Source organism: Oscillatoria sp. FACHB-1406 (assembly GCF_014698145.1).
Lineage (GTDB): Bacteria > Cyanobacteriota > Cyanobacteriia > Cyanobacteriales > Spirulinaceae > FACHB-1406.
The window spans coordinates 1-57671 of record NZ_JACJSM010000015.1 but is presented as its reverse complement, the minus strand read 5'-3'; the positions used below and the strand labels follow the sequence as shown (position 1 = coordinate 57671).

Genomic DNA, 57671 nt, shown 5'->3' with positions numbered 1-57671 from the left:
CTCTGCCCGCGAGTTAGCGCCCCCTCAGCCTTAGAAACGGCTCGCCGACGCTTTCAGCGAGAAGCAAAAGTCTTAGCACTCCTGGGCAGTCACTCCCGAATCCCCTCTTTATTAGATTATTTTGTCTTAGAAGAAGAATTTTATTTGATTCAAGAATACGTTCGAGGAATGACGCTAGCGAGATTAATTCGACGCTACGGTTGCCAGTCGGAGACGGTTGTTAAAAACTGGCTCAGAGAAATGCTTTTGCTGCTGGAATACGTTCATAGTAATGGAGCGATTCATCGGGATATTAAACCGCAAAATGTGATCCGCTGTGAAGACGACGGTCGCTTAGTTTTAATTGACTTTGGTGCGGTTAAGGAACAATTGGTTAAAGTTTTAGAATTAAGTACAAAATGTACGACAACTCATTTCGTCGGCACAGCGGGTTTTGCGCCGCCAGAGCAGATGGCACTGCGCCCGGTTTATGGCAGCGACTTGTATGCTTTGGGGATGACGTGCTTGTACCTGCTAAGCGGGAAAGCGCCTTTAGAGTTCGATCGCGATCGAATGTCGTCGAACGTGCAATGGCGAACGTCTGAAGGCTTTCGCGGAACGGAGCGCATCGCTTTGAGCAAATCTTTTAGTACCATCCTCGACAAAATGTTGGAACCGTCTTTGCAAAGGCGCTATCAGTCGGCGGCGGAAATTCTGGCCGATCTCGATAGCCTCTTGCCTCGAGACGATCTATTTCGCTGCTTGAATCAAGCCCCCGCGCCCCCTAAAGAGGAACCCCCTAGCGTCGTCGAGCATTTGTCCTCAATCGAGCGAATGGCCCGCTCGATTCGGGAATCGAAAGCGCGTCGCGATCGCAAAACTCCCAAACAAAACTTGCCGAGAACCTGTTAAACGCAATTACGCTATTCGGTCGTGAGAAACGAGCTTCGGGCGAACCGTTCGCCCTCTCGGTGTCTTCACGTTATTTATTGGCCATCTTGACAAAGACGCGATCGCTCTGCGGATGTCTTCACGTTGTCAATTATCCATTATCCATTGTCAATTATCCCTACATCTACTTGACGGATTTAGGAAGTTACGCGACACTTAACAAAAAGCTGATGTAAACGGCTCGATAAATATTAAACTTAGTTAAGATTTGAAAATCAATGCTGAGAAACGCGCGCAAATATTAAATTAGAGCGCGCTTATCCGGCTTAAAGACTTTTCCAATTTCAACCCCATCTCGATCGCTCCTGATTCGCTATGAGCATGGAAACCTTGGAATTCATTATTTATCCCGACGGTCGCGTCCAAGAGAAAGTCACCGGCATTATTGGGAGTTCTTGCGCTGAAGTTACCGCTGCCATTGAAGCCCAACTCGGGCGCGTGGTTTCCAACGAGAATACTTCAGAATACTACGCAAAAGAAGCTCAAACGGCGGCAAAGACGACTCAGCAGACAGTTTGGGGAGAGTGGTAACGTGGGGAACGGAACCCTGCGGCAGCCCCAGTCCAGCACGGGCGCAAATCTTACGCCCTAACAGAACTTCTCGAGTGCCTCGCGAAGCAGCCCTGCCTTAAAGGGCGGGCATCAATACCCTATCTATTAAATTGTCCTTCAAAATCAGTTTCGGCATTATGTCTCATTTCAGCAATATCAAAACCCAAATTCGCAACTTAAGCTCCTTACAAGAGGCGCTCGACGATCTCGAAATCGACTGGAAAGCAGGCCCGCAGTCGATTCGCGGTTATCAAGGGCAAACCCGCAGCGCTGAAGTTGCGATCGCGCAAGACAACCAATACGACATCGGTTTTAGCTGGAACGGTAGCGAATACGAACTCGTTGCCGACTTGCAATACTGGCAGCAGCCTTGGTCGGTCGAAGGTTTCCTCAAGCGCGTCACGCAGCGCTATGCTTACCGTGCGGTAGTCAGCGAATCCGCCAAACAAGGCTTTCAAGTCGCAGAAGAGCAAAATCGCGAAGATGGTTCGATCCGCTTAGTGGTTCAACGCTGGAGTGCATAATGTCCGACTCTGAGGCAACAGAAGCGCGAACGGGTGCGGAACCCGAACTCGGGGGTATCTGGCGAGAGGTAGCGGAACGCTCCGGCTTCGAGCCGGAGTTAGGCGGCGAACTGCGGCAAAAAGGCGTGTATGTCGATGAAGCTACTTGCATCGGCTGCAAGCACTGCGCCCACGTCGCGCCCAATACCTTTTACATCGAACCCACCTACGGGCGATCGCGCGCCTTGCGTCAAGATGGGGATACAGAAGACTGCGTTCAAGAAGCGATCGATACTTGTCCGGTGGATTGCATCCATTGGGTCGATTACACCGAACTCAAGCAGTTAGAACAAGATCGCCAGCACCAAGTCCTCAAACATCTCGGTTTTCCGACCTCTTTCGTCCCCCCGAAGCGCAAACCGCGATCGGCATCGCCGGGGAAAGGCAAGCAGGTCGAACATTAGGATAACCAATATCCCGTCGTATTTCTGGGGGCGTAGCAATGCTATGCCCCTTTGCACGTGAAAAAATCCGCAAAAAAACTTATGATTTCTTAATATCTTAGAGAGAACATCATTATCCCCAAGGAAAGACATGAGCAGTATTAATTTTGTCAATGAAAACAAAGAAGTCATCGTCGCTGCGGGAGCCAATTTGCGGGAAAAAGCGTTACAGAACGACATCGACATTTACACCTTTATGGGAAAAATGACCAATTGCGGCGGTTACGGTCAGTGCGGGACTTGTATCGTCGAGATCGTTGAAGGGGCAGAAAATCTCTCAGAGCGGACGGAATTCGAGCAGCGAAAACTCAAAAAGAAACCCGAAACCTACCGCTTAGCCTGTCAAACGCTGGTGAATGGCCCGATCGCGGTTAAGACTAAGCCTAAATCGTAGCGATTTCGATGCCGGTCAAAAACGCCGCCCGACTTAGTGATATCCTAAAAGTTGTTTAAAAATCTAGAGATTAGACAGAGGCTTCAATGCGAGTTAACGATCTTGGGTTTGTCGCAACAATTTTGTTTGTGTTTGTCCCGGCTGTATTCCTGCTGATTTTGTACATTCAGACGGCAAGTCGGAATAGCAAGAGCGAATAAATCGCGCCAGGTACGGGTATTAAAAAAGGGATGAAGAAATTTTCTTCCATCCCTTTTTAACGGAAAATAGGAGCCTCTAGGACTTTAAGCCGATTCTTGGCGAGCCAGGAGGATCGGGCAGGTTGCATTAACGCGCACGTAGTCGGACAGCGAGGTTCCCAACAAGCGATCTAAATCGGGCAGGGACTTAGCAATGGAAGGACGGCGATCGGGAGAACCGAGAATTAAGAGATCGATGTTGTATTCTTCAGCAACTTTGCACAGTTCCTCTCCGGGACGACCGGCGGTGACGACGCAACGGTAATTCACCCCAGAGCGTTTGACCTTGGGTAAGGCTTCGGCAATGGTCGGATTGTTTTCGGTTTCTTCTTTTGAGAGGGGGAGAAGTTTGGGGTCTAAATCGGGGTTGACGCGCACGAGAATGAGTTCGGCATCGGAGTAGTCGCGCAGCAGGTAGAGGGCTAAATCTAAACAGTATTTAGCGGCATCGGTTTTATCGAGCGCGATCGCGACGCGACGAAGTTTTTTAACGTAAATATCGTCCTTCACCAACAACATCGGACGGTTGGTTAGCTGGAAAACATATTGGCTGACCGAATTTTGTAGGATCGCTCTCAATCGATTCAGACCGCGAGAACCCATGACGATTAGATCGGCATTAATTTCATCGGCAACCTTGCAGACTTCAGTTTTTGGGTCGCCTTGGAGGAGTTTTGTAGAAATCTTGTCTTCACGTAAGTTCAAAGTTTGCACGGTTTCGGTCATAATTTTTTCGCCTTCTTCCGATTTCGCTCCCATTTCGCGATCGGAGGTCTTTTGAGGGATAACGTGCAAAACAGTTACGGAACTTCCTTGAAGGGCGGGCAAAGCTAATAAGTTTTTTAGCATTTCAACTGAATTGCCCGTTCCCGAGCCAGCTAGCAAAATTTTTTGAATCATGGTGATGTCCTTTACAAATTGTTAATTTATGAAAGCAAAAATTCGCGATCGCGGACTCTTATTTTGACGAGCCAACTTGCCCTAACAGAGATTGCTCTTACCTGCGTCCGAGCCATCCAGGTTAGGACAGGTTTTGCGATCCAGGTTCGTTGATAACTAGATAACTATTAGAGCGCTACGGGGGGCAAACGTCAAAGTCGCGATTCGTCCGGCAGATTTCGAGAGCGCGATCGCGAAGCCATTAAGGAACGAGATCGCGCCATCTGCGATGAGAGCGTATATGATGTAAAAAGCAATAATTCTTAAAGAATATTCATGTCTTGCCTTAACGCGCGCGCGCGCAAGCTGAAAGAGACCTTAACGGAAAAACTTCTATTCGGCAACGAACCAACCCCAGAGTTACTGGCCATCCTTACCGTTTATTTCGTGCAAGGGATTCTCGGGCTGGCTCGCTTAGCTATCAGCTTTTTCCTCAAAGACGAACTCGGCCTGAGTCCCGCGCAAACGGCGGCTTTGCTAGGCGTTGCTGCCATTCCTTGGACGATCAAACCCTTATTCGGCTTTCTCTCCGACGGATTGCCGATCGCGGGCTACCGCCGCCGTCCGTACCTAATTCTAGCGGGAGGTCTGGGGACTGCCGCCTGGATTGCGCTAGCCACTTGGGTTCATAACGGTTGGACGGCGACCCTCGCCATCCTTGTCACCTCCCTGTCTGTCGCCATGAGCGACGTAATCGTGGATTCGCTCGTCGTCGAGCGCGTCCGCCACGAAGACCTCGAAAATGCGGGTTCGCTGCAAGCGCTAACTTGGGGAACGTCCGCTTTAGGAGGCATCATTACCGCCTACCTGAGCGGTTGGTTGCTGCAACAGTTCAGCCCCCAAACCCTATTTTGGATTGTCGCTACCTTTCCCCTGCTTGTATCCGCCGTTGCGGGATTGATTGCCGAAGAACCGCTACACGCCATCGAAATATCCGAAGCGCAACCCTTGGGAATTCGCGAACAACTGCGCCATCTCTGGGAGGGAATGCGCCAAAAATCGATCTGGCTGCCGACGCTCTTTATCTTTATTTGGCAAGCCACGCCGACAGCCGATTCTGCCCTGTTCTACTTCACCACCAACGAACTCGGCTTTGAACCCGAATTTTTAGGGCGCGTGCGTCTGGTTACGAGTATTGCTGCCTTGATTGGGGTGGGGATTTATCAGCGCTTCTTGCGGGCTGTTCCCTTCCGCGTCATTTTGGGCTGGAGTACCGTTTTTGCCTCCACATTGGGGATGACGACTTTGCTGCTTGTCACCCACGCTAACCGCGCGATCGGGATCGACGATCGCTGGTTTAGTCTGGGCGACAGTTTAATCCTCACCGTTATGGGACAAATTGCGTTTATGCCCGTATTGGTGCTTTCTGCGCGTCTGTGTCCCCCTGGAGTCGAAGCGACCTTTTTTGCCCTCATGATGTCGATTTGGAACCTTGCTGGGCTTTTATCGCACGAATCCGGCGCTTTGTTAACGCAACTCCTAGGCATTACCGATACGCAGTTCGATCGCCTTTGGTTGCTAGTTATCATTGCCAACCTGACGACGCTGCTGCCCTTGCCCTTCCTGCGCTGGTTGCCCGCCGCCGAACCCACCCTACCCGAAACGCCCGCCGCGATCGAATTTTCCGAACCCGCCCTTCAACCCGTCGCCTCTTCTCAATAAATGCAAAATTTAGCGCCCTCTCCCACTAAATCCTATACCCTTGCCGATTGGCGGCAAGGATACGAATCCATCACTCGAGAATCTGCCTATTGGGTAGACGAGATTGAAGGCGAAATTCCGCCCGAACTGTGCGGTACGCTATTTCGTAACGGCCCCGGCTTGTTTGAGATTGGTGGAGTTCCCATCAAACATCCTTTTGACGGCGATGGTATGGTGTGCGCGATCGCGTTTCAGGACGGACGCGCCCACTTTCGCAACCGTTTCGTGCGTACCGAAGCCTTTCTCGCCGAACAGAAAGCCGGAAAAATGCTCTATCGCGGCGTATTTGGCACCCAAAAACCGGGCGGCTGGCTGAAAAATGCCTTCGACTTGCGGCTAAAAAACATCGCCAACACCAACGTCATTCACTGGGGCGGCAAACTGCTTGCCCTCTGGGAAGCGGCGCAACCCTATCGCCTCAATCCCGACACCCTCGAAACGGAAGGATTAGACGACTTAGACGGACTCCTGAAACCGGGCGATTCCTTTTCCGCCCATCCGCGCGTCGATCCGGCTTGCGAAATGGATCGTGGCGCGCCCTGTTTGGTGAATTTTGCCATTAAAACCGGGCTATCCAGCACGATTTCGCTTTATGAAATCGATCCCAGCGGACAACTCCTGCGACAGCAGCAGCGCGTCATTCCCGGATTTGCGTTCGTCCACGACTTTGCGATTACTCCCCACTACTGCATTTTCTTCCAAAATCCCGTTGCCTTTAATCCGATTCCTTTCCTGTTAGGGCTACGGGGTGCGGGCGAATGTTTGAATTTTCAGTCCGACAAACCGACTCGTATCATCATCGTTCCTCGTACCTCGCCCAGCGAACCGATAAAAGTCCTAGAAGCAAAAGCGGGTTTTATTTTCCACCACGCCAACGCCTTTGAACTCGAAGGGAATCGCATTTGTATCGATTCGATTGCCTATGCGAGTTTGTCGCAAGTCGATCCGGAACTGAGTTACAAAGAGGTGAATTTTGATGCACTCGCTCCCGGGCAGTTGTGGCGTTTCACGCTGGATTTAGAGGCAGAAACCGTCGATCGCGAGTTGATTGATGCTCGTTGCTGCGAATTTCCCACCCTTAACCCGGCTTGCGTCGGACGCAACGCCCGCTACCTTTATATCGGGACGGGCCATCATCCCACAGACAATGCACCCTTGCAAGGCGTTCTCAAGTTGGATTTAGCAACAAGAGAACGGCAGTTATGGAGTGCTGCGCCTCGGGGGTTTGTTAGCGAACCGATTTTCGTACCGAAACCCGAAGCTGGCGCTGAAGATGACGGTTGGCTTTTAGTCCCTGTTATCGATGCGAGCGCGCAACGTTCGGATCTGGTAATTCTGGAGGCGGGCAACCTCTCGGAAATCGCCCGCTTGCATTTGAGAGATCGCATTCCTTATGGGTTGCATGGGAGTTGGAGTTCGGAATGTTTTCTAGCGTAGGCAAGTTTTGCTAAAGTAGGGGCAAAGAAGACCTTCAGGGAAGCAGTTTGGGAAACATTTTGATTCAACTCACCTGGATTCTACCCATTATCATTGTAGAGTCAAATCTCTGCCTGCGTGGGAGATTCGAGAAGAGAAGGTATTGAAACCAAAATTGTCATGAAATTCTCTATTGTCATTACAACTTACAATCGTTTACCCCTACTTCAGCGAGCGATTAGAACGGCGTTAAGCCAATCTATTCCTTGCGAGACGATTGTTATAGATGACGGTTCTTCTGATGGGACGCAGGAGTATACGAGCGCCTTAAGCCAAGAACTGAAAGATTGCGATGACGGACGTTTAGTTTATCATCGCAATGAAACGAATCTCGGTCATTCCCGCAGTGTGAACCTTGGGGTGGAACTGGCGACGGGAGATTGGATTAAGTTAGTGGATGATGACGATTATCTCGCGCCAAACTGTATTGAAGAAATGCAGCGCGCGATCGCGTTACGCCCGCAAGCAGCCCTTTGTTCCTGTCAAGCGATTCAAGTTGATGACGAGGAAGGCGAACTCAGTCGAACTCAGTCGATTGGTCCGGGGAAAGTTTTTTATATCCCCCAGGAAGATATTCATTATGGAATGTTACTCGAACAAGTTCCTTTTGGTACGCCGGTACAAGTTGCTTTTCGGCGCGATGCTTTCCTGAAAACCGGCGGTTGGGATTCCAGTCTCGATGCCAATTTTGACGATATCGACTCTTGGGTGAAAATCGCACAATTCGGCGATGCGGTGTTTATCAATCAGTGTTTGGCCTATCGCACGATTTGGTCGGGTTCTTTTAATCAAAAGTTCTCGCTGCCCGCCAGATTCCGGACAAATCTTGCGATTAAACAGAAGATTTACGCTTTTGTCAGCGAAAAATATCGAGATGAAATTCCGAGCTTAGAAACGTTGGAAAATTATTTAAAATTGCATTGGGGATTGGTCGCGCTAAAACACGCTCGATGGCGCGATATTGTCTTAATTGCTTGGCCTGCCATTGCTTCGCCTGCCGCTTGGAACCTGCTTCTAGCAAGGGCAAACCGCGCGATCGATACGGCATCTATTCGTCAGCTAGAAGCGGTTCCCACTGCCCCGGAAGTTTTAGAACTTTTTCAACAAATAGAACTTAAGCGGATTAAGCTGTTAAGAAATCAGACTAAACAATGTTGGGGATTAACGGCTTTACAAGAAGGTCGGATTTTACCCGGGGTTCGATCGGCAACTTCGGCGCTTCTTTCTCAAGAAGCTTGGAAGTTATTAATGGCTTCGACTTTACCTCAAACCTACCCCCAATATGGTTTATCTCAAAAACAAATCGAAGCTAATAATTTAGCGGCAATGCAACGAATCTACGAGCTTGTGAGTAGCCGATATCACGACCAACTCCCTCCGACTCAAGAAATGGAAGTTCATTTGAGGTGGCGATTGTTTGGTCAAGCAGTGAAAAGCAGAAAGTTGGTTCAAGCCAGCCGTTTTTTGCTGCCCGCACTTTTATCGCCGGTTGCTTGGAAAACGTTAAAAAATATCGGACAATTTCGGAAAAGTTCGACCTCTATTTCACCCGTTCGCAAGTTTGTATTAGTCGGTAAAGAATGAAGAATCGAACGGAGAGCGTAAATGTCTATTTCGAGTGAGGACAAAGCACGGCTGATTGCCGTTGCAGAAGCTGCAACGAGGAAAGCATACGCGCCTTTTTCTGGCTTTCGGGTAGGGGCTGCGATTTTGACGGAATCAGGGAATATTTTTGAGGGATGTAATGTTGAAAATCAGTCGTATGGGCTGACGATTTGTGCCGAACGGACGGCGATTGTTAGTGCTGTAGCTGCCCAAGGCGGAGAAAAAATGAGAATTCGCGCGATCGCGATTGTCAACGAAGATCAAACGCCTTGTTCTCCCTGCGGTGCTTGCAGACAGTTTATCTGGGAATTTGGCAGGGACGCGATCGTTTTGTTTTACGATAGTAAGGGGCTACAAGAATCTTCAATCCGGCAGTTACTACCCCACGCCTTTAGTTTCGATTAACGCCCTATACTGCTTAGCCAATGCGCTCAGAAAAATTATCAATTAATCCATTGTATTTCATTATCAATTATCCATTAATTATGTACGTTGTTACCCCCGAAGAAATTGAGGACTTTCGCCAAAAGCTAGCTAATTATCCCCCGGCTTTAAAAGCATTAGATGAGATTGAAGATTGCGAGGGCGATTTAGCAGATGCCGCTCTTTCTTTAGCGATTCGGGCAGGCCAGGAACCCCAACAAGATAGCGTAGATTGGTTGGGATCGATGGCAAAACGCTGTCGGGCTGTTATTTGTCAAGAAGTGTTGCGAGATAACTTGGAAACAGGCGCTTTGGATAAAGCCGCGATCGCGCTCGCTAATCTCAAAATCATTCCTTCTATTTTAGCCGTCCCCGTCTTAATTTACGTCTTAAAACAAGGACTCGATGACTTTTGTTTGCCCTTAGAAGGAAAGGTATAATAATTGACAATGGATAATGGATAATGGATAATGAAGTTAATTATTGAGTCGGGTCTGTTAGCGAGAGCGTAACACCATTTCCTAAAAGTTTTGCACTAAATTTGTCGCTGTAGGGGCATAACACCGTTATGCCCTCTTAGGGATTCGTGCAAAATCAATGAGAATTGGTATAACGCACCGTCCATCTATTTGTTAAAGTAAGGAGTTTTAGGCTATGAGAATGTTACATACCATGCTGCGAGTGACTAACCTGGAAGAATCGCTTAGGTTTTATTGCGATATTCTTGGCATGAAAGTGTTACGCCAAAAAGATTATCCCGGCGGTCAATTTACGCTGGCTTTTGTCGGTTACGGAGACGAAAGCGATAATACTGTTATCGAACTGACCTACAATTGGGGAGTCGATACCTACGATATCGGGACTGCTTACGGTCATATTGCCCTCGGAGTCGAAGATATTTATAAAACTTGCCAAGAAATTAAGGAAAAAGGTGGAAAGGTGACTCGCGAGCCAGGGCCGATGAAACATGGTTCAACAGTTATCGCTTTCGTTGAGGATCCCACGGGTTACAAAATCGAGTTAATTCAGTCCAAAACGAAAGAGAGTCAAGATAATTCGTAATTGATAATTCGTAGTTCGTAATTATTACACCGCGCCTAAAGTCTGGGGCTTGAGTATCATTGCTGGGCATTAATCTACTTTTTCCCGATCGAAATTAGAAGCTTGTGACCTGCAATTACAAGTTATTGGGTCACGACGCAGCCTGAACCATTTTTAATCAATGATAATCTCCTCAGCATCGTCGGTTTGTTCCCATTCTAAATCGGGAACTGAATTAAAGGCTTGACGTAGGGATTCTTGCCATTGCATCCGAACTTTGGCGAGGTAAGGGTCGCCTAAGCGCAATTGCAATTTGTGGCGAATTGCGAAGCTATTGGCATGATACATGACAACATTAATCGGCGGCCCGACTGAAATATTAGACTTCATGGTCGAGTCAATGGAGAGAAGCGCGCATTTAGCAACAGCATCGAGCGGTGTATCGAAGGTTAGCGTTCGATCTAAAATGGGTTTGCCATATTTCGTTTCTCCGATTTGAAGAAAGGGCGTTTCTGGCATGGCTTGAATGCCATTTCCTTGGGAATAAATTAAATAGAGTTGCGGTTCTTCGCCGCGAATTTGACCGCCTAATAAAAAGCTACATTTAAAGTCGATTTTATCTTTTTTCAACCAAGGCCCATCGCTTTCTTGTAAAACGCGAATTTTTTCGCCAATATAGCGAGAAACTTCGTACATTGTCGGTAGGTTGTGCAGGTTGGCGGCTTCTGGGTCTTGCAGGTCTCTTTTAAACTGCGCGATCGCGCCTTGAGTGAGCGAGAGATTCCCCGAAGTGCAAGCGATAATGACTCTTTCCCCCGGATTAGAGAAATCAAATAATTTTCGATACGTTGAAATATGGTCAACGCCAGCATTCGTTCTAGAATCAGCAGCTAAAACTAAGCCGGCACGATTGATGATTCCGAGGCAGTAAGTCATTTCAGTTATCAGTCAACAGTTATCGGTTATGGGCTATGAGTGAATAGGGAGCGCATTCGAGATTATGCTAAAAATAGCTTAGCCTCGAAGCAGAAAGCCTCCATGAATTCAACCGATCTTGCGTTTGCCTCCGCTCTCGACCAAGCCCGCTCGATTCGCGATCGCGTCCTTTCCCCCCTAGAACTCACCCAACTCTACCTCGATCGCATTGCCCGCCTCAACCCCCAACTCGGCAGCTTTTTCCATATTGCCGCCGAAAGCGCGATCGCGGACGCTAAAGCCAAAACCGAAACCCTCGCCACCGCTACCGAACTTCCCCCCTTCTTCGGCGTTCCTACCGCCATCAAAGACCTCAACGCCGTCGCCGGAATGCCTGTCAGCTATGGCGTTGCCTGCCACAAAAACGAGATCGCCGCCTACGACGATGGCGTTGTCGCACGACTGAAACAAGCCGGTTTCATCCTGCTGGGTAAAACCGCCACCTCTGAAGTCGGTTCCCTCCCCTACAGCGAATCTCCCGGCTTTGCCCCCGCACGTAACCCCTGGAACCCAGACTACACCCCCGGCGGTTCCTCCGGCGGGGCGGCGGCGGCTGTCGCGGCGGGACTGTGCGCGATCGCGCAAGGATCCGATGGTGGCGGCTCGATCCGAGGTCCCGCCTGCTGTTGCGGCATCGTCGGCATCAAACCGGCGCGGGGCCGAATCTCCTACGCCCCAGCCGGGGATCATCAAAACGGGATCGCCACCAACGGCCCCCTCGCGCGCACCGTCGCCGATGCGGCTGCCCTCCTCGATGTCATGTCCGGCTACATCACCGGCGATCCTTACTGGTTGCCCGCGCCGGAAACGCCCTTTCTCGAAGCGACGCGCCAACCCCCCGCACCGCTGCGTATTGCCTTCTCAACCGATGTTCCCCCGATTGGCGAAGCGGTTGCAGTAACCCAAAAATTCGTCCGGCAAACCGCCCACCGCTTGCAAGATTTGGGACACCACCTCGAGGAAACCTGCCCCGACTTTAGCGGTTTAGTGGAACCATTTGTAAAAATTTGGCAGGCGGGCGTTTCAGCAACCGGCTTTCCTCCCGAAGCGTTGAGTCCGATGAATGCTTGGATTGCTGCCCAAGCGGGAACAGCAGGGGATTATTTGCGGGCGGTGGGGCAGATGCAGTTTATTTCGCGCAGAATTGTGGCGTTTTTCGAGAATTTTGACGCTTTGCTGCTGCCGGTTTATTTGCACCCGACGATTCGCGTCGGCGAGTGGGCGGATTTAAGCCCGCAGGAGACGTTGGAGAAGGTTATCGGTTGGGTTGCGCCCTGTCCGCCGTTTAATGCTTCGGGATTGCCCGCGATCGCGTTTCCCGTCGGTTTTGACGACAATGGCTTGCCCGTCGGCGTGCAACTGGTGGGGAAACCCGCCGCCGAAGCAACGATAATTGCCCTTGCCGCGCAGTTTGAGGCGGCTTATCCCTGGAGTCAACATCGTCCTCCTTCGTCTGATACCAATTAAAAATTAAAAATTAAAAATTAAAAATTAAAAATTAAAAATTAAAAAGCCTAGATAGGTTAGGGGTTTCAGCGTCAAACGGATGGGCAATTACTCCTCCTCTTTTCCGGCTTGGACTGGCTTTTCTTCTAAATATTCGCCCAAATACAAGCGCACGAAGGCGTTCGCAGCATCGGGGTCGATTTGTTGCAAAGCCGACGCGATCGCGGCTGTATTTTCCGCGCTGGGGTCAATCTGTTCGTGGAACCAGCGGTAGACAACATAACTTCTCACCCCAAGCACCGTTGCGAGGTGGCGCTGAGAGATTTTGTACGCTTCCAGTGTCTTTTTTAAGGCGTGTCCCGCTTTTCCCATACTTTCAATCCTGTCAAAGCACGAGAAGCAAGTAAACATCCACAAATTTGTGGTTATCGCGTACAATGAGAGTAACCACAAATTTGTGGTCAAGATAGATCGTCAGCTTGATTTAAGAGGTCGTCGCCATGCAAACTTACTTTTTGACCACTCCGAACGCGCCGGAAAACTCCGAAAAAACCGGTCAACTCGTGCCTTCTCCAGCATTCCATCCAGAAGTCGTAAAAATTACGATTATCGGTTCTCCTCAAGCCGTAAAAGCCACCATACACCAACTCCATCGCCTCGGTTTTGCCGAAGTGACGCTTTGGAGTCCCTTACAGCCCACCGGCAAACTCAACGAAGTCATCAGTTTGTTAGTACGCAAAATTTGGTTGCGCTAAATTGGAGCGAGTTTCAACCGTCGAGAGGTTCAACTGAGAATTTTTATCGATAGTGTTGACAATCTATATCAATAAGGTTATATTAATTTTCAGTGTTCTCCTCTCATTAAGGATTGGCAGGCGGGATAGCTGGGCGAAAGCAGGCTGCCCCCTCTTTTTTTTTGGGGACGAAATTTGTCAAAACCGGGATTTCTTCGCGTCATACCAATTCTCCGAGTTCGGACGACACATCTTGAGGCTGAAACCCCTAATATATCTAGGTTTCTTCATTTTGAATTTTGAATTTTGAATTGGTATAAGGATAGCGGTACACTAGAAAACCGGACGCTTCTCAGTTTTGCCCTCGCTATGACCGCTACCTCTGTTTCTCGCTCCGCCTCGGAACCGCTTACCGCCAACTTTGACGTTATTGTTATCGGTTCTGGAATCGGCGGACTCGTCACCGCCACCCAACTCGCGGCGAAAGGTGCTAAAGTTCTGGTTTTGGAGCGCTATCTTATACCGGGCGGCAGTGCGGGATATTTCGATCGCGAGGGCTACCGTTTTGATGTCGGCGCGTCGATGATCTTCGGTTTTGGCACCGAAGGGACAACCAACCTCCTCACCCGCGCCCTCGATGCGGTTAATGTCAGTATCGAAACGATTCCCGACTCCTGTCAAATTCATTACCACCTGCCCGAGGGATTGGAGCTAAAAGTTTATCGCGCTTATGAGAATTTTTTGCAAGAACTGGGCGATAAATTTCCCCACGAACGGGAGGGGATTCGCCGCTTCTACGATGAATGCTGGAAAGTCTTTAACTGCCTGAATGCGATGGATTTACTGTCGTTGGAAGAACCGCGCTATTTAATGCGCGTTTTTTTCCAGCATCCCTTCGCCTGTCTGGGTTTGGTGAAATATTTACCCCAAAATGCCGGAGATATTGCCCGTCGCTACATCCGCGACCCGCAGTTGTTAAAATTCATCGATATGGAATGTTACTGCTGGTCGGTGGTGGAAGCGGATAAAACGCCAGCGATTAATGCGGGAATGGTTTTTAGCGATCGCCACTATGGGGGCATTAACTATCCTAAAGGCGGCGTGGGACAAATTGCCCAAAAGCTGGTGGAAGGATTGGAAAAAGCAGGCAGCGCGATCGCCTATAAAGCCAGAGTTACCAATATTATTCTCGAGCATGGCAAAGCGGTGGGCGTAAAACTCGCCGACGGGCGGGAATATCGCGCCAAACGCATCGTTTCCAACGCCACGCGCTGGGATACTTTCGAGAAATTGCTATCCCCCGAACAAATGCCGCCGCAAGAAAAACGCTGGCAAAAACGCTACCAAAAATCGCCCAGTTTCCTCAGCTTGCATTTGGGCGTAAAAGCGGAAGTTCTGCCCCCCGATACGGAATGCCATCATATTTTGCTGGAAGATTGGGCGGAGATGGAAACCGAACAGGGAACGATTTTTGTTTCGATTCCCACCCTGTTAGATCCGAGTTTAGCCCCAGAAGGCCATCATATCGTGCATACTTTTACCCCCAGTTGGGTGGAAACCTGGCAAGGGCTTTCGAGTTCGGACTACCGGGATAAAAAGGAGGAAGCCGCCGCGCGCCTCGTTCGTCGGTTAGAGGCGATTTTTCCGGGGATTGAAGCGGGATTGGACTTTCAGGAAGTGGGAACGCCGCGCACCCATCGCCGCTTTTTGGGGCGCGAGGATGGAACGTATGGACCGATTCCTCGGCGTAAGTTGCCGGGGTTGTTGGGAATGCCGTTTAATCGCACGGCGGTTCCGGGGTTATATTGCGTGGGAGATAGCACGTTTCCGGGGCAAGGGTTGAATGCGGTGGCGTTTTCGGGCTTTGCTTGCGCGCATCGCATTGCGGTGGATTTGGGTCTGTAGCGTTGCTTTAAAGCAATTTTTGCAAGCTGAACCACAATTTGTGCCGCACCGGATTGACGTAATGGCGCAACACGATGTTATCGCCTGCGTAGCGATCGCGGTAAATAAATTCATCGTCGCGCGCCATGATATATTTATCCGGGGGAAGCGGTAATGCACGATTATGGTGCATTGTCAAGTGTACGACCGTCTGTTCGCTAAAATAATTCGGCGGTTCTTTTAGGGCTAAAAAGCGTTCCATTCCCGCCGTCCAATCGAGGGGACGTTTGAGGAGGATAAAGCCGCCATTGACTGGGTTTTCGGCTTCTGCGTCCGTTTCTAGCAGTCGGAAATCGAGCGCTCGGGCTGAGTCGGGTAAGTAGTAACATTCGCGATCGCGTGCGACAATTAAATCGGCGATCGCTGTTGCCCCGGCGAAAAAGAGAACGTCGGAGTCCACATAAAGCGCGGCGCGATCGACGGGAATTGAAAGGATTGTTGCTAATTTTTTACCCATCGGATTTTGCGTTGCATAATCAAAAACCGCGCCGGGTAAGTTGGGTTTGACAAACTCGGAAAAGGGAGTAACTTCGACGCAAGAATGAATGGCGCGCAGTGCTTTTAAACTGGATTCGGAATAGCTACCATCGGAAACAATTGTGAATTGTTGGGGAATGCCGACGCAGCGCAAAAACGATCGCAAACTCGCTACTTGTTCGGGGAAATCGCGCTCGCAGGACAGGGCATAAATTCGAGCCGGAACCGATCCAACCGACGCGATCGGCGCTTTGATAATATTGGGGATTAATTTACAGAACAGTTCGCGATTGACTTTTCCTTGAGCGCGGGCGGCGCGATAGCCAATATTCACCATTGAGTTCTAAAACGAGGAAGAATTTGGCTCTATTTTTGCAGTTTTATTTTCCTTAAGAAAGGATAGCATATATTTGAGACTGAGTTCAAGGTTTAAGGCTTGCCAACCGACAATTTTATTGAAGTTCTTAACTTTGTCGCGAAAGGCTTCCATTCTTGAGTTTCTATAGTCTTCGCGACAAATTCCAATCAGACAATCTTTCGCGCGATCGCGCAATCGATCGCTAATCTCCCGATTTTGATAAATCGAACGGTAAAGCGCGAAGGATTCCTCCGACCAAATTGCGGCTTGTTGGGAGGTTTTTGCGGCTTGGTGTCGGCGAAATCCGGCTAATAATTCTGGCTCGAAGGCGAATTTATAGTCCTTAATCAGCAGTCTTAGAAAGAACTCTTGATCCATGCAATGTTTGAGGGATTCATCGAGATATTGATTTTCCTTAAAGACGCGATCGCGAAAAAATGCAGCTTGGTTGCAAACCGCAGGATAGGGAATCATGTTTTCAACGTTTGCCTCTCCAATTGGATAGGAAGAAATAAACTGACTCGCCTCGTCGATAAAGTTAAGATTGCCATAAATAACATCGGCTTGCGGACAAGCTTTAAACTTTTGTACCGCCGCCCAAAATGCGCCCGGTTGATAAATATCGTCGGAGTTTTGCCAGCCGATTAACTGTCCGGTGGCGCGGCGAAAGCCTTTATTGACGGCTTCCGACTGGCCGCGATCGGGTTCGCTACTCCAATAGGCAATAAAAGGCTCGTATTTTTGAATAATTTCGAGGGTATTATCCGTGCTGCCACCATCGATAATAATATATTCTAAATTTGGATAATTTTGTAATAAAATCGAACGAATGGTTTCTTCGATAAACGCCCCTTGATTGTAGCTCGGCGTAACAATGGTGATGCGAGGTAAATCGCCGCCTTTCATGACTATCGAATCGCTTTGTTTCGTCCAAGGCCAACCCGTTTTTTGAGGAGGGGGAGCGGGGAGATTTTCCAGGGTTAGGGCAGAATGGAGAGTGGGCATTTAATTAATTGAATCTTTTTAACTCAGCCTCTTTCGATTGATTTTAAATGATTTCCGACTCTTTTCGCGCTAAAACGACTAAATCCCAAGGCTTGCCGACTTTCAAGACGCGATCGCAATATCCCAACCCTTTAACCAAAAATTGCGGAAAATAGTTGCGCTTCTCTGCCCCTAAAACGCGATACTGCCAGCGCCAAAGAGTGTCGAGAACGCGCATCGGATTGTAGAAACAGTAAGCATGGCATTGAATCTTAAATCCCTGCCGTTCTAAGAGAGAAGAAAGTTGCTCGTAAGTATATCCTTCGCGAACGTGAGCGGGATCGTTTGGGGCGGGAGGAGTTGGCACGCTCAGCAACAAAGTTGCACCTACTTTTAAAACGCGAGCCAATTCTGCCACCGCTAATTCATCCGCTTCAATATGCTCGATCACCTCGCTACAAAGACAGCAATCAAAAGTTTCCTTTGCAAACGGAAGTGCAGTTAAAGACCCTTTTATCTCTTGATGTCTGTCGTCAACTCGACTATAATAAAGTTGGGGAGTTTCTAGGTCGAGATTCACAATTTCGCTCAGATCGGGAAAGGACGATAAAAATGAGCAATATAACCCTTCACCGCAGCCAGCATTCAAACATTTTCCCTGCCAGAGATGAGCGCGCGTCATCTCTTGAAAAACAGCCCCTTGAACGATCGCGCGCGCCGTATCGATCCAGCCCGGTTTGAGTTCTCGGAGTAGGGGAAGTTTAAAAAGAGCCGAGACAATTTGCGGCATAATGTGTTAAGAGGACAAGAGTTGCTGGTAGAGTTGGATATAGCGTTTGGCTTGTAATTCTAAGGAATATTCACTAACCGCGATCGCGCGGCAATTTTGACTGAGGCGATCTCGTAGAGTATCATCTTCCCACAGTTGTAGGATTCCCCGCGAAAAATCCGTCGTGTCTCCCGGTTGTGCTAAATATCCCGTCACACTAGGACGTATTAAATCCCCTACACCTCCTACAGCAAAAGAAACGGAAGGCGTACCGCAAGCCATTGCTTCAAGAGCGACTAAAGAAAAGACATCTGCTTGAGTGGGGATAAGAAACAAATCTGCGGCAGAATAAGCGATACATTTGACGCGATCGCTACTTGTATATCCAAGATGCAAATTTTCTATATCTGCTGCCTTTGCGATCGCTTCACCGCCGTTGCCTAGGATCAATAAAAACAATTCCGCTTTTAGAGATGCAGGAAGTTTTGCGAGAGATTGGAGCAACAAATTTATCCCTTTATAAGGATCGCTTAAATTTTCCGCAGCAAACATTAAAACTTTCTTTCCTTTCGGGATTCCTAGTACGAAACGACATTGTTCTGTTTCTAGGGGGGCATAAATTTCAACATCAATCCCATGAGGAATTCGATGAATGGGAAGATCTCCCAATAAGCTTTGCTGTGCGCGTTGCATGAGCCAATGACTCGGTGTCACAATGGCAAGGGGCGATTGATGGGATGCCCACCGTTTGAGTCTCCATTCAATGCTTGTATTATCGCGTTGAATAGCAGGGTAAGTATCTGGGTAAGGGCATTTTCCACAGCCAATTTTCCAGCGATCGCAATCGTAGGGATGAGAACAATGTCCGGTAAAAGCCCATAAATCGTGTAGCGTCCAAACCGTTGGTTTTGCTGCTGCTAGTTTCGGAATTGCAAGATAGTTAAAATAGCCAGTATGGAGGTTATGTAAGTTCAGAACATCAGCTTCTTGGAAAAAAGGATGTTGCGGGAGATTGAAGCTGCTAATAACATTAAGGTAGTTGAGGCTGGGGATGCGATTGAGGCGAGAGAGTTGGGCTTCTATTTTTAACTGACGAGGAACGACAGCGACGCGATCGCTACTCGTTTTTTTTGCCCCCACTAATAAGCGCGATTCTACCCCCTTTGCCAATAATCCTTGATGGAGACGATAAGCAGCAATTGCCGCACCTCCCCCGATATCCGATTGATTGAGATGTAGAACGTTCATTTTGCTGGCTTAATCGCTTCTATTATTCACAATATTGCACTCTATTAACTTAAGTTCAAATCTTACCTTTCATCTTCTCATATAAACGTTCGATTCGCCAAGCTATTTTCCCGCGAATTGTGTGTAACTCTTTTAACTTTTTGCCTCCAAAAACATAGTCAAAAGTATAATTATCTGCTTCTTTATGCCGCACGACGCAAGGAGGATGTTTAATGTTTTCTAATTCAACCGCAGGAATATTAGCGAGTGGACTATTTCCATTTTTGAGATGAGTAGCATCAGCCCGAAATCCAATATTAGAAACAAGATTAACATTAGGAATAATTGATAATCTGTTTTGACTCCAACCGGTATAAAGCCAGGAATAATCCCATTCAAAGTGTCCATCCGTAAAACAGCGATCGAAAACTTGTATCCAGTACAGCTTTTCCCATCGATCTTCGCAGACTAAATCGAGTAATCCCTCCTGTTTAAATTCAGACCAAGTTTTCATGGATAGATCGAGATGTTTCCATGCACGTCGCCAGGATGCCCACCCCCACCCGTGAAGGTACTTAGAGAAATAGTAACTATAGGAAGTTCTAGGGTGCGATCCTTGAAAATTATTACCACTAATGTGCATAATCCTATCGTCATTTCTATATCGCGAGAGAAGTTCTTCGCAGAATGTGAAGAAAGAATCACTCGGCAGACAGTCATCTTCAAAAATAATAGCTTCTTCAACTTGCGAAAATACCCAGTTTAAGCCGCTATGAATACGGGGAGTTGCGTAAAGATTGACTTCAGAAAAATCTGTAAAAAGTTCGCACTTCCAATCTACTTTATTAATGATTTCTCTCGTTTTTTTACAAAGTTCTACTTCTTCAGGGAAGCGGGGACCATCTGCAATCACAAACAACGTTTTGGGCTTGACTCGAGCAATTGCATTAAAGACAATTTCGGTTAAGTCTGGACGATTGAATACAAACAAAACAACAGGAGTTTCAATCATTTTTTAGTATTTTTTAAGGTAAAAATCGCCCAACTGCCTTTGTACAAAGGGTATCATTTATTACCGCTCGTCTAAGCGCTCTAAGTAATCGTTCAGAAAATTTTTAACTCTGAGGGTCAGTTTTCCATAAATCCTTAATGGACGAAAAGGAAAGGGTAGAAAGTATTGCGTCGCAAACTGTTGCACGCGAGATACTTCAGGAGAAGAAATTTCCTCTTCGCCTACTTTAAACCAAAAAGACTGCTGTTGTTGAAAAGCCAACAGAGCGATCGCAATTTCAGCGACGGTAGAACTGCGAAGATCGGAAAGGTCTTCACTACCATAAATCGAGCGATATTGCAAGAGAATATCGCGCGCATCGTGGAGATTGTGGGGAAATAAAGTATCTTGGAAAATATTACCGAGGCGCGATCGCGGGACTAAAGTTATGGTAGATTTTGCCAAACCAGAAGGGAGGAGCATATTAGAACCATGTACGCCGATCGCGCAATCCGCTACACTCATATAAGCCATCCACAAGCGATCGCGCTCTACCTCAAATTTCTCTGCTCTTAAATCTAACACTTCAGCGCCGGTATTTTGAATCCGATTTTCCCTCCCAAAACCGACTAAAACAAACAGCATTTCCGGAAAAATCCGACTCAAACGCTCGTAAAGATTTTGCAATTTCTGCTGCTGTTGTTGTAGAGTTCTACCCCAAGGGCGATCTTCGCGATAGCTGAATAAAATAATCGGAGCGCGATCGCGAATTTTATCGGAAAGATCGGGCAAATTACGCACAAAACGCCGCAAATCGTAAACCCGATGGCTGGGATGCGAATAAGCAGGACTGAGATAGCATTCTTGGTAATTGGAAATTTTTTCGTTTATCCAACGTTGCAGGGAAGAATACCATTTACCCCCCTCAGAAATCGATCGCGGAAACTCCCAAATTTCTGCAACACCATCGGGAACCAAATGCAACAATTGCGAGGGAACCAGAACGCAACATCCGAGTTCGGGATGTTCGTCGAGATGCCGCTGAACGTTGAGTAATTTTAACAAACAATGACCGTAAAGGTAGTCAAGACAATTTACAATAATAATGCGATCGCATTCTAAAAACCGATGCACCTGCGGCACGATTTCTTCTTCAATCGGCGCGCGAAATCCTTCTTTTAAGGGACGGCGAAACCATTCTACATCTTTAGGGTCGTAAATTTCTCCCGTTTCCCGATTCAAAATCATTGGCAATTCTAAGGCGTGAGAAACGGGTAAATCTGCATAGTAGCGGGCATTGCAAGTCGGACAAATTCCATCCGCTAAACACCGCATCCCCGGAATCGCAACGCCTAACCATTGCAAGGTTACTCCATCTTGGGGACACGAAGCCTTAAATTCGAGATTCGGGTAAATTTTTAACACAACTTGGGGGTCAGTAGATAACGAATTTTCCGCAAGGCGCGATCGAATAATTTCTCTTTTAAGGGTAAGGGAGGAGATGGAAGTTGATTATTCCGATAAGGCTGACAAATGGCTGAGATTTCCTCAGTAGAAACTTCTATTCCTCGCAAGGCGATGATATTGCCGTAGATATAGTGTGGAGAGAAAATGGATTCTGGGGTTAAGTTTAAATCTGACAAAGAGAAAACTTGTTCTTCTGTATCGGCAGCGGAATCGACTAAAATCGCGCTATTGTATCCCAAATCTCGGAGAACTTCTAACGATTTCATCGTCCCCGCTAAAATTTCCTCAGACCAACCGCCCTTGTTCTCAGCCTTCGTACATCCCCCCCCATACTCAAACATCAAAACTTTAGGCAGAAGTCCGCTGGGCAACTCCGTTAACTGTTGAATAATCGCATATTCTAGCCCTTCTACATCGATTTTCAAACAAGTAATTTGCGAAATAGGATGATTTTCAAACAATTTTTTTAAGCGCATTGAGGGAACTTCTTTTGCTGTACTGGTGATTCCCCACCAGTCCGAACGTAAAGAATTCAGATTGAGATTTTCTTCACCTTCATAAGTGCCGATATAAAGCTTAACTTTGCCCTCAGCTTCTGAAATACAGCTTTCAACTAAAGGAATATTTCTGTATTGACAGAGGTGTCGAAGTTGTTGGGTTGGCAACGGTTCGACAGCGAGCGTTTTAAACTTCAATTTATCGAAGAGTTCGCAATAAAACGCAAAAGTCCCGACCCCAATATCGACGGTTAACCCCAATCTCTGGCGATCGAGTTTGGGAAGTAAATAACAAAGCAGTGCTTGGCAACAATCTTCAACGTGCATAATAATGTGGCAGTCGAAACAAACCCAATAAGATAATAGTAAATACTCGCTTTTCTTTCAAATTATTTTGGGTTCGAGTCGCCATCCAGCATTGACTAAACAAACACCATGAGAGAAGGGGGGGATTTCGCCGGAGGAGTAAAAATCGCCTTGGGTGACATCTAAAGGAGCGGCATTTTCGAGATAATCTAAAAACAAATTATCCTGTATTAAAGAATAGGCAAGCTGATAGGTAGCAGCGGGGAGGGGAAGGCGATGAATCCGACAGACAAAGGCTCCGGATTCGGGAATGCGATCGAATTGGTAGCGAATTAAGCGATTGTGATGGAGAAAAATTGGAAGATCGAGTTGTGTTTTCACAGAAACGCTAGCAATGATGTGCGAGGGAGCGAAATCGGGCGATTTTTCAAAGTGGAGATAAACATCAATTGTTTGTCCCGATTGCACCATATCTAATAAGTTGCCGTCTTCATCGCGAATATCGATCGCGACGACTTTAATTTCCCCAGAACCCTGGCGATCGGTGCGATCGCGCAGCGAAAGCTGTCCTTCCGACAAACCCACTAAATAACGCGCGATCGCGTCGGTTTGGCTGCCCGTCGCCAAGACTTTTCCCTGTTGTAATACTACGCCGCGATCGCAAAGTTTCTCCACCGCTGCCATATTATGACTGACGAATAACACCGTGCGTCCTTCTTTCCCCACATCCTCCATTTTGCCCAAACATTTCTTTTGAAACTGAGCATCGCCTACTGCGAGAACTTCATCGACGATCAAAATATCCGGTTCTAAATGGGCTGCCACAGCAAAAGCGAGGCGGACGTGCATCCCGGAAGAATAACGTTTGACGGGCGTATCGAGGAACTTTTCAACTTCAGCAAAGGCGACAATTGCATCGAATTTGCGCGCGATTTCCGCCCGACTCATCCCCAGAATCGCACCGTTGAGAAAAATATTTTCGCGCCCGGTGAGTTCGGGATGAAACCCGGTTCCAATCTCCAATAAACTCGCCACTCTCCCTCTAAGAAAAATGCGTCCGGTGGTGGGTTCGGTAATGCGACTGAGGATTTTTAGGAGGGTGGATTTACCCGCACCGTTGCGCCCGATTAATCCGACGCGATCGCCTTGTTTCACTTCAAAGGATATATCTTTCAGCGCCCAGAATTCCTCTCGGGCGGGGTTTTTAGTCTTTTGTCCCGGACGCAAGATCGCTCGCCCTATGGCTCGAGCATTTTGGGCGAGAACGTCGCGCAAGGCTCGGTAAGGTTCCTGCTGGTGGCCGATAATAAACTTTTTCCCCAGATTCTCAACCCGAATTACCGTATCTGACATACTAACCTAAATGACATCGGCGAACGTCCGTTCCATTTTGCGAAAGTACCATATCCCGCTCGCCAATAGCAATAAAAGCAAGCCGCCCGAGAGGGCAAATCCCGGCCAATAAACGCTTCCCGAACCGCCGATAATGCAAGCGCGAAATCCGTCGATAACGCCGACGAGGGGATTGAGATAGTACAACCAGCGCCATTGTTCCGGAACGATGGTGCTGCTGAAGCCGACGGGGGAAATATAGAGACCGAATTGAATCATAAAAGGAACGATGTAGCGGAAATCTCGGTATTCAACGTTGAGGGCAGCAAGCCACAACCCCGCACCCAGGCTTGCTAGGGCTGCGATCGCAATGAAAGCTGGCAGAAAGATAATTTGCCAGGTTGGTAAAAAGTTATACCGCGCCATCAAACCCAGCAGGATAATTCCCGAAACCAAGAAATCGACGAAACTCACCACGACAGCGCTCGCGGGAACGATCAATCGGGGGAAATAAACTTTAGAAATTAAGTTGGCATTAGAAAGCAAGCTGTTGCTGCAAGCGGAAAGCGAGTTGGAGAAAAATTGCCAAGGCAACAGGGCAGAGAAGACGAGGATGGGATAAGGCGCACCGCCTTCGGAGGGCAGTTTGGCAATTTTTCCGAAGACAACGGTGAGGACGATCATTGTTAGGAAGGGTTGCAATAATGCCCAAGCCATGCCGACGGCGGTTTGTTTGTAGCGCACGAGGATATCGCGCCAAGCGAGGAAATAAAATAACTCTCGGTATCTCCATAAGTCTTGCCAGTAATGCTTTTCGGCTCGACCGGCTTCGACAATTAATTCGCTTTGAGCGCCATCTCTCATTCGTTGTAATTAACTTGATACTGAAGTTCGACAAAAGGCGTTATGGGGGTTATCTCCCGCAACACGAGGGGCGGTCGAGCAATTCGGTACGGTAGGAGCGGCACGCCGTCTCCCAGCAGCACGGGGGCTATCGAGACAATAATCTCATCGAGTAAGGCGCGATCGTAAAATTGCCCTGCTAACTTGCCGCCACCAACAATCCAGAGGTTACGCTCGCCCGCCACTTCTGCCATTTTGTCATAAGCCGGTCGCACGTCGCCGCTGGCGAAGTAAAGATTTGCTCCCTCCACTCTCGGCAAGACGCGAGAGCTAAACACCCACGTCGGTTGCTCGTAGGGCCATGCTTGGGGAGAGTCTGAATCCAGTTGAAGATGATGCTCGAGCAGCCATTCGTAAGTGGTCGAGCCCATTGCGAGCGCGCCAACATTGGCCAGAAATCTCTCGTACCGCTCTCCTGCTACTTCTCCGAATTGCAAGAGCCAATCCAAGGAATTGTTGGAGTCGGCGATAAATCCGTCGAGACTCGAAGCGACGTAGTATTGAGTACGCATTTTTTATGGGGGGCTGAACGGTTACAATAGCGGCGATTGGAGCTTTTGGCGAGCGGTTTGCGCCGCGACATTCTCCGAGTCAAGCGCTAAGATGCGATCGTAACAATCGATCGCTTCTGCGTAGCGTTGCAGGGTTTCGCAAGCTTCGGCTCGCAGCAGCCAGGTTTCGATTTCGTCGGCTTTGAAAGCGATCGCGCGTTGATAGGCTTTTTCGGCTTCGGAAGAACCTTCCAGGCGATCGAAATAAGCCCCTAATTGCTTCCAACTGTCGTGAAATTCTTGCCGCACTGACGAACTGAGAGCGTCGCTGGGAGAAGCTTTGGCTTTTAGGGAGACGCAAACGTAACCGCACAGCGCGATCGCTTCTTTGAAGTGCTGGCTGCGGATTAGCTTGCGAACGCGCATCAACCATCCTCCCTTGGCTCGCGGCTCGTTTTCGACGGCTCGTTTAAACGCCGCAACTGCCTCATCATCTCGTTGCAGTTCCAGCAGCGCATCGCCGCGATAATACCAAGCTAAATGATTGTTCGGTTGCACTTCGAGTAACTGGTCGTAGGAGGTAAGCGCTTGCTCCCACTGTTCGAGGGAAGAAAGCATTCCTGTTTGCAGGCGAGACCAAGTTTTAACGCGCGCGGGAGCCGTATCTAAAGTACGGTTATAAGTGCGGATCGAAGCAGCGTGCTGCAACAAATTCAGATACCTTTCTTTCGCACCGTCGAGCCATTTTTGCACGTAATTGGCATCGATCGCAGCCGCTTGATTGAATAGGGCAATCGCCTTGTCGCGCTCTCCTTGTTTCCAAAGCGTATGAGCTTTATGGATCGTAGCATCTAAATCCTCGCCTTCTAGCAAAGCAATCTCGACTGCTGTTGCCACTTTACTCAATTGTCGGTTGTCGGTATCGGTAAAAGATAAGCAATCCCAAATTTTTTTATCAGCAATCATAGCAACTTAGCACCCTCAAGATAATTAGGAAAAGAGAACGCAGCGAAGGATACTCCATAGAACTTTAGAATTCGCTAAGTTTGAGTTAACTTTATAATTCCCCTTGCCGCCGTCCTAATTCATACAATCCACAACTCACGCAGGCTAAAATGCCAACGCTCACCGACCAACTGCGACCTAAACTCGCTTCCAAACCCCAATTGCAGAGCGCCCCCGCCCCCAAAAAAGGAATGATACTTAGCAGCGAAGCGTAGAAAGCATTTTGAGCTTCCCGAGCCGCTCGCGTCCGTTCAAATTCTTGCACGGAAGTATACAGCGAGCGTTCGGCAAAGTTAAACCAGCGATCGAGCCAGCCCGTTATAAGCTCCCGGACTGATGCCAAACCGAGGTACAGCGCCAGCGACCACAGACAAGCGCCTGCGATGATAACGGTATCGATCTGGCATTGAAACGGTAAAAATTCAATCGACATAGTTCGGGAGGATTTGAATACTTTAATTTAACGGCTGCTGTTGAATTTTGGCACACTTCCTCAGAAATAAGTTTTCTAAAGTTTTCTAAGCTGCTATCATCCTACGACCTAATTTTATTTTGTAAAATAAAAATAAGATGTCACTGTTCCCCGACCGAACACTAAAATCGCAACAGTAGAGTCGGGAATTTTAAGAATAGTAATGGGAGAGCGTCAGGATATTGACGCGCTCTGTTTTGCAGATACCCTCGGGCGTTCTGCCCGTTTGTCTAGCCTTCAAACATTGGGGAAGATCTATGTCCAAAAAATTAGTCTTAATGGATCAAGATGGAGCGATTGATGATTTTCTGGCGACCATCCTGCTGATGACAATGGAACAGTTCCAACCGCTGGGCGTAATCGTTACGCCAGCGGACTGCTACATCGAATCCGCTCTTCAGGTCACTCGAAAAATTCTCGATTTGATGCAGCGCACGGATATTCCTGTCGTCGAAAGTCGGGTACGGGGTATCAATCCCTTTCCGTCCGTTTATCGACGCGATTGCATCACCATCGATCATTTTCCCATTCTCAATCAACAGGAGACGATTGAAACGCCTTTAGCTCGCCTGTCGGGTGCGAAATTCATGGTTAAAGTTTTGGAGGAAAGTAGCGAACCCGTCAGTTTAATCGTAACGGGGCCGCTGACGACTCTTGCTGAGGCGATCGCGGTAGCACCGCACATCGAACCCAAGATCGAGCGATTGGTTTGGATGGGGGGCGCGCTTGAGGTTCCAGGCAATGTCGAAAAAAATTTTGCCCCGGAACACGATGGTTCGGCAGAATGGAATGCGTTCTGGGATCCGCTGGCTGTCGATCGCGTCTGGAAAACGCAAATTCCCATCTTTATTTGCCCGCTTGACATCACCAACACCGTTCCCGTCACCTCGGAGTTTATCCACAAACTTGCCAAACAGCGCCACCATCCGATTTCAGAACTCGCTGGATTGTGCTACGCCCTCGCTCTGCCCCAAAACTATTACTGCTGGGACGTTTTAGCCACTGCCTACCTCGCTCGTCCCGAACTCTACCGCCTCGAAGAATACGAAACCGAAATCGTCACCGCAGGGCGCAGTCAGGGACAAGTGAAAGTGCGTCCCGGCGGCCGTCCGGTGCGAGTGGTGCGATCGGTCGATCGCGAAGCTTTTTACGATTATCTGCTCGAGCAATGGGCAAGGTAGGGTTAATTCGTAATTCGTAATTTACGCCTAATGTGAATTAGAAGCCAGAAAGATCGCTCTTACTGTTCTTTCTCCCCTCTCCCACCGATTGGGAGAGGGGCTGGGGGTGAGGGAAATCAAGACTTTTGGATAATGCACATCAGACGTAATTTGGAATTCGTAATTCGGAATCGTGGAGTTTAGGGGAGAAGCGACCCCAAAATCATGCCCGCGAGGAGAATAAAACCAATGACGACATTCTGGCGGAAAACGGCGGCGTAGAGGGGATGCGGGACGGTTTCGCGGTTGAGTTGCACGGTGTGCCACAGCCAGACCCCCAAAGCAACCCCCCACGTTAGCCAAAAAAGCGCTGAGAGGTGTAAATTCATCCCCAGAACGGCTAAAAGGACAGCCGTTCCCGCAAAAAAGCCTCCAACGGCGAGGGGGGCGTATTGCCCGAAAAACAACGCACTGGAGTTAATGCCGATGCGCCGGTCGTCCTCGCGATCGGACATGGCGTAGACGGTATCGAAACCAAGCGTCCAGAGAACGACAGCCCCCCACAGCAGCCAAGTTGCGGGTTCGAGGTGACGGGTGACGGCCGTCCAACTAATCAGAACGGCGAACCCCCAAGCGAGGGAGAGAACCAGTTGGGGGACGGGAAAAAAGCGCTTGGCGAGGGGATAGGCGATGATAATGGGGACGGCAGCGACGCATAGCCAAAAGCTGAGCGGATTGAGATAGAGTGCGAGAACGGCGGCGCAGGCGAGGGACGCGATCGCGACGACAATCCCCGTCGTGACCGACAGCGCGCGGGAAGCCAGAGGACGATTTTTGGTTCTTTCCACTTCCGGATCGAGATCGCGATCCCAGAGATCGTTAACAACGCAGCCCGCCGCACTGGTGGCTAAACTCCCCAAAACGATCGTACCGACGAGGGGGAGTGGGGGCTGACCTTGCGCGGCTAAAAAGACAGCCCACAGCGCTGGAATCATGAGGATCAAGCGTCCGGCGGGCTTATCCCAGCGCAGCAATCGCAGGACGGTTAACCAAGTCGGTTCGGAGGAATTGAGGGATTGCACGAGCGTAAGTTCGGTAAACAGCAAACAGCAGGCGGGAATCGGAAAACTGAAGTCTTTTCGCGCCTGTCAACTCAAATTATCGCTTCAATTAGGGCTGGAGAGCCAGTCTAGAACGCGCCTTGACAAAAAACTGTATTATGTGTAGGGCTTTTCCCCTTGCAGCTTTACGCCGAAATCTTGTCTCGCTCGAGGGAGTAGCGCCGCGAGGGTGGGAAAATCAAGTTGGGAGAGATTAGAGCCGATGGTTAATTCCATGATTCAGCAAAACACGAAACCCTTACGTGCCAACATCTCCGAGCTTTCGGAAGACTTCAACTTGGCGGCTATCGATATCGGAACAAACTCGATTCATATGGCGATCGCGCGTATTGAACCGAGCTTGCCTGCTTTTAGTATTATCGCTCGGGAAAAGGATACGGTACGATTGGGCGATCGCGACCCCAAAACCAAATGCTTAACCCCAGAAGCGATGCAACGCGCGATCGCAACTCTGCGACGCTGCCAGGATTTAGCCGCCAGTTTCAAGGTCAAACAAACAATCGCCGTCGCCACCAGCGCGATGCGGGAAGCGCCCAACGGTCAAGATTTTCTGCTCGAAATTGCCGAACAACTGGGTTTAGAAGTCAATCTCATCTCCGGACAAGAGGAAGCGCGGCGCATCTATCTCGGCGTTTTATCTTGTATGGATTTCCAGAACCAGCCCCACGTCATTATCGACATTGGCGGCGGTTCGACGGAGTTGGTTCTCGCCGACAGTCACCAACCCCGCTTTTTAAGCAGTTCTAAGATCGGTGCAGTACGGCTGACCCAAGATTTCGTCCATAGCGATCCGATTAATCCCCAAGAGTTTGGCTACTTGCAAGCTTACGTGCGGGGAATGCTCGAGCGCCCGATTGAGGAGTTGCGCGCCCAGTTGCAACCTAGCGAGTACCTGCGAGGAATTGGTACTTCCGGAACGATTAAAACCCTCGCCACTCTCGATGCGATCGCGAAATCGGGCTGCGAACCCAATTCCCTTCAAGGTTACAGCCTCGCCCTCAGCGATCTCGACGCGATCGTGCAGCAATTAGCTGCTTTATCCTACGAAGAACGGGTTAAAATTCCAGGGATGGATGCTAGACGAGCGGAAATCATCGTTGCTGGGGCGGTTGTTCTCTGGGAAGCGATGACAATGCTCGGTGTCGAATCCGTACAAGTGTGCGAGCGCGCCCTGCGTGAAGGCGTTTTAGTCGATTGGATGCTAGCCCACGGCTTAATTGAAGACAGACTACGCTACCAAAGCGAAGTCCGGGAACGCAATGCCATTAAAATCGCGCGCAAATATCACGTTGATTTGGAACACAGCGATCGCATCGCCAATTTTGCCCTGAGTCTGTTCGACCAAACTCAAGGGTTGCTTCATCATTGGGGCGCAACGGAACGCGAATTACTCTGGACTGCTGCACTCCTGCATAACTGCGGGGTTTATATCTCCCACACCGCCCATCACAAACACTCCTATTATCTGATTCGCAATGCCGAATTGCTCGGCTTTAGCGAACTCGAACTCGAACTCATCGCCAATATCGCCCGCTACCATCGCAAGAGCAAACCCAAGAAACGACATCCGAACTTCTGCAACCTGCCCAGTAAGGATCGCCGCCTCCTCGTCTCTCAAGTTAGTGCGATTTTACGGCTTGCTGTCGCCCTCGACCGGCGACAAATCGGTGCAATCTCCCGGGTTAAATGCGAGTACGCTCCTCAAGAGCGCGAACTCATTCTACACCTCACTCCCACTTACCCGGACGATACCTGCGAATTGGAGTTGTGGAACTTGAACTACAAAAAAGACGTATTTGAGGAGGAGTTCGATCTGAAAGTGACTGCGAAATTAGAAGGATTTTAAAAACTTTCCCGAATCAGAGGGAATAACTGCGAACTGTAATAAAGAGTAGATGCACCCTAAACAATCCCTAGCGCCAGCTGGGGATTTTTTTTAACAAACTCTTCATTAGGATAAGCTCTAAGCGACAAAGCAGGATGGGGGGGCTAACCCCTATTTCCTGGCGTGCGCTGGCGTGCTGAATTGTTTTCGCCCGATATCTTTAGGGACAAATTCGCGATCGCGCGGGCTGAAAGTTCTGCTGTCGCGATCGTCGCATTCCTTTCTCCTACTTTAAATAAATTTTGACAAACCACTAGCCGAAAAACCTTTCATAATCGTCGTGACTGCCAATCCAAAACTAGGTTTTCGATACTCAACCCAGAAAGAGGGAAGAACTTCCGATTTCATAACCGATCGTAATCCATTGCAGTTGCTTTTCCCGCAGCCCGTTCTTGTTTCGCCCGTTTTGCTGCCGCAATCAAAGCAGTTTCCGTTCGACTAAACGACGCATCCCACCGCGCTTCATCTTGCAGATTGGCAATATATTCCCGCAAATGTTCTACCGTTCGTTCCTGAAGTTCTGGCGGCAAAGTTTCGAGCAGTTCTACTAAATTCGCAATAGTGCTGGTTGCCATTGAGTTTAATCTCTTCAGATTTAATGATTGCCGAATTCCAACTTAAACTCGCTCGATTTCCCACCGCCAAACCTTCCCGATATCAGGCTCAAAAGCTTCTGCAACTTGCGTCATTCCGCACTTCTCTAAAACTCGCGTTGAAGCATTGGGTTCGGCTAGCGTATGCGCAAAAACGCGATCGACAAGCTGCGATTCAAAGGCTATCTCAATCAGTTTTTTTGCTGCCGATGTGGCGAAACCTCTACCTTGATAAGAAGGAGCGATTGAATAGCCAATTTCAACGCTTCGTTGAGGATCGGGAACTGACTTAAAGCCGCCCAGCCCAACTAAAGCGCGATCGGGAGAAAAGACAAACAAGTAGGGCAACCAAGGATGCCAAATTTGCGAATCTTTCATCTGCTTTAGAATATACTCAAGTGCGCCTTCAAATGGCATATACCCTTCAATCGCGTCCAGATGATAAGCCGCTTGAAAAGCTTTTTTACCCTCAATCAGCGTTTCAAGATGATGAATAGAACAAGGAAAAATTTCTATATTCATACTCTCTCTATTGTCGTTTTTATTGGATCGATAAACAACCGAGAAATCTAGCCCGAACTCTTCACACCGCGATCGGATAATCGTTGAAAATGCTTACTCCCCACTTTTTAGAGAATTATACAGCTTGGATTTAACCTGCTTCAAGCTGACAAGATTAATTATATCCAGCAAAGATCGTGAGCCGGAAAATCCGTATTCTAAAAACCGATCTTCAGAGTTAAATGAGGAACGATAAAGCCTTTTTTCTAGTCTTTACGATCTCTGGAAGAAGCCCCGCGATCGCTAACCTAGCAAACCAATCCGGAAACTTAGATTATGGGTGCGAAGCCAGTAAATGTGATGACAGGTAGTCTACAATAGAACGAATGCCCGATACGATATACAACGAACGAATTATGACTTACTCTCTCCAATACTTAAGCGGCAGCGAAATTCGCGATAAATTCTTAAATTTCTACGCCGAACGGCAGCACAAAATTCTCCCCAGTGCTTCCCTCGTCCCGGAAGATCCCACCGTTTTATTAACGATCGCGGGGATGTTACCCTTTAAACCGATCTTCCTCGGGCAAAAACCTGCCCCTACCCCCCGCGCCACCACCTCGCAGAAGTGCATCCGTACCAACGATATTGAAAATGTCGGACGCACGGCGCGCCACCACACCTTTTTCGAGATGTTGGGCAACTTTAGCTTTGGGGACTATTTTAAAGAACAAGCGATCGCGTGGGCGTGGGAACTGTCCACCGAAGTCTTTGGTTTGCCCCCAGAACGTCTCGTCCCCAGCGTTTACGAAGAAGATGACGAAGCCTTTGCCATTTGGCGCGACAAAATTGGCATCGCCGAACATCGCATTCAACGCATGGGTGCGGACGATAACTTTTGGGTATCCGGCCCAACCGGCCCTTGTGGCCCTTGTTCCGAGATTTACTACGATTTTCATCCCGAAAAAGGCGATAAAGAAATCGATCTCGAAGACGATACGCGGTTTATCGAGTTTTATAACTTGGTATTCATGCAATATAACCGCGATATCGATGGCAACTTAACGCCGTTGCAAAACCAAAATATCGATACCGGGATGGGATTGGAACGCATGGCGCAAATCCTCCAAAACGTCCCCAATAACTACGAAACCGATTTCATTTTTCCGATTATTAAAACTGCCGCAGAAATTGCTGGAATTGATTACAGCAAAGCCGACGATAAGACCCAAGTTTCCTTAAAAGTGATCGGGGATCACGTTCGGGCGGTCGTGCATTTAATTGCTGATGGCGTGAGGGCTTCTAATTTAGGGCGCGGTTATATTTTACGGCGTTTGATTCGGCGCGTGGTTCGTCATGGCCGTTTAATTGGGATTGAAGGCGAGTTCATCGCGAAGGTAGCAGAAACCGCGATTCAACTCTCAGAAGCCGTTTACCCGATCGTGCGCGAAAAATCCGAGCAAATTAAGGAAGAATTGCAGCGGGAAGAAGTGCAGTTTACCAAGACGTTAGAACGAGGCGAGAAACTGTTAGCTGAGATCGTCGGACAAGCCGCCAATTTGCATCAAACCGAAATTTCTGGGTCGGATGCGTTTAAATTATTTGATACCTATGGTTTTCCGTTTGAACTGACTGAAGAAATCGCCGAAGAACAGGGCTTAACGGTCGATCGCGCCGGTTTTGAAGCAGAAATGGAAAAACAACGCGATCGCGGCCGTAAAGCCTATAGAATCATCGATCTGACCGACGGCGAAGACTTCGACGGCGTTTCGACAGACTTGCAAGGGACGGAATTCCTCGGTTACAGCGATCCGCACGCGATCGCGACGATTACTGCTATTGTCGTCGATGGGCAGATGGTAGAAGCCGCAGAAGCCGGAACGGAAGTGCGCGTTATCCTCGATAAAACGCCATTCTATGCAGAATCCGGCGGACAAATCGGCGATAAAGGCTACTTAAGCGGCGATAACCTACTGATTCGCATTGAGGACGTACAAAAAGCCTCAAATCTGTTCATTCACGAAGGACGCATCGATCGCGGCAGCTTGCAAATCGGCGATGTCGTCACCGCCCAAATCGATCGCGCTTGTCGTCGTCGCTTGCAAGCCAATCATACCGCAACGCACCTGTTACAAGCCGCTTTGAAGAAGATTGTCGATGAGTCCGTCTCGCAGGCGGGTTCCTTAGTCGCGTTCGATCGCTTGCGGTTTGACTTTAATTTACCGCGTCCGGTGACAGCCGACGAATTGCAGCAGATCGAAGAGTTGGTGAACGCTTGGATTTCCGAGTCGCACGCCGCCGAGGTTAATATTATGCCGATTGAAGAGGCAAAAACCAAGGGCGCGATCGCGATGTTCGGCGAAAAGTACGGCAGCGAAGTGCGCGTGATTGACTTCCCCGGCGTATCGATGGAACTATGCGGCGGCACTCACGTGGAGAATACGGCAGAAATTGGCGCGTTTAAGATTATCTCCGAAGCGGGGATATCGTCGGGCGTGCGGCGTATCGAAGCCGTTGCGGGGCCTGCGATCTTAGATTACCTCAACGTGCGCGATAAAGTCGTCCGGGAATTGAGCGATCGCTTCAAAGTCCAACCGGAAGAAGTTACCGAACGCGTTAATAAATTGCAAGCCGAATTAAAAGCAACGCAGAAGGAACTAGAAGAGGTAAAAAAACAACTGGCATTGAGTCAGTCCGAACGGTTGTTAGAAGCAGCAGAAAGCATCGGTGACTATAAACTTTTAGTCGCGCAAATGGAAGGCGCAGATCCCGAAAGTTTGAAAACTGCTGCCGAACGGTTGCAGCAAAAATTGGGTGAAAGCGCCGTTGTTCTCGCCTCCGTTCCCGAAGCTGGGAAGGTAAGTTTAGTCGCAGCTTTCAGTCCGAAAGTGAATAAAGATAAGAAGCTACAAGCCGGAAAATTTATCGGTGAAATCGCCAAACTATGCGGCGGCGGCGGCGGCGGACGACCGAACTTAGCCCAAGCGGGGGGACGCGATGCGAGTAAGTTACCCGAAGCTTTGGAGTTTGCTAAGGGGCAGTTAAGGGAAGGATTGAAGTAACATTAGAGGGCAGGCAGAAAGCTTGCCCTTTCTTTTTGATTTTTCTTCTACCACATTTTATTTATGGCTATTCCCGCTCGTTATCAAAAGATTGTCCATCGGTGGAAGCAAATTCCTCTGGATTATTCAGAGCAAGGCATAGAACTTCACTTAGTACAGCCTATGTTTGAGGCACTCGGTTACTCAACAGGTCTCGTAAAATCGAATGTTAGTTTGGGAACTGGGTCTGGGTTAAAAGCCGACCATCTGATTTTCACTGATCCAACTCAACCGCCGGTTTTAGTTGTTGAAGTCAAAAAACGAATTGCAGCTTTAGCAAATGCTGCTTCCGATGAGGATTTTCTGAAGTTATGCCATCAACCGAATTCCTTGTATCGATTAGCGGTTGGTTATCGCGATGGTTCCAATAACAATAATGGAATTTGTCAATATCTGAATAAGAGTAACTCAAATATCCACCCAAATCGCCTCGCTTCCTACGGTTTAGTTATCAATGGCGATTTCTTTCAACTCTGGAGGCGCGTTGATGGTTTAGTGCTGCCGCTCACACCCCTGCAACGAATGACAGCAAACAGTATACCAAAGTTAATGCAGCAACTCGAACACTGCTTTAACGCGCCCAAGAGAGCATTAATTACTGCTATTTGGAACCGGAAAGGGGGAGTAGCTAAGACAACGAATACCTTGAATTTAGGTGCAGTATTAGCATTAGCGGGAAAAAAAGTTCTTTTGATCGATCTCGATACTCAAACGGACTTAACGCGCTCGTTTCAAATTCATTCTAAAGATCATAAAGACTGTTTATATCAATGTTTTACCGATCTTCAGGCAGGGAAAACAACTAACGCACGTGCTATTCTCAAACATTGCATCGGATCTCGTTCTTTTCCGACTATCGATAAAAAGTCATTTTCTCTCGATATTCTAGCCGGAGAACAAGATACTTTAGTTAACATTAGAGATGATAAGACCAACTTTTCTCAAAGAGATAAAGTTAAAATTCTAAAAAAGATGCTAGATATACTTGCAAAAGATTATGATTACATTTTTATAGATGTTTCTCCCGCACGAGACGATCTAATGGTTATGATGTTGTTTGGCTGCGATACGCTCCTGATTCCATCAGATTACAGTAGAAAAACGTTACATCATGCCGCAGATTTATATCAAATGGATGCTAAAACAGTTAGAGATAAGCGAGAACAGCAAGATAAGCTCTATATTGGCCCTTGGAATCTTGGATTAGTATTTAGCAACTGTCCTACTGGAGTAACCCCAACTTCTCAACTAGAACGATGTATTCAAAAAGAGCTTCAAAAAAAGAATTTTATTGGGAAACAGTGTAAAACTCGTTTGGCAATTTATGCTCAAACCAAGCTAGCTGAATATAAAAATGCTCCTGTTATCTGTTGGCAAAACTCACCCATCACTAAGCTATATCATAAGCTAGTTGAGGAAATTTTCTTACAACACCACTTTTTGGATGATTGAATTATGGCACTTTTTGAAGATGAAAATTCAATTCTTGATGTTGAGATTGGACGAGTTTTAAGAATTCCTTGTAAGTCCGTGAAGGGAAAATCAGATGCTCATCCGGTTATTGTTAATAACATTGCAAAACAACTGAAGGAAACGGGTAAAAATATTCTCCCAGTCATGGTTCAAGTGTTAAGCGAGGATAAATATGAAGCGGTGCAAAATATTCAAATTTTGCAAGCTGCGAAACAAGCAAAACTCGATTTTGTTTGGTGTATTGTTATCAAACCGGAAATGCTCGATCTCGTCCGAGTTGAAGCGGGCGACATCGTGAGAGTTCCGATCCTGACTGCTTTAGAGAAAGAGATTGCGGAAGTCTTGGAATATTTGAAGGTTCAAAAAGCGGGATTGAAAGCGATTAATCCTAAAAAGGCTGCTAAAGCCATTGTCGTACAACGAGAGAAAACGAAAATTAAAAGCTTGTCTTTTCTTGCTAAAGAGAAGTGCGGGGTTGGGAAAGCCGCGATCGCGAAAATCAAAGATTCTCTCGTTTTGGAATAAATTTTATAGTTTAAGCAGCTATCTTATGATTCTGTTTAGCCAACTTCTTCAGGTAATCATCTAAATCAGTTACACCGCAGTTAAATTGCTCTCGAATTGCTCTGGGGTCGTCAATCGGACAGAAAATCCATCTCATGCACTCTCGGGATTATACTGTTGTAAATATTTCTTCATAGCTTCTTTTAACCGCTCGCTAGGCTCAGCTGAATCTTCAAGAGCGGAAGTCACAATTTCCCAATCTACAGGGGATAAGATGATTGATTCGGGTTCGCCCTTAAAATCAAACTCAAAATCTAGTGTTGAATTGGGCTGCAAATTAATCTTAATTTTTTGAGATAAAGTTGCTGCTCTTTCCGCAAGTTTGGAAGTCCCTTTTTTATCTCTTAACTTTAGTGACTTTTCCACAGCTTGCGGAATCAAAATAAAAGAGTTCCGATACTGATGATATAAATCCGATCGCACTCGAATTGAAGGTAACAGCAATTTTAGCTTAAGCGTCAATCCAGACAAACCCTTAAAATTGCTTTCCCTAGCACGATAGTAATAGTGAGACAGTAAAATAAAAAAAGTTTGAGTCTCTGGAGAGAAAATATCCCAGCAGGATTCAATACCTTCAGCAATATTCTCTATCTTAGAGACATACAAAGGAATATTTTCTGGCAATTCATTTTTGTAGTCTATAGGTGTATTAACTGCATCGAGATATTTTTGGGTTCCCACCCTCATCTCTTCCACAGTATCGCGGACATTCTGCCCTTTTAGTGCAGCAACTTCTCTAAAAAACTCGTCGATTTCATCGGTTAAGGAGTTAGGTTCGATCGCCTGCTCGAGCAAGAGCTTCGCACAATCGAGATCGATCGCGCTTTTCTTCATTTGCCCATTCTCAATTTCGAGCGTAGTTTCGTCGTACATGGCTCTTATGTCTCGTTGTCGCGACTTATCTTCTATCTTAGCGAGCGATCGAGAATTTATAACGTCTGCTATTGACGCGATAACGGATTGTTTTTTACAGGAACGCCGCTGGAATCTCTCAATCCGTAGCCAGTGACAACGACGTAAAAGGAATTAGAGATTAACTCATCGGCTCGGCGAGCGGCTTCTTCTGGGTTGGACATCGGAACAATGTAACATTGACCCAAGGCATCCATATACCAGTAGAACCAACCCCGTGCAAAGGAAGTATCGCACAGAAGTGGGTCGGAATCGAAGCCGGTCGAGGTTTTTTGGGAAGGGATGACACCGAGAGTCGGTTGCTGGATTTGGGCGGAGGCGGGAGGAGTGGCTGTGTTGAGGAGTCCAAGCAGGCAAAAGGTTTGTAATAGGGGACGAAAAATTTTTTTCATAACAGCGATCGCGCTAGCTAAGCTCAACTAATATTTCTTTTTATTGTGACTCGCAATTGTTAAGAGTGACGACAGCCAGCCAAAAATCGGGCATAAACTAGGAACAGGCAGTTTTGTCTCCAGGCTACCTCCATTATTTTCATTTTGCGATCGCTCATGACCTCAAGTTCTATACACATCCCGTTTGTCGATCTTTCTTTCCAGCACGAACCGATTCAAGCTCAAATTGAAGCAGCGGTTCGCGCCATTCTCCATCAAGGAAATTTCGTGTTAGGGGAAGAACTCGCCGATTTCGAGCGAGCGTTTGCGTTGGCGTGCGGCGTTCGTTATGGGGTTGGGGTGGCTTCCGGAACGGACGCGATCGCGCTAGGATTGCAAGCGTGCGGCATTGGCGAGGGCGATGAGGTTATCGTCCCCACCAATACCTTTATCGCAACCGTTATCGGCGTTCTCAAAGCTAAGGCAACCCCCGTTTTAGTAGACTGCCACCTCGATACGGCACTTATCGATCTCGAAGCAGCGGCGAAGGTTGTAACGGCGCAAACCAAAGCGATACTGCCGGTGCATCTTTACGGACAAATGGTTTCGCCCGCACAACTCCTAGATTTTGCCAGCAACCACAATCTTATCGTGTTTGAAGATTCCGCTCAAGCGCACCTCGCTAAACGCGAAGGATACCTCGCTGGTTCGATTGGGTTAGCGAGTGCCTTTAGCTTCTATCCGAGTAAGAATCTCGGCGCTTTTGGGGATGGCGGCGCACTCGTTACCCATGACGAACAAGTTGCAAAAACAATGCGCTCTTATCGAAATTACGGCGCAACACAAAAATACATTCATGTCAACCCCGGAACCAATAGTCGTCTGGATACGTTGCAGGCAGCAATTCTCAAGGTGAAATTGCCGCACCTTAGCGCTTGGAATCAGGCGCGCAATACCGCAGCCCAACAGTACGATCGCGCCCTAGAACCGTTACGCGATCGCGGGATTACTCCGATTCGCAATGAATCCGGTAGCGGCCACGTCTACCATCTCTATGTCGCGCGCGTTAGCGAAGCTTGCCCGATGACGCGAGAAACCCTACAAGAAAAACTCGCCGCCGCAGGCATTCAAACCGGCATTCATTACCCAATTCCCTGCCATCTCCAGCCCGCTTACCAGTTCCTAGGCTACCAAGCCGGAGACTTCCCCAATGCCGAAACCTTATCGCGAGAAATTATTTCTTTACCGATGTATCCAGGTTTGGATGAAACTCAGGTTAAAACTGTAGCAGGGTGCTTGCAGGAAATTATTAATTTATAAGTTATGAAGTTTGAATTTTAACGGGCTGAAATCATGCAAAGTCAACGCTCCCTACCGTTTCTCGAACGACAGAATCTTTTGAATCTGGCGATCGCGGCCCTCTTAACTGCCCTCTATGCGCCGCTGTTACTGCATTGGGTGGATGGCTGGATTCACAAAAGCATTAGTATCGAACACGAATATTTTAGTCACGGGCTGATCGGGTTGCCGCTTGCGGCTTATATTGTTTGGGAGAAACGCAAAAAATGGCAGCGCTTGCGCGATCGCGCCCATCCCCTCGGAGCCTTCCTTCTCGTCCTCGGCACAATCTTCTACTTAACCGGCTTAAGCGAATGGACGAACCTATCATTCCCCGTCATTTTAGCGGGATTGTGTCTTTGGCTCAAAGGAATCGAAGGCTTTAAACTTCTATCCTTTCCGCTCTTGCTGGTTTTCCTAGCCACACCCAACGCCATTCCCTACCTGCTTGCGCCTTACACCCTGCCCCTACAAACCTTCATTGCAACGATGGCGGGGTTTATTTTGATCCAATTCGGGATTCCCGTCCAAGTCGAAGGGATTTATTTAACCGTGGGGGGAAGACTGGTAGAAGTTGCGCCCTACTGCGCGGGACTAAAAATGCTCTTTACTAGCTTATACGTGGCGCTAATGCTGTTGTACTGGACTGATACGCTGCGATCGCGCCGAAAAACGATTTTACTGCTCCTCGGGGCGATCGCGATTAGCATTTCCGGCAATATCGTTCGCAACACGCTGCTTACCTACTTCCACGGTACGGGGAATGAAGGGGCCTTTGCTTGGCTGCATGAAGGTTGGGGAGGCGACGTTTACTCGACTTGTATGCTAGGTTTAATTGTTGTTTTGCTCGAAGTTATCAAATATTTCGATCGCAACCCCGCACCCATGAAAGAGCAGCCAGAACCCAGCCCCGTGGCAGAACCGACTGAAACTCCCGAGGAGTCAAATCCATGAGTTCTAACACCGTTGAAGTCGCTCGCCCCTCTCAATCCGTAACGCGATCGCGCATCGCTCGCATTGCCCTAATCGCCCTCTTCCTACTCATTCTCGCCATCGGTGCAGTTCCCCACTACTTAAGCGGGAAATGGACTTGGAAAAAACCCCTTCCCGTGGAAAACCTCGCGCAACTCAGACAGTTGACGACAACGGGACTTTCCGTTCCCGGATGGAAAACCCTAGAGGGAGAACAAGCGAGTATCGGGGGACACAAATGGTTCGTTCAAAAAATTCAACCCGAAGCCAACACCGATCCCGCCAGCAAACCGATTATCTTGCTACTACGACCGCAAAACGACCCTAAAGCTCAACCCGAAATCGATTGGGTGGATATTAAAGGACTCGATCGCTGGAAAACCGATTCTCGCAGTTCGTTAAAATTTGAAGTAGAAAGCGAAAAAGGCAAGATTCCCATCGAAACGCGCTTCTTCCGAGCCTGGAGCGATCGCGCTACCTTTGCCGTCGCTCAATGGTACGCTTGGCCCGAGGGCGGCAACCCCAACCCCGCCGCCTGGTTCGCCGCCGACCAAAGCGCGCAATTGCGCGGATATCGCCAACCGTGGATCGCGATTAGCATCCAAATGCCGATCGCGCCGCTTGCCGAAATTGCCCCGGTTCGAGACAAAATGGCAACTTTAGCCCAACAAGTCCACGAAACGGCGATCGCGGCAACGCGGAATCCGAAAAATCAGAAGTAGGGAGAACTGGAAGGATGAAAAGCGTTCGCAATTCTTCAATGCTGTTGTTAATCGCGGGTATTTCGGTTTTAGCCGGTGCTAAATTCTCCCTGGCTGCCGAAATCAATGAGCCTCAAAGCTCAGCTAGCGCTGAAGAAGTTGAAAATGCAGTCATTGCGCCGCCTTTCACCCCTCCCAGCCTCCCCGGTGCGCTGCCTGTCCAGAGCGAAGTCGAAGCACCATCCCCCCCTCTCCCCGTCCTCAGTGCGCTGGGTGAAGTCGAAGCACCCTCACCCCATCCCCCCATCACCCCCTCACCCCCTCCCTCCGTCACCCCCTCCCCCCATCCCCCCCAACAAACCGCCCAAATCCCCCTACCCGTCATCCCCGAACAGCCCCCCGCCAGCCCGCCGCGCACCTTCGATAACAATAATCCGCCGCCGGTTTTTAATTCCAACAGCCCGCCGCCGACTTTTGATTTCAACAATCCACCGCCCCCAGAAACGTTTGGTCCCCAAAGTCCAATTCCGCCCACCAGTCCCGCACCGCAAAATTTTCAATTCGACTACAACAACCCCTTCAGTCGCTATCGTCTGGGAATTGGCGACAACCTGTCGGTGCAAGTGGCTAACTTCCCCGAATTCAACGCCCAAGGGACAATTAATATCGAGGGAAACTTTGTCGTACCGATTTTGGGGGGAGTTCCCGCGATCGGGCTAACGCTAGAAGAGTTAAGTTCTAAGATTAGCTACCTATTGGGACAGCGCTATCTCTACCAAAACCCCGATGTCACCAGCACTCTTTCTAATCCTCGTCCGGCAACGATTACGGTGATGGGGGAAGTGGTAAAACCCGGATTTTATAACCTCGTACCGGGCGCAGAAGTAGACGAAGCGATTGTGGCGGCGGGTGGGAGTACCGATTGGGCAGATCTGCGAACGGTCGTCGTGCGGCGATCGCTAGCCGATGGTACGGTACTGGAACGTCAGGTGAATATCTTCGATTCGTTGCAAAACGGCACGCGCTTGCCGCCTTTACGCCTGCAAGATGGCGATTCGGTTTTTGTGGCAAAAGTTGAAGTGGGTAGCATCCAAGACTACGATCGCAGCTTAGTCTCGCGCTCCACCGTCGCCCAACAGCAAATCGTCATCAACGTTTTGAGCTATGCCAACGAAGCGATCGGTTCGCTAACGCTCAGAAATGGTAGCACTTTTGTCGATGCCCTCGCCCAACTCGGTCTTAGCTTTGAAAATGCCGATCTCGACTCGATTGGGCTATTGCGCTTCGACCCCGAACAAGGGAAAGTGGTATCGCAATCCCTGAATGCGCTCTCCGCGATCGAAGGCGATATTTCTCAAGATATCCCCCTTCAAGACGGCGATATTTTCGTCGTGCGGCGCAGCACCTTTGCCAAAATTGATTATGTTTTACGAACCATTACTCGACCGATTAATAGCGTCACCAACTTATTTAATTTCATTCGCGATTCGCTGATTAATACGATTCCTAATCTGTTTAGAAGTAACCCCAACCAACGCTAGCGCGATCGGATAAAAACAGCTTAAATTCCAGTTCCGCTCCTCGTTCCCTAATCACTCACAATTCACCACTCATAATTCACAATTCACCATTCATAATTCATAACTCATAATTCATAACTCATAACTCAAATGACCTCACCTCTTGTTAAACGTTTTACGGTTAGCTTCGACGAAAACAAACTCATTGCCCTTATTAGTTTTGCACTGGTTGTTGGTGCGGGTGGCGCGCTCTCTATGTTACCGCCGCCACCACCTACACCCCCCAAATACGAGGCAGCAGGCAAACTTCGCTTCTCCGTGCCGCCGCCAACGTTTACCCAAACCGGACAGGCTTTGCAACAGCAAGGTCAACAGGTCGCAATTTCTCCAGATACCTTGCTCTCACCTCAAGTTCTCAAGCCCGTCTCGGACAAAACGCAGATGAAACCCGATGAACTCAAGGAAAAGGTTGAAATTAAATTTCCCGATAAAAAAGATGGCGGTAAAGACGCAGCTAAAGACACAAAAAAGAAAGGAGACGCAGCAGCCCCGCAAGAACCCTTTGAATTTGAGGTTAAGTATGAAAAGGCAGCGAAAAGCGATACTTCTAAAGATAAGCTCGAAGCTGCTAAAAGTGCAGTCTCGATCGTTGACTTGCTGATGCAGGAAATGGTCAAGCAAAGCCGAGCGATTAATACGGCTTTGCTGCGAACCAAGATTGATGCTTTGAAAGAACGCCTAGTTCAAGCTCAAGGCGACCAACAAGCTGTTGAAAAAGCCTACTATCAGTTCATCAGCCAACAGGGTGCAGCAATGGCTTCGGCCGAAGATGGTACGCTGTTCGCCGGGATTAGCGCTTCGCAACAACAGCAGCGTCAAGTGCAGCTTACTTTAGAGGGAGTGCAAGCTCAAATTGCCAGTATTAGCTCTCAGTTGGGGATGAATCCCGATCAAGCTTACACTTCCTCAATGCTGAGTGCCGACCCGATTTTGAGCAGCCTGCGCTCTAAATTGCTTGAAATTGAAATGCAAATGGAACCGTTGCGCTTGAAGTTGCGACCGGAACACCCGCAAATACAAACCTTGCTCGAACAAAAGCAATCCACCGAACGGCTGCTTCAGGAGCGCTACACGGAATTAATGGGAACGGGTGTTCTTACCCCGCTACCGGGACAAATTCGCAAGGAAAGCAGCTTGGATCCGGCACGACAGCAGTTAGCGAATAATTTAGTGACGTTGAGAACGCAGCGGGATACGCTAATCAGTCAATTGCAATCGCTACAACGCCAAGAGCAACAAATGAAGCAGCAGTACGAGCGCTATCCGAGCAATCAGTTAGAAAAGTCGCGCTTGCAGCAACAGTTACAACTCAAGCAAACGCTCTATAACAATATGCTTTCGTCGTTGGTGGACGCACAATCGGCGGAGGCAGAAACGACGGGGAGTTTAACGGTGTCCCAGCCGCCCGCCGTTACGGAAACGCCTGCCGTGGTTAAGGGGGGGATTAATCCACTGTTAGCTATTGGGGGCGGTACGGTGGCAGGGTTGATTGTAGCGAGTGGAATTATTTTTGCCTTCTCGTTCTTAGATGGTCGCGTTCATACGGTTAAGGAAATTCAAGGGATTTTAAGCGATCGCGATGTCACCTTGCTCGGAGAGTTACCGTTAGTTTTTAATCTCAATCAGCAGGGCGAAGCTAGTCCGATTCTTCAACCCTACAATCAAGAGGATTTGCACTTTTACGAACTCTTCCGCAGTAATCTGCGTCGCAGTGGCGCGAAGGGAGCGAAAACGATTATGATAACCAGCGAGATGGGCAATGAAGGAAAAACGGTAACGGCTTATAATTTGGCGATCGCGTCTGCACAAGCAGGCAAGCGAACCCTCCTCATTGAAGCCGATTTGCGCTCTCCTTCCGTAGCGCGATCCCTCGGCATCGAACCCGATCCCGACGCTCAACTCGAACCCCTCAGCTACTACAACGCCCGCAGCAACTACCTCCAACTGGCTCCCAACATTGCCAACCTCTACATCGTTCCAGGAGTCGGACCGCAGCTAAAAGCCGCCGCTGTCCTGGAATCGAGCGAGTTCAAACGCTTGCTCGACGATGCGAAGGGGCGCTTCGATCTTGTCATCGTCGATTCGCCGCCTCTCTCGGGCTACAACGATGCCATGCTGCTCGAACCCCTCGTTGAGGGTATTGTCATAGTTGCTCGTCCCGGCGTAACCTTGAAAGCGCCTTTTAGCGCTCGGCTCGATCGCTTCGTGGAAGCAGAATTACCTTTGTTAGGCGTAGTTATTAATGGGGTGGATGATAGCGAATTAGTCGAGATGCCAGCAGAAGCGAGCGAAACCGCCGTCCTGCTTTCGGAAACGCCGAAGTTACGCGCTACTAAAAAGCGTCGTTCCCTCAAGGAAAGTCAGAAGGCGGAAGATTTGCCGGATTTGGACGCGGAAGAGGAAGAAGACGAGGAGGAGGAAGAGGAACTTTCGCAACAAGTTGCTTCGCGATCGTAGGGTGACAGTAAGGACATTTTCAAGAATAGGTTAGGCATCAGCCTGGAACTGCGGCATGAACGGAATGTCAGTCGAACCAATATCTAGACCCATTTGCGATAGGAGTGTGGTGACTTGACCTCGGTGGTGCGTTTGATGATTGAACATATGCGCGACTAGAATCCACTTTGGAACCGTTCGAGTCTTGCCGTCAATCTTACTGGTGTACGTTAGCGACTCTGCAAGCCAAGCCGGGGAAAGCGCCTCCGACCAGACCAGAATACGTCGATCCAGCGCTGCACGCTGCACCCTCAACAAATCAAACGTACCAAAGAGGTCGTCACCCGGTTCGGGGACGACGCTTGGATTGCCCGTGAAACGAGACAGAAAAGCGAGGTCGCCATACGCAATATGATTGAGGGTGGCGTAGATCGACTTAAAAAAGGCTCCGCGCTCCTTGCGAAGTTCTGTGTCTGGCAGTGTGGCGCAAAGCTCATACAAGCGGGAGTTCATCCACTGGTTGTATTGCGCCATCAACTGGCTGTGGGCAGCGGCGCTCGTCGGACTATCGTTCATTGCTTCTCTGGGCTAATCTAAAATTGTAGCTCACCTGTAATACAATTCTAAGTTAGACCGCTAATTTTTGGTGAATACATCGCGCCGGTCTACTTTTAATATTTGTAAAGATCGTCGTTACGGGTACTACTCAAGTTGGCTACAGCTAACTTAGAGTAAGGAGTTAATTAAACCCCTCTTTCGATTGTTAATAGAGGTACTTTTATGACGATCGCACAGGAACAGTTTGAGGCCTTAGTTGCAAAGCTAGAAAACTTCTCGAAGACACATCCTGGGAGTTATCGCCGCCGAGTTGCGCTGTTTGCCTTACTAGGGTATGTTTACATCTTTCTGGTACTGGCTGGGCTGTTAACACTAATTGGGTTAGTTATCTCATTTATTGTTTTCAGTCACCGTGTCAATGGTGCCATTATTAAGCTGGTTATCTTGTTACTCATTCCTGCATGGGCGATCGCGAGATCGCTTTGGGTGACTTTCCCTCCGCCTGAAGGTTTGAAACTGAGTCGTCGTCAAGTTCCTCAATTATTTGCCCTAGTCGATGAATTAACGACCAAACTCCAAGCTCCCCGATTTCACAATATCTTATTAAATCGAGATTTCAATGCAGCAGTCGTTCAAGTTCCACGACTGAGTATTTTGGGTTGGCAGGAAAACTACTTACTTTTAGGACTTCCCTTAATGCAATCCTTATCGCTGGAACAACTTAAAGCCGTTCTGGCGCACGAGTTAGGTCATCTCTCTGGCAACCATTCTCGCTTTGCAGCATGGATTTATCGAATTCGCAAAACTTGGATGCAGATTTACGAACGATTGCATCAAAGCGATCGCTCTGGAGCATCTGTTCTATTTAATCGCTTCTTAGATTGGTATTGGCCTTCTTTTAATGCCTACTCTTTTACGCTAGCCAGAATGAATGAGTATGAAGCCGATCGCTGTGCATCTCAACTGACTGGAGCCAAAAATATGGCCGAAGCTCTAATCAACGTAGAAGTAAAGGCTCGTTTTCTGGAGAGTTCATTTTGGTCAGATATCCATAAACAGGTCGAGCATCAGGTCGAGCCATCGAGCAATACTTATTCATCTATGTTAACCGTTTTGCACAGTCCGATTGCCGAAGAGCAGACTAAAGAATGGTTAGGGCAGGCGCTTGTCCAAAAAACCAATTATGCAGATACGCATCCCTGCCTTAGCGATCGACTGAAATCGCTCGGTTATCCGATCGCGCGATCGCAAACGTTTCAGTCAGTAACCCTCCAAACCAGTGCAGCAGAACACCTTCTGGGAGACACTTTACACCAGTTTGCTACACAGTTCGATCGACATTGGCAAGAATCTGTATCAACCCCTTGGCGACAGCGCTACGCATACCTACAGGAAACCAAAAATAAACTGCAAGCTTTAGAACAAAAAGCTCAGATGCAAAGCCTAGGCGAAGAAGAGACCTGGGAACGAGCTTATTACACCTTGGAACTGCAAGGTGCTGAAGCAGCACTTCCTTTATTGCAGGATGTGTTAAAAATTCAGCCCGATCGTGCAGAAGCAAACTACACGATTGGACAAGTTCTTTTAAGCAAGGCAGATCCATCAGGTATTGCCTATATCGAAAAAGCTATAGCGCAAAATATAGATTGGGCTGTAGACGGTTGTGAGTTAGTTTCTAGTTTTTTCTGGCGGCAAGGTCAAACCGAGGAGGCTCAGAAATATCGCAAACGAGCAGAGCGACATTATCAACTTTTACTAAAAGCACAACAAGAAAGAGCTAGCGTGTGGGATAACGATAGTTTTAAATCTCACACTCTGAAAGCATCACAGGTCAATGAACTGAGACAGCAGATAGCTTCTTATCCAGAGGTTAAAGAAGCTTATTTGGTTGAGAAAGTAGTTAAGTATTTACCTGAAAAACACTTTTGTGTTTTAGGAATTATTCGTAAAAAAGGTTTGATTGAAAATTCATATGCGGGTCAAAAGTTAGTTGACTCGATTGTTACAAATGTGCCGTTTCCTACTCAAGCCTATATCATCATTTTGAACCACGCCGATTCTGGTAAGCTTAAGAAAAAGATTTGTCAAATCGATAGAGCTTTAATTTTTCGGCGTTGAAGGTAGAGCAGCGATCGCGCTAGAGAGCAATGATTCGGTAAGGTTTTTTAGAGCGTTCCGAAACCGTATCATTTTTGGATCAAGTGTCGAATCCCTCCAGACGCGATCGCATTTCAAATAACCGCCGTACTCACAATTCCCGACCATTGCACTTTTTTTTCGGCGCTGCGGCGGTAGGAGAAAAAGTATTCCGGTTGCTGGTAGGTACAATGCTCTGTAACCGCAATTTGTTCGCGAGCAAACCCTAAGTCTTCGAGTTGCAAGACATTGATACGCCGCACGTCTAAGCGAATGCGTCCCGGCTGGGGATCGGCGAGGAGTGGGGGTTCGGGGAGTTGGTGCAGGGTTTCGAGAATTGTGTCGGAGTGGGCGGCGCGTGCCGCTTTGCGATCGCCAAAAACAAGACTTTTGCCCACTTCGGCGGCAACATCTTCGGTAACTTGATACACTCTACCGGCAATCGCAGGCCCTAATGCAACTCGCAAATTCTCTTGGCGACTCCCCAGGGCGAGGAAACGCGCGATCGCTTCCGGAACGATGCGTTTTGCCGTTCCCCGCCACCCCGCATGAACCGCAGCCACTCGTCCGGTTCCCGTATCGCCAATCAGGACGGGCGTACAATCGGCACTGGCTACCCATGCTGACTGCTGCGGGGTTTCGGTGAGTACGCCATCGGCGGGAGGAAAGTTAGCGTCTTCAGTCATGGCGGCGGCAATTTCGCTCGGAGTCAGGACGCGATCGCCGTGGACTTGTTTAACGCGGTAGGCGCGCGCTTCCGGATGCAATACAGTGACTAATTGTTCGGGTGTCTGCCCCGCAAATTGCTGGGTAAAGAAGCCGTGAGGCCATTCTTTTAATAAGTCGCAAGTTAAGTAAGGTTGTCCTTGCCAATGCTGCCAATTCCACATAGATGAGTTAGGTTTTAGGTTTTAGCGATCGCTGTTAACTGGCACAGCGCAACTTCCCAAACTAAACGGGGTTGAGCGTAAGATAACAGAGCTTGACGCGATCGTTCTAGAAATTCTAAGGGCGGTCGCGCTAACTTCCGGGCGAGGAACTGCTGCCAATACGCAAATTGAAGGTAATCAATCAACCACAATTGTGTTTCCGTGTCAAGCATTTTATCGATCGCTTTTGCCAATTCTAAGGCTTGTAGGGCGCGATCGGGTCGCTCGATTAAACTTTGCAGCAAATCGCTGGGAATCGCCTGTAACTGTTGCCAAGCCGAAATTGCGGCTCCGGGGGAACCCTGCGCGATCGCAATAATTTCGGGCGCGCTGAGAATCTCTTCATACCCCTCACGCTCCAGAACTTGCTGCACTTGCGCCGCCGCCAGCGGATAGAACGGGATGCGCTGACAGCGAGATACTAACGTCGGTAACAACGCCTCGCTACTCGGTGCGATTAAAATCAACGTCGCTCGCCCCGGTTCTTCCAGCGTTTTGAGCAACGCATTCGCCGAAGCTTCTGACATCGCTTGGGCTTCCTCAATAACCACAACTGCCCGCACCGCTTCCAACGGCGGACGGCTTAAAAATTCTGCAATTTCCCGAATTTGTTCGATGCGAATTTGCGGGTTTGCTCGACGTTTCACCCCCATTTCTGCTGCTTCTGCTGCGGTAATCCGTTCGCCTTGATGCAGATAAGTCGGTTCTACCCCCATAAAATCGGGATGATTGTTCGTTGTGCGGTGTTTCTCTCGATTGTCTTGGTGCTGGGGAGTGAGGAGGAGGTTACTAAAAGCTCGTGCTGCTAACTGTCGTCCTACGCCGTCCGGCCCTGCGAAGAGGTAGGCTGGAGCAATCCGCTGAGTTGCGATCGCGCGTTCCAATAACTCAATCGCTCGCTCTTGTCCGACTAATTGCGAAAACTCCATTGACTCCTTGAATTCGCTTTCAATCCAGTCTAAAAATTCAAGCCGAGACGACCTTCAAGCAACGACTGAAACCGTTTGTCTCCGCGAAGACTGCCGAAATCGGTATCGGCTTTTGCCATTTCGCGATACTTTTCGGGGTTAAGCGCGATCGCCTGTTGCAGGTTTTCCAGGGCGCGATCGCTTCTTCGTAGCGTCCTAAATCGACCAGAGAATTCCCCCGATTGTATCAAGCTTTGTGCAAGTTCGGTTTGTATTTCAGGGCATTATCGTAGGACGCGATCGCTCGAAATTAAATTTCTAGCACAACATAGAGTAGAGTAAAGGTCGCAGTCTCGAACGTCTACCGATGACCGATTACGATTCGCCCTGGAAAGAAGCCATCTCGCTCTACTTTCAGGACTTTTTGCGCTTTTTCTTCCCTTCCATCGAAGCTGGTATTAACTGGCAGCACGGTTTTGAATTTCTCGATACCGAACTCCAGCAAATTAAACGCGAGACTAAAACCGGCAGACGAGAGGCAGATAAACTGGTCAAAGTCTGGCGACAGAACGGCGAAGAAACCTGGGTTCTAGTTCATATCGAAGTCCAATCGCAGCAACAATCGGAGTTCGCCGAGCGGATGTACCTCTACAACGGGCGGATTTTCGATACTTATCGTCGTCCCGTCGTCAGTTTAGGCGTATTAGCCGACGAGCAACCCTCTTGGCGACCGAATTGTTACGAGAGGGAACTGTGGGGATGTCGTTCGAGGTTAGAATTTCCCATCGTTAAACTGCTTGATTACAATGAGAAAGAGTTAGCCGATAACCCTAATCCGTTTGCCGCGATCGTGCAAGCCCACCGCGCCGCACAACGGATGAGTCAAAATCCTCAAAGTGGCTACGAAAACAAGCTCGCACTGGTCAAAAGTCTCTATCAACGAGGACTCAGCCGCCAGGATATTGTCGAGTTGTTTCGATTGATTGATTGGTTGATTGCCTTGCCAAGGACTGAGGAACGGCGTTTGTGGAAAGAAATGGAGAGTTTAGAGAAGGAGAGGGAAATGCCTTACATCACCAGTGTCGAGCGGTTCGGGATTGAAAAGGGACGACAAGAAGGATTGCAGGAAGGTCAAATAACGAAGGGGCAGAGAGATATTCTTCGCATTTTGGAGGTTCGTTTTGAAGAGATTCCGGCACAATTACGAGAGCGAGTTGGTGCTGTTAAGGATTTGGAAGTTCTCGAGATGCTTTTGGTTCAAGCGGTGACGACTCAATCACTAGATGTGTTTGAATCGGTGTTGTCGGCAGAAGTTGAAACGCTCGAATCGGACGCAGAGCCGACGGAGTTGGAAAAGAGATTTCAGGAAGGTCAAAGAAGGCAAAGACAAGAAGATCTGCTTCGCATTCTGGAAGTTCGTTTTGGAGAAATTGCCGTAGAATTGCGAGAGCGAATTGGTCAAATTGGGGATTTAGAGGTTTTAGGAATGCTGCTGATTCAAGCTGTCATTGCTGAATCTTTGGAGGAGTGGAAGTCGAGTGCGCGGCAATCTTAGGAGGAGAATGGGGAATCGGATTCTAGCGAACCTAAGAATTAAATTTATATAGCAGAATGTTGTAATTCGTAATTCGTAATTCGTAATTCGTAATTCGTAATTCGTAGTTCATCACTCATCATTCGTAATTCCCCCATTTATCACTCATCATTCATCATTTAAAACACTTTTTGAAATGCTTGAATTTTGAGATCGATTCCCGTGATTGCACCGCCGATAACAACAGCATTAGCCCCTAATTCTAAAGCCGTTTTTGCCATGTCCGGATCGGTAATTCCTCCCTCGCAAATCACCGGAATTTTCACTTCGGCTGCCAATTGACTGAGGAGTTCCCAACCGGGCGGCGTGAGATGCTGAGTTTCGCGCGTGTAACCGACTAGCGTTGTACCCACCCAATCAGCACCCGCTGAGATCGCCTGTTCTGCACCTTCGAGGGTATCGGCATCCGCCATCACTAACTTACCTAATTCCTGGTGAATGCGCGGGATGAGAGTTGCTACGGTTTCTCCATTAGGACGGGGGCGCAAGGTTGCATCAATCGCAATGATATCGGCTCCGGCTGCTGCGATCGCGGCTGCATCTTCAAATCTTGGCGTAATATAGGTTTCGTAACCCGGAATTTGTTGTTTCCACAGCCCAATAATTAACGTCTCGGGCAATCGTTCTCGAACGGCTCGAACGTGCGCGGGAGTATCGATACGAACGCCCGTTGCACCTCCCCTTACTGCTGCTTGTGCCATCGCTGCAATCACAACAGGATGGTGTAAGGGAGAATCGACAGGGGCTTGGCAGGAAACAATTAAACCTTTAGGCGTTTTATAATTCATTCTAATTCGTAATTCGTAATTCGTAGTTCATAATTCGTAATTCGTAATTCGTAATTCGTAGTTCGTAATTCAACACTCATAACTCATAATTCATAATTCATAATTCATAATTCATAATTCATAATTCATAATTCATAATTCATAATTCATAATTCATAATTCATAATTCATAATTCATAATTTCTTTAACGACACGATTTAAACCGACGGAATTAGAAGCTTTAAACAAAATACGATCGCCCCCTTTCATTACTTCTCGCAAGCGCTGAATTAACTCAGCGTGCGTCGTAAAACATTCCGTGGGAATCCCGATCGCGCCTGTCGCAATCTCGCCCGCTTCCGGATCGTCTACTAACAAAAACAATCCGTCTAATCCGAGGGTTTTTGCCTTTTCTCCGACTCGTTGGTGCAGTCGTGCCGATTTATCTCCTAACTCCTTCATCGTGCCGAGAACGGCTAAATGTCGCTGTCCTGGGGTTTCTTTTAACAACTCCAACGCCGCTAGCATCGACTCTAAACCGGCGTTGTAGGTTTCATCGAGAATTTCGATATCGTTGGGAAGCGTATAACGGCGCGATCGCCCGCCGGGTAATTCTACATTTAACCCTGCGGTTAGCGGCTGCCAATCAATTCCCAACACTTTAGCAACGGCTAAAGCGGCGAGGTAATTAGAAGCATTGTGTCGCCCCAGAAGCGGTAAGGGAAATGCCATCCCGTCTACTTCTAAGGTTTGCGAGTCGAGCAATTTTCCGCGCAAGTCGCCGTTCTCGAAGCCGTAGGTTATCGTTTCTCCCGTCCAAACGCTAGCTGCTGTTGACATTAAACGCGCGTTATCGGCGTTTAAAATGGCGATACTTCGATCGGGTATTGTGGCGAGTAGTTCGCATTTTGCTCGCGCGATCGCGTCTTCGGATCCCAAGCGTCCGATATGCGCCGTCCCAACATTAACGATAACGCGAATGGTCGGACGCGCGATTTCGGTTAGCAGCGCGATTTCCCCCGCAGCGCGCATGGCCATTTCGACAACAGCGTACTCGTGTTCTGGGGTGAGTTGCAGTAGCGTTTTGGGAACGCCAATCTCGTTGTTATAGTTTTTCTCGGTTTTGAGGACGTTACCGCGCGTCGAGAGAACGGCTGCAATCAGTTCCTTGGTGGTGGTTTTGCCCGCAGATCCGGTAATACCAATGACGGGAATCTCGAAGCGATCTCGCCACCAACGCCCCAATTTTTGATACGCTACTAAGGAATCTGCAACTTGTAACTGAGGCACGTCGTCTGTAGTTTCAAGGAGCATCCCAGAATTCACAATCGTTGCGATCGCGCCCCGCTCGATCGCCGCACCAATAAAACGGTGTCCGTCAAAGGTTTCCCCTCGCAAAGCCACAAATATTTCTCCGGCTTGCAGCGATCGCGAATCCGTCGTTACGCCCCGAATTTCAAGCATCTCCGACTCCTCAAATCCGAGAAGGGGATTCGCTTGTATAATGTCTCGAAGTTGAGTTAAAGAAAGTCGAACCCGCATAAAATTTCAATCTCAAAAATTACCAATCGATTGTGTTTTCTCAAACTAAAAAGTATTAGAAATTCTCTCGCCAGAGAAATATTAATTGAGCGGATCGGATCGTCTTGTTGCGATCGCGCCCTTCCCGTCCGAGGGAACAAGCAGGATAGCCATCAAAATCGTTGAAATACTATCAGGGAGCTTAGAAGTGAATTTTACATTTTACATTTTGCGTGCCGGTGCTAGTCCGCATCACTTTAGGCGATATCGTGCGAAAAATCAATGTTTGAGCTTTCGCATCTCTAAAGTTCCGAGATTTTAACCATACCTGAAACTGATTGAAATCACCATTTTTCGGTAATTTTGCAGACAACAGGTAACAGAGTAACAGGTTATGATGATGATGACAGGGATAGCAGTAAACAAAGTATCGGGTTGCATCGGCAAGTTTGAGCGCGCCAAAGCATTCAAGGTAAGCGGAACAATCGTCAGGGACACTGTATCAATTAGCATCTACATTTAAGCCGAGCCTACCTCAAGCAAGTTAAATCGTTAAATTTATCCAACTCTCACGTTGATTGCTGGTTTGTAAGGGAGAACGGCAACAGTGCCTACACAAGTAGATAATTATTTTTACCCCCCCAGTTCTGAGGAGCAATATCTGTACGATCGCTTGTTATATTACGTGCAGACAGAAACTCCCGAGCAAATTCTCGAACGCTTTCGCAAACTTTTTATCGATGCGAAAGATTACGACGAACCCGATATTCGTCGCGCCCTCGATAATTTGATTAGCTCCAAGCAAGCTGACGAAACGTTCAAACTCGTTCTCAATCGCGTCTGCCACATCTTAATCAATCGCTGGCAAATGCAATCTAGAACCCAGTGGGCGATCCCCGCTTTAGTGTCTGCGATTGACGAACCGCTCTCAATGACTAGCACGCTACCGCGCAGTACGCGGCGTATCCGCCAGTTAATGGCTCAGTTTAAGCAAACCGAGCAATATTTAACCATGCAGCGGCTAGCGCGGGTGATTCAATCGGCTCGCAGCGAACAAGATAAACCCAAAGTTGCCCATCTCATCGAGCGCTATCCTTATCTGTACGAACATTGCTTACTCTCTGAAGACAGCAGCTACGAACATCAACAAACCGTGCGCCAGATTAAATCGCGCATTCAGCAGCGCTTTGAATGCGATTTATCGCAGTTTGTAACTTACCAAGTTCGCCTCGCCCGGAGCGAGCGAAATTCTTCAAATCCTTCCGCCTTCAAGCGTCCTATTCAACCCGTCGCGAACCCAACGCTGTTGAGCGATGGCGAACTAGGGATGGCACTCAAGCAATTTGTCGGTCAAGTTCACGGACGGTATACTTATCGCGATCTCGCTCAAAACTTTCTGGTTCAATCTCAAAAAATACAGTCTTATCGAGAGTTTAAAGAAGCGCTCTACGACTATTTAATTTGTTCGATTGACCCCAAACACCGACAACTACAATTTAACGAGAGATTATATAATTATCTCGAAAATACATTAACGCGCTACGACTCCCAAAAACCGAATGAATTTTTGATTTTGAGAACTTCGAGTAAGTTGCTCAATTTTCTTGTGGTGGAAAGCCCGCAACGGCTGGAGCATTATATTTTTGTCGATATGATTACGAATATGGGGGCAACGCCGACGGTGGGAATGCTGTTAAAGATTGCATTGCTTTGCCGCCAAGTTAAACCGCATCTGGAGAAACGATTCTCGATCTTGTTCAATCATTACGAGTTTTCCGCTGAAGATGGAGTGCCGTGGCTAGTAAAAACGATGGAAAACGTGCATATTGCTTTAAGCATCCATTTCGGTTCGGCAGATTTATCGGTTCTCAATCAAATTCAGGTCAAACGCTTTTAAGGTGAGAAAACTTTCTGGCTCGCGCTTAATGTTGTCCGGGCGATTTCAAGGACGCGATCGCAGTTGATTTTACCGCGATCGTTGCGCGGTAAACTCTCCGTTCGGATCCAATGCTTGGGGTGTTTGAATTTACTGATTTTTGTGGCGATCGCGCTTTCGATCTCCGGCACTGCGACGCGATCGTTTTTTGGCACGTAAACCGCCGTTACAGCTTGCCCCCAAATAGCGTCCGGCATTCCCACCACGCAAACATCTTCAACGAATTGCGTTGCTAAAATCGCCGCTTCAACTTCGCTAGGAAACACATTTTCGCCGCCTGTAATGATTTTTTGACTGTTGCGTCCGATAAGGTTCAAATCGCCGCGATCGTCCCAATATCCTAAATCGTCAGTTAAATAAAGGCGATCGCTCGGTAATACATCCGGGTAATAACCCAGAAATAGCGATTTAGCTTCAATCCCAATAACTCCTATACTTTCCCGACTTAATAGCTCGTTTTTTGCAAGGATAATCGTAATTTTAGCATGAGGTAAAACCGAGCCGTTGCTTCCGTTCCCCTGCAAAAAATCTTCAGGTTTAAGCGTAGCGATTTGCGAGGCAGTTTCCGTCATTCCATAAGTCAGCGCCAGCCGAATATTTTTTGCCCTCGCTTTTGTTAACAGATCGTCCCAAGCGGGCGCGCCGCCGAGGAGGACGGTGTGAAATTGGGCTAACCAATCGGCTTGTTCATCGAGTAGAAATCGTAATTGAGTAGGAACTAGGGAAATAAAATAGTTTTCAGGTGCTAGCGAGATATTTCGCGAACATTTTAAGTCAGAATAAGGACAGTAGTAAAAGGTTCCCGATGATAAAAAGGAGCGCATGAACTGCATTAAACCGCTGACATGAAATAGCGGTAAAGTGCAGAAAGAATTGATAGATTTTGTGTTAAAATATTGAGAGAATCCTTGGACTGAGTAACTCAAAGTTTGCCAAGTATGGGTTGCAAAGCGTACTCGACCCGATGTACCGCCTGTCGGAATATAAATAGCCCCGGGTAAGGGGGATTTTTGTGAGGAAGTTTGGGGAAGAGAAGATTGAACTGATTGAAATTGGGGAGGGACTCGACCAAAAATTAAATCGGGTTGAACGAGTGTAAAAACTTGTTGCCATTCTCGTTCTTGCCAAGCGGGATTGCCTAAAAAAATAGGGCAGTGGGTCGCGACAGCAGCGAGAAAAGTCGAGAGAAAGGCGAGAGGATTGGGTTCGGCGAGGAGAACGATGGGAGGTGCGGGGTATTGCTCGAAAAAGTCGGCTAGCGATCGCGCCCGAGGGTAAACTTGGCGGTTATCGAAACCCGCGAAATTGCGCTCGTGCTGTTGGAGATGGGAGAGGATGCGATCGACGGTCAGATGCTGCACGGTAAAAACGATTATCGAAAAATTGGGTTTAAAACCCCGTCCTTCTAGGACGGCTTTGTATTAATCTAACATTCTTTGCTAGAATGCCCAGCATAAGACTGACCCAATCCATGCTAATACTCGAAGCAAAACTAAAAGGAAAGACAGAGCAGTATAACCTCATAGACGAGGCGATTCGTACCGCTCTGTTTGTCCGCAATAAGGCTTTGAGGCTATGGATGGATGTAAAAGGGAGCGATAAATACGACCTCAATAAATACTGTGCTGTACTTGCCAAAGAGTTTGAGTTTACTAAAAAACTAAATTCTCAAGCAAGACAAGCCAGTGCAGAAAGAGCGTGGTCTGCCATTAGTCGATTCTTTGAGAATTGCCAGAAAAAAGTACCCGGTAAAAAGGGCTTTCCGAGATTCAAAAAGCGCGGTCACTCTGTCGAATACAAAACTTCAGGATGGAAGCTTAGCGAAGAGCGGAAATCCCTAACTTTGACCGATGGCTTCAAGATTGGCAGGCTCAAATTAATCGGTTCGCGCGATCTTAATTTCTACCAGGTCGAGAAAATTAAGCGTAT

At 48.2% G+C, this 57671-nt stretch carries 55 protein-coding genes and 1 pseudogene (1 of these 56 running past the window's edge); 29 read left to right on the top strand and 27 right to left on the bottom strand.

Annotated features, from left to right (window positions below; all coding sequences use genetic code 11):
* From H6G50_RS15265 to psbM, 6 genes are all read left to right on the top strand, one after another.
* Positions 1-891, top strand: the 3' portion of a protein-coding gene (locus H6G50_RS15265) for a serine/threonine-protein kinase (RefSeq protein ID WP_190717753.1). Its footprint begins 201 nt before the window's first position; the window shows 891 of its 1092 coding nt (coding positions 202-1092); its start codon lies off the left edge, out of view; its stop codon occupies positions 889-891.
* Between the two features lie 360 nt (positions 892-1251).
* Positions 1252-1461: a DUF2997 domain-containing protein gene (locus tag H6G50_RS15260; RefSeq protein WP_190717908.1), complete on the top strand. Its 210-nt coding sequence runs from the start codon at positions 1252-1254 to the stop codon at positions 1459-1461.
* A 158-nt stretch (positions 1462-1619) separates the two neighbouring features.
* Positions 1620-2006 carry a DUF1257 domain-containing protein gene (locus tag H6G50_RS15255; RefSeq protein ID WP_190717906.1) on the top strand — a complete coding sequence of 129 codons (387 nt, stop codon included), beginning with the start codon at positions 1620-1622 and terminating at the stop codon, positions 2004-2006.
* A complete protein-coding gene (locus tag H6G50_RS15250) occupies positions 2006-2449 on the top strand; it encodes a ferredoxin (RefSeq protein WP_190717751.1) in 444 nt (147 codons plus the stop codon). The genes H6G50_RS15255 and H6G50_RS15250 overlap by 1 nt, the downstream gene beginning before the upstream one ends.
* A 130-nt stretch (positions 2450-2579) precedes the next feature.
* Positions 2580-2882 (top strand): 2Fe-2S iron-sulfur cluster-binding protein, encoded by a 303-nt coding sequence (locus H6G50_RS15245; RefSeq protein WP_190717748.1) that lies wholly within the window; start codon positions 2580-2582, stop codon positions 2880-2882.
* Positions 2883-2968: 86 nt separating this feature from the next.
* On the top strand, positions 2969-3082 hold the full coding sequence (gene psbM, locus H6G50_RS15240) for a photosystem II reaction center protein PsbM (RefSeq protein ID WP_190717746.1): 114 nt from the start codon (positions 2969-2971) through the stop codon (positions 3080-3082).
* Between the two features lie 84 nt (positions 3083-3166).
* Here the strand turns inward: psbM and H6G50_RS15235 are convergent, their stop codons facing one another.
* A complete protein-coding gene (locus H6G50_RS15235; RefSeq protein WP_190717744.1) occupies positions 3167-4021 on the bottom strand; it encodes a universal stress protein in 855 nt (284 codons plus the stop codon).
* 315 nt (positions 4022-4336) lie between these two features.
* Between H6G50_RS15235 and H6G50_RS15230 the strand changes: the two genes are divergently transcribed.
* The 6 genes from H6G50_RS15230 (at position 4337) to gloA (ending at position 10327) form a co-directional block, all read left to right on the top strand.
* Positions 4337-5722 (top strand): folate/biopterin family MFS transporter, encoded by a 1386-nt coding sequence (locus H6G50_RS15230; RefSeq protein ID WP_190717742.1) that lies wholly within the window; start codon positions 4337-4339, stop codon positions 5720-5722.
* Positions 5723-7198 carry a carotenoid oxygenase family protein gene (locus tag H6G50_RS15225; protein WP_190717740.1) on the top strand — a complete coding sequence of 492 codons (1476 nt, stop codon included), beginning with the start codon at positions 5723-5725 and terminating at the stop codon, positions 7196-7198.
* A gap of 159 nt (positions 7199-7357) precedes the next feature.
* The gene (locus H6G50_RS15220; protein WP_190717738.1) at positions 7358-8821 is read left to right on the top strand and encodes a glycosyltransferase family 2 protein; all 1464 of its coding nucleotides are present in this window, start codon (positions 7358-7360) and stop codon (positions 8819-8821) included.
* A 21-nt stretch (positions 8822-8842) separates the two neighbouring features.
* Entirely contained in the window at positions 8843-9247 is a 405-nt protein-coding gene (locus H6G50_RS15215) for a cytidine deaminase (RefSeq protein WP_190717736.1), read from the top strand.
* 80 nt (positions 9248-9327) lie between these two features.
* A complete protein-coding gene (locus H6G50_RS15210) occupies positions 9328-9705 on the top strand; it encodes a hypothetical protein (protein ID WP_190717734.1) in 378 nt (125 codons plus the stop codon).
* 214 nt (positions 9706-9919) lie between these two features.
* Complete coding sequence (gene gloA / locus H6G50_RS15205; RefSeq protein WP_190717732.1) at positions 9920-10327, top strand: lactoylglutathione lyase; 408 nt, start codon at positions 9920-9922, stop codon at positions 10325-10327.
* A 153-nt stretch (positions 10328-10480) separates the two neighbouring features.
* On the opposite strand, the gene H6G50_RS15200 is transcribed toward gloA, so the two are convergent.
* Positions 10481-11242 carry a proteasome-type protease gene (locus H6G50_RS15200; protein WP_190717730.1) on the bottom strand — a complete coding sequence of 254 codons (762 nt, stop codon included), beginning with the start codon at positions 11240-11242 and terminating at the stop codon, positions 10481-10483.
* A gap of 102 nt (positions 11243-11344) precedes the next feature.
* Here H6G50_RS15200 and H6G50_RS15195 point away from each other — a divergent pair, with 102 nt between their 5' ends.
* Positions 11345-12748 (top strand): amidase, encoded by a 1404-nt coding sequence (locus H6G50_RS15195; protein ID WP_190717728.1) that lies wholly within the window; start codon positions 11345-11347, stop codon positions 12746-12748.
* A gap of 87 nt (positions 12749-12835) precedes the next feature.
* Here the strand turns inward: H6G50_RS15195 and H6G50_RS15190 are convergent, their stop codons facing one another.
* Entirely contained in the window at positions 12836-13099 is a 264-nt protein-coding gene (locus H6G50_RS15190; RefSeq protein WP_190717726.1) for a helix-turn-helix transcriptional regulator, read from the bottom strand.
* 128 nt (positions 13100-13227) lie between these two features.
* Here H6G50_RS15190 and H6G50_RS15185 point away from each other — a divergent pair, with 128 nt between their 5' ends.
* Together H6G50_RS15185 and crtH are read left to right on the top strand one after the other, a co-directional pair.
* Positions 13228-13482, top strand: coding sequence for a peptide ABC transporter substrate-binding protein (locus H6G50_RS15185; protein WP_199303012.1), 255 nt, complete (start codon positions 13228-13230; stop codon positions 13480-13482).
* A 348-nt stretch (positions 13483-13830) separates the two neighbouring features.
* Entirely contained in the window at positions 13831-15366 is a 1536-nt protein-coding gene (gene crtH / locus H6G50_RS15180; RefSeq protein WP_190717901.1) for a carotenoid isomerase, read from the top strand.
* 7 nt (positions 15367-15373) lie between these two features.
* On the opposite strand, the gene H6G50_RS15175 is transcribed toward crtH, so the two are convergent.
* From H6G50_RS15175 to H6G50_RS15120, 12 genes are all read right to left on the bottom strand, one after another.
* Positions 15374-16219: a hypothetical protein gene (locus H6G50_RS15175; protein ID WP_190717724.1), complete on the bottom strand. Its 846-nt coding sequence runs from the start codon at positions 16217-16219 to the stop codon at positions 15374-15376.
* A gap of 6 nt (positions 16220-16225) precedes the next feature.
* On the bottom strand, positions 16226-17245 hold the full coding sequence (locus H6G50_RS15170; RefSeq protein WP_190717722.1) for a glycosyltransferase family 2 protein: 1020 nt from the start codon (positions 17243-17245) through the stop codon (positions 16226-16228).
* A gap of 43 nt (positions 17246-17288) precedes the next feature.
* Complete coding sequence (locus H6G50_RS15165; RefSeq protein WP_190717720.1) at positions 17289-18014, bottom strand: class I SAM-dependent methyltransferase; 726 nt, start codon at positions 18012-18014, stop codon at positions 17289-17291.
* A gap of 6 nt (positions 18015-18020) precedes the next feature.
* Entirely contained in the window at positions 18021-19241 is a 1221-nt protein-coding gene (locus H6G50_RS15160) for a glycosyltransferase family 4 protein (protein ID WP_190717719.1), read from the bottom strand.
* A gap of 55 nt (positions 19242-19296) precedes the next feature.
* Positions 19297-20232 carry a glycosyltransferase family 2 protein gene (locus H6G50_RS15155; protein WP_190717717.1) on the bottom strand — a complete coding sequence of 312 codons (936 nt, stop codon included), beginning with the start codon at positions 20230-20232 and terminating at the stop codon, positions 19297-19299.
* Between the two features lie 60 nt (positions 20233-20292).
* Positions 20293-21636 (bottom strand): hypothetical protein, encoded by a 1344-nt coding sequence (locus H6G50_RS15150; protein ID WP_190717715.1) that lies wholly within the window; start codon positions 21634-21636, stop codon positions 20293-20295.
* Complete coding sequence (locus H6G50_RS15145; RefSeq protein ID WP_190717713.1) at positions 21630-22502, bottom strand: FkbM family methyltransferase; 873 nt, start codon at positions 22500-22502, stop codon at positions 21630-21632. Before H6G50_RS15145 ends, H6G50_RS15150 begins: the two co-directional genes overlap by 7 nt.
* Positions 22503-22559: 57 nt before the next feature.
* Positions 22560-23834, bottom strand: a complete 1275-nt coding sequence (locus tag H6G50_RS15140) for an ABC transporter ATP-binding protein (protein ID WP_190717711.1) — start codon at positions 23832-23834, stop codon at positions 22560-22562.
* 6 nt (positions 23835-23840) lie between these two features.
* Complete coding sequence (locus tag H6G50_RS15135; protein ID WP_190717709.1) at positions 23841-24677, bottom strand: ABC transporter permease; 837 nt, start codon at positions 24675-24677, stop codon at positions 23841-23843.
* On the bottom strand, positions 24674-25228 hold the full coding sequence (locus tag H6G50_RS15130) for a dihydrofolate reductase family protein (RefSeq protein WP_190717707.1): 555 nt from the start codon (positions 25226-25228) through the stop codon (positions 24674-24676). The genes H6G50_RS15135 and H6G50_RS15130 overlap by 4 nt, the downstream gene beginning before the upstream one ends.
* 21 nt (positions 25229-25249) lie before the next feature.
* The gene (locus H6G50_RS15125) at positions 25250-26173 is read right to left on the bottom strand and encodes a tetratricopeptide repeat protein (protein WP_190717705.1); all 924 of its coding nucleotides are present in this window, start codon (positions 26171-26173) and stop codon (positions 25250-25252) included.
* Positions 26174-26264: 91 nt separating this feature from the next.
* The gene (locus tag H6G50_RS15120; protein ID WP_190717703.1) at positions 26265-26645 is read right to left on the bottom strand and encodes a hypothetical protein; all 381 of its coding nucleotides are present in this window, start codon (positions 26643-26645) and stop codon (positions 26265-26267) included.
* A gap of 296 nt (positions 26646-26941) precedes the next feature.
* Here H6G50_RS15120 and H6G50_RS15115 point away from each other — a divergent pair, with 296 nt between their 5' ends.
* Complete coding sequence (locus tag H6G50_RS15115) at positions 26942-27865, top strand: nucleoside hydrolase (RefSeq protein ID WP_190717701.1); 924 nt, start codon at positions 26942-26944, stop codon at positions 27863-27865.
* 179 nt (positions 27866-28044) lie between these two features.
* Here the strand turns inward: H6G50_RS15115 and H6G50_RS15110 are convergent, their stop codons facing one another.
* Entirely contained in the window at positions 28045-28926 is an 882-nt protein-coding gene (locus tag H6G50_RS15110; protein WP_190717700.1) for a 4-hydroxybenzoate solanesyltransferase, read from the bottom strand.
* 241 nt (positions 28927-29167) lie between these two features.
* On the opposite strand from H6G50_RS15110, the gene H6G50_RS15105 reads away from it, so the two are divergent.
* Positions 29168-30811 carry a Ppx/GppA phosphatase family protein gene (locus tag H6G50_RS15105; protein WP_190717698.1) on the top strand — a complete coding sequence of 548 codons (1644 nt, stop codon included), beginning with the start codon at positions 29168-29170 and terminating at the stop codon, positions 30809-30811.
* Between the two features lie 383 nt (positions 30812-31194).
* Here H6G50_RS15105 and H6G50_RS15100 read toward each other — a convergent pair whose 3' ends face one another.
* On the bottom strand, positions 31195-31425 hold the full coding sequence (locus H6G50_RS15100; protein ID WP_190717696.1) for a hypothetical protein: 231 nt from the start codon (positions 31423-31425) through the stop codon (positions 31195-31197).
* A gap of 42 nt (positions 31426-31467) precedes the next feature.
* Entirely contained in the window at positions 31468-31965 is a 498-nt protein-coding gene (locus H6G50_RS15095; RefSeq protein WP_190717694.1) for a GNAT family N-acetyltransferase, read from the bottom strand.
* A gap of 395 nt (positions 31966-32360) precedes the next feature.
* Between H6G50_RS15095 and alaS the strand changes: the two genes are divergently transcribed.
* The 3 genes from alaS to H6G50_RS15080 all read left to right on the top strand — a co-directional run bounded on the left by alaS (position 32361) and on the right by H6G50_RS15080 (position 37043).
* Complete coding sequence (gene alaS / locus H6G50_RS15090; RefSeq protein WP_190717693.1) at positions 32361-35006, top strand: alanine--tRNA ligase; 2646 nt, start codon at positions 32361-32363, stop codon at positions 35004-35006.
* Positions 35007-35069: 63 nt separating this feature from the next.
* Positions 35070-36497, top strand: coding sequence for an AAA family ATPase (locus tag H6G50_RS15085; RefSeq protein ID WP_190717690.1), 1428 nt, complete (start codon positions 35070-35072; stop codon positions 36495-36497).
* A gap of 3 nt (positions 36498-36500) precedes the next feature.
* Positions 36501-37043 (top strand): hypothetical protein, encoded by a 543-nt coding sequence (locus H6G50_RS15080; protein WP_190717688.1) that lies wholly within the window; start codon positions 36501-36503, stop codon positions 37041-37043.
* A gap of 132 nt (positions 37044-37175) precedes the next feature.
* Here the strand turns inward: H6G50_RS15080 and H6G50_RS15075 are convergent, their stop codons facing one another.
* A complete protein-coding gene (locus H6G50_RS15075) occupies positions 37176-37877 on the bottom strand; it encodes a hypothetical protein (protein ID WP_190717685.1) in 702 nt (233 codons plus the stop codon).
* A 146-nt stretch (positions 37878-38023) separates the two neighbouring features.
* A complete protein-coding gene (locus H6G50_RS15070; RefSeq protein ID WP_190717683.1) occupies positions 38024-38386 on the bottom strand; it encodes a hypothetical protein in 363 nt (120 codons plus the stop codon).
* A 156-nt stretch (positions 38387-38542) separates the two neighbouring features.
* On the opposite strand from H6G50_RS15070, the gene H6G50_RS15065 reads away from it, so the two are divergent.
* The 5 genes from H6G50_RS15065 (at position 38543) to H6G50_RS15045 (ending at position 45413) form a co-directional block, all read left to right on the top strand.
* Positions 38543-39685: a DegT/DnrJ/EryC1/StrS family aminotransferase gene (locus H6G50_RS15065; protein ID WP_190717681.1), complete on the top strand. Its 1143-nt coding sequence runs from the start codon at positions 38543-38545 to the stop codon at positions 39683-39685.
* Between the two features lie 33 nt (positions 39686-39718).
* Complete coding sequence (gene crtB, locus H6G50_RS15060; RefSeq protein ID WP_190717679.1) at positions 39719-40657, top strand: cyanoexosortase B; 939 nt, start codon at positions 39719-39721, stop codon at positions 40655-40657.
* Complete coding sequence (locus H6G50_RS15055) at positions 40654-41397, top strand: cyanoexosortase B system-associated protein (protein ID WP_190717677.1); 744 nt, start codon at positions 40654-40656, stop codon at positions 41395-41397. Before crtB ends, H6G50_RS15055 begins: the two co-directional genes overlap by 4 nt.
* Before the next feature lie 14 nt (positions 41398-41411).
* The gene (locus H6G50_RS24455) at positions 41412-42917 is read left to right on the top strand and encodes a polysaccharide biosynthesis/export family protein (protein WP_190717675.1); all 1506 of its coding nucleotides are present in this window, start codon (positions 41412-41414) and stop codon (positions 42915-42917) included.
* A gap of 129 nt (positions 42918-43046) precedes the next feature.
* Entirely contained in the window at positions 43047-45413 is a 2367-nt protein-coding gene (locus H6G50_RS15045) for a polysaccharide biosynthesis tyrosine autokinase (protein WP_190717673.1), read from the top strand.
* A 30-nt stretch (positions 45414-45443) separates the two neighbouring features.
* On the opposite strand, the gene H6G50_RS15040 is transcribed toward H6G50_RS15045, so the two are convergent.
* A complete protein-coding gene (locus H6G50_RS15040) occupies positions 45444-45968 on the bottom strand; it encodes a DinB family protein (protein ID WP_190717671.1) in 525 nt (174 codons plus the stop codon).
* A gap of 204 nt (positions 45969-46172) precedes the next feature.
* Between H6G50_RS15040 and H6G50_RS15035 the strand changes: the two genes are divergently transcribed.
* A complete protein-coding gene (locus H6G50_RS15035; RefSeq protein ID WP_190717670.1) occupies positions 46173-48068 on the top strand; it encodes a M48 family metallopeptidase in 1896 nt (631 codons plus the stop codon).
* 113 nt (positions 48069-48181) lie between these two features.
* On the opposite strand, the gene pgeF is transcribed toward H6G50_RS15035, so the two are convergent.
* From pgeF to H6G50_RS15020, 3 genes are read right to left on the bottom strand one after another with little or no spacing between them, the layout of a single operon-like run.
* Positions 48182-48976 (bottom strand): peptidoglycan editing factor PgeF, encoded by a 795-nt coding sequence (gene pgeF, locus H6G50_RS15030; protein ID WP_190717667.1) that lies wholly within the window; start codon positions 48974-48976, stop codon positions 48182-48184.
* 14 nt (positions 48977-48990) lie between these two features.
* Positions 48991-49944: a DNA polymerase III subunit delta' gene (locus H6G50_RS15025; RefSeq protein ID WP_190717665.1), complete on the bottom strand. Its 954-nt coding sequence runs from the start codon at positions 49942-49944 to the stop codon at positions 48991-48993.
* A gap of 29 nt (positions 49945-49973) precedes the next feature.
* Positions 49974-50174 carry a hypothetical protein gene (locus H6G50_RS15020; protein WP_190717663.1) on the bottom strand — a complete coding sequence of 67 codons (201 nt, stop codon included), beginning with the start codon at positions 50172-50174 and terminating at the stop codon, positions 49974-49976.
* Between the two features lie 116 nt (positions 50175-50290).
* Between H6G50_RS15020 and H6G50_RS15015 the strand changes: the two genes are divergently transcribed.
* Positions 50291-51478 carry a transposase gene (locus tag H6G50_RS15015; RefSeq protein ID WP_199303010.1) on the top strand — a complete coding sequence of 396 codons (1188 nt, stop codon included), beginning with the start codon at positions 50291-50293 and terminating at the stop codon, positions 51476-51478.
* A gap of 158 nt (positions 51479-51636) precedes the next feature.
* On the opposite strand, the gene H6G50_RS15010 is transcribed toward H6G50_RS15015, so the two are convergent.
* Both H6G50_RS15010 and murF read right to left on the bottom strand, forming a co-directional pair.
* A complete protein-coding gene (locus tag H6G50_RS15010) occupies positions 51637-52305 on the bottom strand; it encodes an N-acetylmannosamine-6-phosphate 2-epimerase (RefSeq protein ID WP_190717661.1) in 669 nt (222 codons plus the stop codon).
* 160 nt (positions 52306-52465) lie between these two features.
* Positions 52466-53827, bottom strand: coding sequence for a UDP-N-acetylmuramoyl-tripeptide--D-alanyl-D-alanine ligase (gene murF / locus H6G50_RS15005; RefSeq protein ID WP_190717659.1), 1362 nt, complete (start codon positions 53825-53827; stop codon positions 52466-52468).
* A gap of 586 nt (positions 53828-54413) precedes the next feature.
* On the opposite strand from murF, the gene H6G50_RS15000 reads away from it, so the two are divergent.
* On the top strand, positions 54414-55703 hold the full coding sequence (locus H6G50_RS15000) for a hypothetical protein (protein ID WP_190717657.1): 1290 nt from the start codon (positions 54414-54416) through the stop codon (positions 55701-55703).
* Here the strand turns inward: H6G50_RS15000 and H6G50_RS14995 are convergent.
* Positions 55700-57103 carry an AMP-binding protein gene (locus H6G50_RS14995; RefSeq protein ID WP_190717655.1) on the bottom strand — a complete coding sequence of 468 codons (1404 nt, stop codon included), beginning with the start codon at positions 57101-57103 and terminating at the stop codon, positions 55700-55702. The genes H6G50_RS15000 and H6G50_RS14995 overlap by 4 nt on opposite strands.
* A 110-nt stretch (positions 57104-57213) precedes the next feature.
* On the opposite strand from H6G50_RS14995, the pseudogene H6G50_RS14990 reads away from it, so the two are divergent.
* Positions 57214-57671 (top strand): annotated as a pseudogene (locus H6G50_RS14990) (RNA-guided endonuclease TnpB family protein); the annotation flags it as partial.

Excerpts from the sequence above, each read along its gene's own strand:
- H6G50_RS15175 (WP_190717724.1), bottom strand. The coding sequence starts at position 16,219 with ATGGTGAATATTGGCTATCGCGCCGCCCGCGCTCAAGGAAAAGTCAAT.
- H6G50_RS15035 (WP_190717670.1), top strand. The coding sequence starts at position 46,173 with ATGACGATCGCACAGGAACAGTTTGAGGCCTTAGTTGCAAAGCTAGAA.
- psbM (WP_190717746.1), top strand. The coding sequence starts at position 2,969 with ATGCGAGTTAACGATCTTGGGTTTGTCGCAACAATTTTGTTTGTGTTT.
- crtH (WP_190717901.1), top strand. The coding sequence starts at position 13,831 with ATGACCGCTACCTCTGTTTCTCGCTCCGCCTCGGAACCGCTTACCGCC.
- H6G50_RS15070 (WP_190717683.1), bottom strand. The coding sequence starts at position 38,386 with ATGAAAAAAATTTTTCGTCCCCTATTACAAACCTTTTGCCTGCTTGGA.
- H6G50_RS15210 (WP_190717734.1), top strand. The coding sequence starts at position 9,328 with ATGTACGTTGTTACCCCCGAAGAAATTGAGGACTTTCGCCAAAAGCTA.
- alaS (WP_190717693.1), top strand. The coding sequence starts at position 32,361 with ATGACTTACTCTCTCCAATACTTAAGCGGCAGCGAAATTCGCGATAAA.
- gloA (WP_190717732.1), top strand. The coding sequence starts at position 9,920 with ATGAGAATGTTACATACCATGCTGCGAGTGACTAACCTGGAAGAATCG.
- H6G50_RS15040 (WP_190717671.1), bottom strand. The coding sequence starts at position 45,968 with ATGAACGATAGTCCGACGAGCGCCGCTGCCCACAGCCAGTTGATGGCG.
- H6G50_RS15235 (WP_190717744.1), bottom strand. The coding sequence starts at position 4,021 with ATGATTCAAAAAATTTTGCTAGCTGGCTCGGGAACGGGCAATTCAGTT.
- H6G50_RS15080 (WP_190717688.1), top strand. The coding sequence starts at position 36,501 with ATGGCACTTTTTGAAGATGAAAATTCAATTCTTGATGTTGAGATTGGA.
- H6G50_RS15010 (WP_190717661.1), bottom strand. The coding sequence starts at position 52,305 with ATGAATTATAAAACGCCTAAAGGTTTAATTGTTTCCTGCCAAGCCCCT.
- H6G50_RS15170 (WP_190717722.1), bottom strand. The coding sequence starts at position 17,245 with ATGCCCACTCTCCATTCTGCCCTAACCCTGGAAAATCTCCCCGCTCCC.
- H6G50_RS15230 (WP_190717742.1), top strand. The coding sequence starts at position 4,337 with ATGTCTTGCCTTAACGCGCGCGCGCGCAAGCTGAAAGAGACCTTAACG.
- H6G50_RS15255 (WP_190717906.1), top strand. The coding sequence starts at position 1,620 with ATGTCTCATTTCAGCAATATCAAAACCCAAATTCGCAACTTAAGCTCC.
- H6G50_RS15045 (WP_190717673.1), top strand. The coding sequence starts at position 43,047 with ATGACCTCACCTCTTGTTAAACGTTTTACGGTTAGCTTCGACGAAAAC.
- H6G50_RS15115 (WP_190717701.1), top strand. The coding sequence starts at position 26,942 with ATGTCCAAAAAATTAGTCTTAATGGATCAAGATGGAGCGATTGATGAT.
- H6G50_RS15215 (WP_190717736.1), top strand. The coding sequence starts at position 8,843 with ATGTCTATTTCGAGTGAGGACAAAGCACGGCTGATTGCCGTTGCAGAA.
- H6G50_RS15120 (WP_190717703.1), bottom strand. The coding sequence starts at position 26,645 with ATGTCGATTGAATTTTTACCGTTTCAATGCCAGATCGATACCGTTATC.
- H6G50_RS15155 (WP_190717717.1), bottom strand. The coding sequence starts at position 20,232 with ATGATTGAAACTCCTGTTGTTTTGTTTGTATTCAATCGTCCAGACTTA.
- H6G50_RS15225 (WP_190717740.1), top strand. The coding sequence starts at position 5,723 with ATGCAAAATTTAGCGCCCTCTCCCACTAAATCCTATACCCTTGCCGAT.
- H6G50_RS15190 (WP_190717726.1), bottom strand. The coding sequence starts at position 13,099 with ATGGGAAAAGCGGGACACGCCTTAAAAAAGACACTGGAAGCGTACAAA.
- H6G50_RS15135 (WP_190717709.1), bottom strand. The coding sequence starts at position 24,677 with ATGAGAGATGGCGCTCAAAGCGAATTAATTGTCGAAGCCGGTCGAGCC.
- H6G50_RS15125 (WP_190717705.1), bottom strand. The coding sequence starts at position 26,173 with ATGATTGCTGATAAAAAAATTTGGGATTGCTTATCTTTTACCGATACC.
- H6G50_RS15200 (WP_190717730.1), bottom strand. The coding sequence starts at position 11,242 with ATGACTTACTGCCTCGGAATCATCAATCGTGCCGGCTTAGTTTTAGCT.
- H6G50_RS15065 (WP_190717681.1), top strand. The coding sequence starts at position 38,543 with ATGACCTCAAGTTCTATACACATCCCGTTTGTCGATCTTTCTTTCCAG.
- H6G50_RS15220 (WP_190717738.1), top strand. The coding sequence starts at position 7,358 with ATGAAATTCTCTATTGTCATTACAACTTACAATCGTTTACCCCTACTT.
- H6G50_RS15025 (WP_190717665.1), bottom strand. The coding sequence starts at position 49,944 with ATGGAGTTTTCGCAATTAGTCGGACAAGAGCGAGCGATTGAGTTATTG.
- H6G50_RS15095 (WP_190717694.1), bottom strand. The coding sequence starts at position 31,965 with ATGAATATAGAAATTTTTCCTTGTTCTATTCATCATCTTGAAACGCTG.
- H6G50_RS15105 (WP_190717698.1), top strand. The coding sequence starts at position 29,168 with ATGGTTAATTCCATGATTCAGCAAAACACGAAACCCTTACGTGCCAAC.
- H6G50_RS15085 (WP_190717690.1), top strand. The coding sequence starts at position 35,070 with ATGGCTATTCCCGCTCGTTATCAAAAGATTGTCCATCGGTGGAAGCAA.
- pgeF (WP_190717667.1), bottom strand. The coding sequence starts at position 48,976 with ATGTGGAATTGGCAGCATTGGCAAGGACAACCTTACTTAACTTGCGAC.
- H6G50_RS15260 (WP_190717908.1), top strand. The coding sequence starts at position 1,252 with ATGGAAACCTTGGAATTCATTATTTATCCCGACGGTCGCGTCCAAGAG.
- H6G50_RS24455 (WP_190717675.1), top strand. The coding sequence starts at position 41,412 with ATGAAAAGCGTTCGCAATTCTTCAATGCTGTTGTTAATCGCGGGTATT.
- H6G50_RS15165 (WP_190717720.1), bottom strand. The coding sequence starts at position 18,014 with ATGCCGCAAATTGTCTCGGCTCTTTTTAAACTTCCCCTACTCCGAGAA.
- H6G50_RS15245 (WP_190717748.1), top strand. The coding sequence starts at position 2,580 with ATGAGCAGTATTAATTTTGTCAATGAAAACAAAGAAGTCATCGTCGCT.
- murF (WP_190717659.1), bottom strand. The coding sequence starts at position 53,827 with ATGCGGGTTCGACTTTCTTTAACTCAACTTCGAGACATTATACAAGCG.
- H6G50_RS15160 (WP_190717719.1), bottom strand. The coding sequence starts at position 19,241 with ATGAACGTTCTACATCTCAATCAATCGGATATCGGGGGAGGTGCGGCA.
- H6G50_RS15195 (WP_190717728.1), top strand. The coding sequence starts at position 11,345 with ATGAATTCAACCGATCTTGCGTTTGCCTCCGCTCTCGACCAAGCCCGC.
- H6G50_RS15250 (WP_190717751.1), top strand. The coding sequence starts at position 2,006 with ATGTCCGACTCTGAGGCAACAGAAGCGCGAACGGGTGCGGAACCCGAA.
- H6G50_RS15185 (WP_199303012.1), top strand. The coding sequence starts at position 13,228 with ATGCAAACTTACTTTTTGACCACTCCGAACGCGCCGGAAAACTCCGAA.
- H6G50_RS15145 (WP_190717713.1), bottom strand. The coding sequence starts at position 22,502 with ATGCACGTTGAAGATTGTTGCCAAGCACTGCTTTGTTATTTACTTCCC.
- H6G50_RS15130 (WP_190717707.1), bottom strand. The coding sequence starts at position 25,228 with ATGCGTACTCAATACTACGTCGCTTCGAGTCTCGACGGATTTATCGCC.
- crtB (WP_190717679.1), top strand. The coding sequence starts at position 39,719 with ATGCAAAGTCAACGCTCCCTACCGTTTCTCGAACGACAGAATCTTTTG.
- H6G50_RS15015 (WP_199303010.1), top strand. The coding sequence starts at position 50,291 with ATGACCGATTACGATTCGCCCTGGAAAGAAGCCATCTCGCTCTACTTT.
- H6G50_RS15140 (WP_190717711.1), bottom strand. The coding sequence starts at position 23,834 with ATGTCAGATACGGTAATTCGGGTTGAGAATCTGGGGAAAAAGTTTATT.
- H6G50_RS15100 (WP_190717696.1), bottom strand. The coding sequence starts at position 31,425 with ATGGCAACCAGCACTATTGCGAATTTAGTAGAACTGCTCGAAACTTTG.
- H6G50_RS15055 (WP_190717677.1), top strand. The coding sequence starts at position 40,654 with ATGAGTTCTAACACCGTTGAAGTCGCTCGCCCCTCTCAATCCGTAACG.